The organism is Alteribacillus sp. JSM 102045 (genome assembly GCF_041949975.1).
Taxonomy (GTDB): Bacteria; Bacillota; Bacilli; order Bacillales; family Marinococcaceae; genus Alteribacillus.
This window is the reverse complement of record NZ_JBHFQG010000019.1, coordinates 1-55,829: the sequence shown is the minus strand read 5'-3', so window position 1 is coordinate 55,829 and position 55,829 is coordinate 1. Positions and strand designations below refer to the sequence as shown.

Here is a 55,829-nt window from a genome sequence, read left to right as displayed (position 1 = left end):
AGCTAAAAGCTTCCCTCTTTATTTATGATGCTGGTGTATATTCCGGTTTGCCGTTAAAGTGAATTTCAACCGTGATTTCACCTTTTGAGTTTGCATCACCGCCAGGCCCTTCAATAATGGCAATAGTGCATGGCCCTTCAAAAACTTCACCGCTTGGTAACGTCCAACGAAATTCAGTTTCGCGATCTGTCCCTATTTCCATTTGTTTAGAAAAAATATAATCCTGGGCCGCATCCCCAAAATAACGATGCCCGGAAAAAGACAAAGTAAGCTGGGCACCCATTACTGTGGTAGTTGCAAAACCTTCCCCATCTAAATATTGCGTTTGGTCTGTGTCCTCGTTTGGTGTTGGTTCAAAGTTGTTAAAACCTGCTGCCAGGCGTTCAAAAATCGTTGTGCCTTCCGTTTCGTCTTCTCCTACACCGAGTTCAAATTGATGTTTGGATTGAACAAGCAAGCCTTCATCTGCCATGCTCAAAACCTCCTATAAATAAATTTCTGCCCTAAACATGGCCGTATAAATGCTTTCGCCATGATCTGTTTCTTCAACAAAGTTTGGCAGCGTATACACTTCGCATTGATTGAAAATAAAAGAGCCGTTACAGCTGGTAATGGTCCCGTTTGTCAGTCCGTCTATTTCGTTTGTGATATCCTGCAGCGCATCATAAGCCGTTTTGTCTGTTTCGTGCCTGGTTAGAATCTGGAATTGAAACGAATGTGTTTTCTGGCCCGATACATACCGATCAGCAGCAGAACCGGGCGCCGTTCTTATAGCAATGTCATTCCCATCTTTTAGCATGCTGACAGACAAAGGGGTTTTATATAGCTGCACACTATCTTCAATATAGCTTTTCATTTGTGCTAAAAAGTCCATGTGCTACCCCCTTAAAAGATGTTTTTCGCTGTCAGTTGCATGATTTTTTCCCAGTTGCCCATTCGTTCTGCTTTTGCCGCTTCAAACCATAGCCCCTGGGCTTTTGGGTTCTTATCCTTCGAAAAGTTATATTGTGGGTTATAGTAAAGCCGCTTGGCATAAGGCGTATCCCAGATAACTTTTCCCTGTCCGGGTTCTGTGTTTCTTACGGCACTTTCCCTTAAATTGTCTTCATCCATTGGCGCATATTCGTTGCTGTCCTGCAAAATCTCCGAATCTAGCGCTTTTTGTCCTTCTTTATTTAATTGGTCGAATTTGTCTATTAAATTATCCATTTCAACGGAAACATCAAATTTCATTATCTACACCAGCCCCACTTCATAATGGTGCGGTTGTTCTCGAAAATCATAGAATTCTTTTACGCTTTCTACTTTCCATTCACGCCCATTAAATTCCACTGTTGAACCTTCTTTCATGCGGAAAAACTGGGAAGAATGCACGCGATCAATAAATAAAACGTGATCTGCTGTTACGCTTCTTTTGTCGCTGTCTCTAGTAATGCTGGTTGCAGCATCCACCCTCACACGTTCAATGTCTATAGGGGCCGGGCTGCTGCTATCGTTCCAGCCGTCCCCGTCCATCTTTTCGATATACATAATACTATGAATCAGAAGACGTTTAGGAATTGGCCGAATAGTAGGCATTGTGTATCACGTCCAAACCTTGATATAGCAATCCTGTTGGTTTTAAGTGTTCCAGGGTCGCTGGGCTTATTCTCAATTCTTGTTTGCTGGCGTTTTCCTCACCAGCTGAACCGCCATAACTGAACGCCCCTATGCTGACGTTCCCTGCTGCCTGCGTTCCTGCGTTTACGTCTTCATAACCGCCCTGCATGACATAAAATTCAACCTGGGCAGCAGTGGCTTTTTTCACTTGGTTCTGCAGAAACTGGGCCAGACTTTTAAAATCTTGATTAACTATTACAAAATTGGTTGCCTGGTCTATGACATCACTAGCGCGTTCTATGAATCTTTCCAGCTCGACTGTGTCTGTAATTTCTGCACCCTTGTAGTCGTTTTTATAATAATCTGGGTCAATATATCCCATAGTCTTAAAACCTCCGAAATTGAAGCACTAATACACATATTTTTAGTAAATAAGAAAACACCCCTTTTAATTCTGGGATGCTTTCTCGTCTTCTTTTGGCGCTTCTTTCTTGGTCTGTTTCTTGGTTGTTTTCTTTGCTGCAGAAGGTTTTTCTTCAACCTTTTTGAAACCACGCGCTTCTAGTTCTTTTGCTCTTTGCGGGTCTTCGGTAGTATAAACAACGTTTTCTTTCTTAAACTTCATTCGTTATTACCTCCCATTAAGCTCCGCTTTCTTCTGTAGAAAGAATAATGCCATCTGTTTTGTTCTTCATCACAAACAGATCATGATACATGCGGTTTTGATATAAATAGCCGTCCCCTTGTGTGTGTTGTCCTGGTTCAAATAGGAAAACAGTGTTTAGTTTTGTTTTCGCAACTATAGATCCTCGATTGACAATAACCCAATTAATGGAGAGACCAGACGCTTCAAAACCACTATCGAAAGTGTGTTCAGTACTGAAACGTTCAGCATCCCATACTTCCACCAAGCGTACGCCGTCCAGGGAAGTCACACGGGTTTCAATGGCTGTTCCTTCGTTTTGCACGTTAATGTTTCGGTTAAAGTCTGGAGAACGTTCTAGGGCATCCATTGCTTCACTAGATAGATAAGCAATCAAGTTAGAAGGTCCGTATTTACGCACTTTCAAAATGTCTGCTTTTAGACGCTCATAAACAGAACTAGCAGAAACGCCTTCTTCTGTGTTGTTCCCCTCATCCAGTGCTTTAGTGGCCATTTTAGAAAAACGATAGGCATCAACCTCTGGCCCTGCTTTCTCTGTAAGGAAAACGCGTGTAATGTTTGCAGCACTGGCCGCCTGATTACTTTCATCTACGTCCATACGGTCAACAAAGAATTCCACATCACGATCAAAACCCAAAGTATATGGTTCATGTGTCACTGTTACGTCCCCGCGATTGAAACCACCGCTGCGGCTATGATCTTGATAGCCTGTTACATCAATAGAAGGCACATGAAAAGTTTGAGCTCCCATCCAATTAACCTGTGGTGTTTCCAGGTCACTGGTCAACGTTGCTTGTGTAATCACCTGATCTAGTTCTGTTTGATATTGTTCAGCATAGTTAATAGCGTTTGCCATTAGTCATTTCCTCCTTTTAACCCTAAACCAGCAACAAATGGATCAATATCTCCTGTTTTCTGATGCTGGCCTTGTGAAAATTGTGGTGGTTCTCTATGTTGCTTCTGTTGCTCACTTTCTTGCTGTTCTGCTTCAAACAAGAAAGGATTTTCTTCTTTCACCTTTTTCAGTTGCTCATCAAGCCCCTGTAGCTGGTCCTCTTTAAATTTAATGTCATCCAGGTTTAGCAAAGATTTCACCGCCGTTGTATTCCTTGCCTTGGATTGTGAGAGTGCATTTTCCAAGGAATGGTCAAATGCCTGTTGCTGAATCTTTTGTTCATACTGTTCTTTGGTGTTTTTATTTTCTTCCTGCAGCTTTTCAATTTGCTGCTGCAGCTCTTCGTTTCCTTTGGCTTGTCCCTTCAAGTCGTTTAACTGGGTATCACGGTCTTTCAGCTGTTTTTTCATTTCCTTGTTGTCATTGTTCACCTGGTCAAACTTCTCTTTTGGGAACCAGTTACCATCAGAAACGATTGCTATTTTATGGCTATCACCAGCCTTTTCCATGACTTTGTTGTAAAGCTCTTCACCAAGCAATTCTTTTAAGTCCATCTACTTCACGCCCCTTAATGTTTTTTCGCATGTTCACCTCATGCCTGGGTTTCGTTCAGTTTGGCGCCGAACCTTTAAAATGCGCATAAAAAAGCGCCTGGTAAGTCTCATACCAAGCGCTGTATTAATATACCTGTTCACGGTTTCTTCTTCTAGTCCGGCCAGTATCCTTAATAAACTTACGCATCTTAGCTTGTCTGTCAAAAATGCGCTGGTTGGCCAGCTTCACACCTTCTTCATCACCTAACGCTTCCATCATGCGTTTCTCTGTCTTTGCATTCCTTATGTCTCGTTCCATTTTCCGCTGCCGCTGCGATCTTTTATAAGCAGCATCATTTTCTTTCTTGTTTTTCGGCTGGTACCTTTTACGAGACAGACCAGGAAAATAAGGGTAAAAAACATGATGACAGTTAATTCCCCTTAATCCGTCTGGTTCTCCTATGCTAGTAGAAGACAAGGCCGGGAACTGCTTACTGTCGCCACTGCGGCTGTAAACCTTGCCTTGATAAGGTGCGCATTTCGGCCTAGCACCCATATGCGAGCTAGTTTGTATTAAATCCTGGCCCCATTGGTCAAACCTATGATCTTGCATTTCATTCGTGACGTTGTTTGTTGTGCTTCGAATAACGGTTCTGACGTATCCTTCCGCACCCCACTCACGGCCAGCACTATCAATTAAAGCTGGTACGCCATTATGTGCCCAGCTTCTAACAGAATCCCTTAATGCTTGCTGTGGGGTTTTTATTCCTGCAGTTACACCGGCAACGGTACGATCTAAAATCCTTCTGTAAACTTCTTCTGATTGATCTATTAAGGTTGCATTTGTTTTATTAAAAATGTCTTCTGCCTGTGCCTGGTAAGCACCGAGAATGTCAAACAGACGTTCACTTGACTCTGGTGTGCCAGGGTTATTTAAATCAGCTCCCCGTTCAAGGGCATTTTCCAGCATGCTTTCATTCTCTTCAATGCCTTCAAAGCCCGCTGTTTCAAGTGCTTTTCTGACTTCTTCCCTGGTCTTGCCGCTGCGTTCTTCGATAACTTTTATATTATCTTCTGTCAGCAACCCAAGTTGTTCGATCTTTCTAACTTCCCAATCCTTTATGTCGCTGGAATCACCAATTTCACCAGCTAAACGCCTTGCAATTCGTTCCAGCATTTCTGCTTGCATCCCATTATAAATTTCAATAACAGGCTGTGAGAGTTCTTCCAGACGTTCTTTATTTATCATCCAGCATTACCTCCAAACATCTCGTCAATGTCTGGGGTTCTGGTGCGCTGTTCCTCTCTAATTTCCTGCAGCATCTGTTCAGCTTCTTCTTCTGTTATCTTTAACACGCGCATCATAGCTTGTTTTGCGCTCATTAAACCGCCGTTTTTTAGCTTTAAATAATAATCGGCGTTGCTGTTTCTGTCTTCTGCAATGCTGTCATCAAAGTCAACACTGACTTCAAAGTCTACTGGTACCGGGAACAGGCTATAAAGACCTGCAACGTCTGCAATGGTTGTGATTAATTGTTTTACTCCTTCTTCTATAACAGTTTCATGGCTATTTTTGGTTCTGAATGTCTTCGAATTTTCGCTTACAACCTCCGTTGCTGTTTTTACTCCCTGGCCGTCAAAGGTAAAGGTTCCAGCAGAAAAACCCGTTTGCATCGAAAGAAGATCCAGAAGTGCTTGAATAGCTGCAATATGTTCTTCAACCCGTATTTCTACGGAAATGTCTTTTACTTCATTTGAATCCTGGTCAAAATTAAAGGCCTGGTAAACTTCGTCGTTTGCATCAAAGTACCTATGCATCTTGCCGGTTTGCGAATCCACCACTGTTTTAACAGCTGTGTGAGGTACTAATATTCGTTTCTTTCCTAGCCTAAATTCACGCATAAAAGAATCAAATGCAACGTCTAACGCTTGTAATGTGTCCAGTGCATTAGCATAGACAGAAATGCCCAAAGGTGATTGTGTATCAAAGTTGTTTGCAATGTTGGGTTTGACATACACAAATAAAGGTCGAGAAAGGTTATTTATTCTCGTTTCTGGCTGTAGATTTGGGTACAACTCACCAAGGTTTACTTTCACACCCATTTCTGTGCGATTATCCGAACGGTAAAGCTCGTTTAAAATTACATATTCTTCTCTTTCCCAGGTATGCCATTCCAGCAAGGTATAATATTTATCACCCTTACGTGTTTGGTTTACAAAGAGTCCTTCATCTATCCCCTGGGAAGAATGAGAAACAGGTATAAAACAATCTGCTGTTACGTAACTAATACGAATTCCAGCTTGATCTGCATAGACTTTTAGCACCATCCCACCCAAAGCAAAACAATACTCTAAATATCTTTGAAACTGCCCATAAAACTGATTGCTTTTTAGAACTTCATAAACATTGTCAGAAAAAGTTTCATTTGAAATATTTATCTTACACTTTTCATTGAAAACCAGCTTGGCCAGTTCATCTGCTATTACCTTGGGCATATTCAAGGTTTGCATGCGCCTGGTCCGTTCGCCGTTAATAGTATGATAAAAGACTTTATGGAAATCCTCATAATAGCCTTTATATAAGGCATTCCAGACGTCTATTTTTTGGTAAAACTCTTCATCAGCAGCAACATCTTTATGTTGTGTTACTTGCTTTATACCGCTAATAAGACCCATTTTATAAAGCACCTCCTTTATCTTTGTAATGATGTTTCGGAACATGCTTTCACCGCCTTACATTTTCAGCTGGATTTTTTGAAGATTGTCATTAACGTAATACATAAACGCATCGACAGTATGATCATTTTCCTTAATAACCTTTGGATCATCAGTTTCTAATGTTTCAATATCCCATTGATATTTTTTGTGCTCTTCATAGAAGATTTGGTTGTTTTCGTTTTTAAGCATAAAAAAACGCCCCTGGGCTAATAAGTCCTGGACGTTCTCAATCATATTCACTTTTTTCTTTTTAGCTATCGGATGAAGCCGTACGCCGTAATCTTTGAAGTATTGGTTTCTTAAAGCACCTTCAGCACTGTCTATAGTTAGCTGATCAATGTGCTTTTTATATAAATCTGTTTGCTTGGTGATAAATTCATTTAGGTCATCTGAAAACTCGCTGGGTGCTTTCTTGGTTGTTTTGTTTGCTGGTGAATAGTAATAGGTATCAAGCAAGTAAACATTCAGTCGCTTAGAAAGTCCCAAGGCCAGGAACGTGGTTGCTGACGTTTGATAACCAGAATCTATAGGGATATCGATCAATAACAAATCATCGTTATCTGGCAGCTGCTCTACCCATTGGAAATGGTTTATGTTGTAAACCATATCCCCCAAACCGATAACTTGCCCGTCATACATCCAGGCCCAGTATTCATAATCAGTTTCTTTGTATTTTTCGATCTTCCTTAGCATCTGGGAAGACAAGAACCCTTTTTCATCTTCCTGGTATGTTGAATGATGCAGAAAATAGTCAGGATCGTTTGCTTTACTGTCTCTCCACTCATTCACCCAGTCATAAGGGTTCCTAGGGGGATTGTATGAATAATAAACCTTAACCTGCTTATCTGCTCCCAGGTCTTCACGGATGAATGTATCTTCTACCGTGTCAATGTCCTCCACACCGCTATATTCAGCCAGTTCTTCAAACCATAAGGCCATTACATATCCTACTGCAATTTTTGCTGATTTAAGCTTCTGAGGGTCATCTACGCCGTAGAAATAAAAGGCAGTCTGCGTTCGCTTGTGAACAATCTTTAATGGCGATACCATGAACCTGAATTCATCTTGAATACTTAGCATATAAATGGCCCATTTAATTTGCTCATATACCGAGCCAGACAAGTATTTTGCAACTTTCCGTAAACAAACAACATTGCCCTGGTCATCTTCTAGGAAGTCTGTCACTAGCTTTAATGATATGACAGACGACTTCATAGAAGATCGGCCGCCAGACAATATAGAAGCTGGTTTCTCGTTCAGCCAAACGGAGTAGAAATTAGGATTAATCATGTCTATGATGTCAACGGTCTTCGTCACTGTCTCCGGCACGTTGCATCATCTCCTTTTTCATGGCTTCCTTATCGTTCACTATTACAACACGAGAAGTACCGTCTTCCTCATTCTTTGTTTCGGCTTTAAGTTTGTCTGTTTCTGCTTTGGTCTTATTAATGGCAGCTTGCATGCGTTCTGCTTCAAGTTTTCTTTCATCATCATAATTCGTTAGTTCTACAAATTGCTTTAACATACTTCGAAGCTCACCCATTGCCCGGCTTTGGGCATTTAAAAAGTTCGCCTGTTTATCCCAAGCGAACTGAATTTCCCATTCTCTTTTATCTGTTTCAAATTTATCGTTTACCACAGATTCTGTTTTCTTGATCTCCTTTGTCAGATCATCTTTGTTTTCAACATGCATGATCTGCTGCGACCTCATAATCTGTGCAAACTGCATCTTAATATTCATCCAGAGCATATCAACAGGTGAGACATCATTTATTTGACTAACAATATCCATTGTTTCTTTAGGAAGGTATTTGGAAAACAATCCATGTGTTTGGGCATTCGAGTTCCTTTCAGGAGCACCACCTTTTGCACCATGTGAGTGACAAACATCCCATCCTGCCTTAGCCCATCGTTTACATTGTTCACCGTTTCGATTTTTTGCTTTGCACCTTTTTTTATTATTGTTTCGGGGCAACTACATCACCACCCACCTCCCGATCCATGGGGTTGTTTTGGAGCAAAAGAAAAATTAATCTATGATATTTTTCACTGGAAATACGCCATAGAAAAGTACAAATAAAAAAGACTGCCAATATGGCAACCTTATCAATTATAGTGCTTTCAAACTTGCTCAGTGTAACGTTTATGAGATTTTGTATTCCTTTTTCTAGCCCCTTTTCTATACAGGGCATCGAACTTACGTTTAGCTCTTCTTCTTACCACTATTGGGCGCTCTTTATCTTCAACAATGTCCTTTAATCTTGATAATTCATCATAAACTTCTCTGGAAAATTTCACTGTCATTTAATCACCTCAAAACAAGTGATATATTTTTATATCTTATGTTAATCTTATAATTCATGATTATGTATTTATTCACTATTTTTTCCGTTCTCAACATCAGCCTCCTTCATTTTATCACCAACATTATCTGTCATATAGTTACTTTCCCACTTTTGGATATACGTTAACCCTGCATAACCAGCTAATGTAGAGGTTAATATTAACGAGAAATTATTATTTGCACCAGAAATTTCAAAAGCACATTTAGCAACAATACCTGTTCCTACACCAATCAATAAATCCCCAAAAAAACCTGGATATAACACCAATGACTCCGAATATTTATTAGCTCCTGTTTTGATTCCTATTAAATATAAAAAGAACTGAAAAAAAATTAAAAACTTACCTTTAAACCCTCGTTTGTCTTCTACAACAAAATCAATCATTACAGAAGGAAATTCAATCATATTCCCTCTTTTAAAATGACCAATTAAAGCCCCAATCAGACTAAACATAACCGGAACCCAAAAATCTTTAATTAAATCAGAAAAAGTGTACATTTTTTGTCTCCTATAATCATTTTACGATAGCAGAAAGAATACGTCTACTCGAAACGTATTCTACAAATGGTGAGAATTTCCTCCAGTATTAATCTTATTAGCCCCCTAACACATTGGACACGAAATATTGCTTTACATGGAGAAGTTAAGCATGATAGGCTGCTGACCCACGGCAAATCGTACTAGTTCTTTCTCAAAATTTGCCTCTTTGCCGTTACTTCATGCTTAACAGAGGCTCCATGTCAAGCAACTCTAGTTAATTTACGTTGTCCAAACAAAGGGGTTAATCCGTAATTTATAAAACATTTTCTTATTGAAAAACTAAGCAATGTAATGCTATTGGTTCCCTCTAAGGGGGGATTAGTATGACTAAATTTTTTATCTTCGTACTAAGTAAATAGCGAACAGCGTTCTGCCAAATGCCTTTTTCCTACGTTTTAATGATAAGGGAACGGTAGCGTGGCTGGGTTGAGTATACACTCTTCCAAAGCTGCGCTAATTAAATAAATTTTAATAATAAACAAATACCAACGAAGTGCTTTTCAACATCTTATTACTTATTTTAATAAGAAAGACCCGAAAGGGTCTCAATGATTGATATTCTGTTTTTAACTGAAGTCTCAACGTCCGCCCCGCTCCTGCCTCCCATTTTAACTACATTGTTTTTCATTTGTCATCTTTCGGGAAAACTGTGCAAAGTGTGCAATCCTGTACACTATTGTTTCCTTAATATTATAAATATGGCGTCTGGATAACCCCATATGTTTACTTATTGCTATCATGCTCATGCCATCCAACATACACTCTAGGACAGCTTTTTCACGCTCATTTTCTATTACAGATATCCTCTCTTGAATGAACAAAACTTTCTTTTCAAGCTTTCGGATCCAAGTATGTTTTTTGTCACGGCGAACGACTTCTTGAGCGACTGGATCACCGGTCTCTCCTTGTGGTTTAGGCATAGTGGATTCAATACCTGATTGAGCAACCAGTTTTGTTCCTGCGTCCCCTAATAACCCACGCTGTCTTTTTATTTCGTTAATCATCCAGGAATAGTCCCTTAGAGCATTCTCAATCTGTCGCTTTTCCATCCTTAACACTCCCCCAACCAAAATATTTAATGCATCGCTGAAAAGGACAAAGACACCCGTTTATGAGCCACACACAGTTTTTACAGTGATCGTCTGCTACTATCTTTTTCATGACTATCCCTCCTAAAAAAAGAGGACGCCAAGATCCACGGTTCAAAACCGCAAATCAAAGCGTCCTCCAGTGGGCTGGTAGAACAAAACAAATATGTGTGCATATTAATATTAACAGTGATATAATTTTATTAATTACAAAGAGGGAGGGGGAAACCTTTGAAAAAGTTATTTGCAACTATATCAACCATTAATCTTTTTGTGCTAATTACTTTACTGTTAACAATTGTTATTTTTGGTATTGCACAAATTTTTCTTCCTTATAATATTTTTATCTTAATAACTATATCATTAGGAGTTAGTTTGGTGATTATGTTCAAGTGGGTAAAAGTGCAGCCACCAGATTATTTGAGTAGTTAATCATTTTTTTCTTCTTGTTCCCCAGTGTTCTCAAACTCTTTGACCTTTTCTTTTTTCTGAACTTTTTCGATAGCTTTCACAAATTCTGATGGCTGAGTCATTTTCAATTCTTCAGAACTTGATTTTAAATCTTCACGAATGTTATCAGGTACTTTGCCTTCATTTTTTCTTTCTTTAATGTACTTTTCTATATATCCCACAACTCCTCCAGATTCAAATTGAAAGAAAGGCGTTTTGACCTTCCCTCCTATTATTGAAAGAATAACAACACAAGTCCACACTATATTATAGAGATTATCAATAATTTCTGTTAATCCTGGTGATTGAACTGAAATTTTTATTTCCAAATCATCTTTACCACTCTTTATTTTGTTTACCTCAATCAAGCTGTTAAGAAAAGTCACCAAAGACCTCGCTTCAATGTTCTCTGCACGCTCTATTTGAAATGTCGCGTAACACTTCTCATCTTGTATGTACATATCAAACATTGCCCGATTTATTAAATCCTTATAGTCATTTGCTGAAGTAATCGTATGATGAGAATATACTAGTAAATACAATTTTGGGTCTAATTGATCTTTAGATAAAGGTTTAATCCACTTAACCCATTTTCGTTTTCGATAAGGGCAAATCCCCTCTTCTTCTAATTCAAAAAGCTGTTCAAAAGCAGATTCATCATTAATAGGTAGATCGGCTTCGTAATAGTCATCAGAGATTACATATCCACAATGAAGATATCTAGAGTTCTTAGATGGAACTAGTACTACATCACCCTTCTTTATCCCCTCAATAAAACGTAAAATTTGTGTTTCTACATATCTTGGACGACTTTCTTTCTTGTAGTTTTCTCTTACTAGGTCTTCAATTGAAATGTTGTCTTTAATTCTCTCTCTTGTAATTTTGTTCCATCCGATACCTATAAAATTTTCATTAACAAATTCTTCATAATACTCCCCACCATTAGTCCTAACGAGCCAGTAATTAATATTACTGTCCACTTTAGGCAACTCTTTAATAATTTCTTCAATTAAATTAATTTTAAAACTCCTCCCCTTCGTCATATTTAACCCTCTTCACCTTCCCCTGGTGCGTTACTATTTTTGTTTCACCGTAATCCGGTAATTCTGTTAATCTAGCTCGTCCATTACACACCACAATAGCAAAAGAGGAATTTTTATCCATTATATCAATATTTAGTTCTCCTGTCCTAGGGTTTATATCGATATTTTGTAATCTTTTCATGACAACCTTCCCCTTATTTATTTTTTAAACGGTATTATAATATCTCTTGTAGTTATTCTACTATTCAGTATCGTCATCGTCCCCTTCAAAAACCATTCACATCATAGCGCTTTTCTGTATAGGCCTTTATTTGTTTTTTGAAAATTACGGGGAAAATCTGAACTATATATTTAGAAAAAAATAAATTGATAATAAAAATAAATAATACTGAGGGTGTACAACATGAATGAATTTAGAAGAAAAATGAAACCACTTTCACTTAGAAAAAAATCTTCTTTGCAAAAAAAAGTAAATTCTACTACTAAGCATAATTTAAATGAGACAATGCCACCGAAAAGTTGTGATTTTTTTCCACCAAAATTGATTGGACCACCTGGACCTCCAGGGCCACCCGGTCCGCCAGGTCCTCAAGGACCACCTGGGCCTCAAGGTGAGCAGGGGCCTCAAGGTGAGCAGGGACCTCAAGGGCCAGGCGCTAGCTTGTTTACTGACCAAGCCAGTGATACTGTTTCCCTTTTACCTACTGGAACAGAAATATCCCTTGAGCTCCCACCCTTAAGCACACTTGAAGGGGAAAGTATAAAATTAGATTCCACTTTTAGGCTTTTTTTCGAAACCAATATTTCTACGAACTATAGTCTCAACATTTCTTATAACTTAATAAGAGAGGGGGAGGAACCTGAAATTCTCGTAAGTAATCCGCTAATCCAGCAACAAGACCTAGATACTAGTTTATCAACTAGTGGAACGTTGTATCCTAGTTTAAGTTGGGTAGATACTCCCCCACCTGGAACTCATAATTACCGGATTGTAATTTCAGCTACAACAGCAGAAAATATATCCACTTTAGAAGTGACAAATAGGACTTTAAATGCTGTAGCCCAAATTACTTCAGATCCATTTAACATCTATGTCCAAGCAGGTGCACAAACCGGGAATGGCTCATTAGAACACCCATTTGGAACTATTGAGGAGGGAATGAACGCTGTTGCTGAAGGAGGTACAGTTCACATTCTACAAGGTACCTACAATATCGATACACAACTAATTGTCACGAAACCTATGACTTTACTGGGGCATCCAACAAATCCTCTCCCACAAATCATATTTAGTCCCGATACAGACGTTGATGGACTGGTTATAGAGTCGGATAATGTTATAATTGACAGTTTACATTTGATTGCAAATAGGAATGTTACATCACAAAATGCCATTATTAGAGTCCCGCTAAGAACAACCTCACCGATAACACTCTACAATAACATTACCGTTCGTTCTTGTATCATAGAAGGAACAACTCGTAGTGGGTATATTTGGTGCCAAAATATTACCGTTGAGGATAATGAATTTATTCACAATCCAGTAATCATAACTCAAAGCCTAAGGTTTCAATTAGTACGCGGAACAACAAATGTGCTAAACAATACGTTTCAAGGAAGCGATACAAGTTTAGGAGCCATTGTATTTGAGCCAAATATAGTATCATGGCGAACATCTGGCACAATTAATGTGACAGGAAATATTATGACAAGGTTTACCCAGTTTGTTAATTTTTTTCCTCATCTTGATGGAATCACAAGTTTAACCGTCGAAAATAACAATGTGGATCACCAAGATCGTTCCGGAAATTCTGTCATCTTTTTTTCGCGTGTAGACTATTCATTAATGGATCAAATTTTGATCCAAAATAATTCCATAGTTAACCCTCATGGAACACGTTTAGCAGTATATTTCTTAAGATCTGGTGATGGGAATTTCGTACCGAGTGAAGATCAAATTCAAGTGTATTTTAATACATTTAACTTTCCAAATGGTTATGGTAACCCTTCAACAGATACCGTCGATCCTGAATTCCCGGTAGGTTATAACAACAATGCAAACCCTATAGGTATGACCTTAGACGTGTTTGATCTTCAAGGAAACGTTAACGTGTAATTAAATTTCTACTGGTACTGAAAGTTCTTTAAAGTGAAACTAATATTTATTATAAAAAAGAGATATCATCAAGCAAACAGTTCCACCAATAACCGGATTAACCCCTTTGTTTGGACAACGTAAATTAACTAGAGTTGCTTGACATGGAGCCTCTGTTAAGCATGAAGTAACGGCAAAGAGGCAAATTTTGAGAAAGAACTAGTACGATTTGCCGTGGGTCAGCAGCCTATCATGCTTAACTTCTCCATGTAAAGCAATATTTCGTGTCCAATGTGTTAGGGGGCTAATAAGTAACACTATGGGTGGAACTTGTTTTTGTCTGCCTGTTAACGCTTAATTTAGTACCCCCTCACTGAGAGTGCTATAATATGCTTATTTACTGCTGCCAAATAGTCTAACGGTAATCTCTATCCCTTTCCCTACTTTATCTAAAAAAATCGTCCATTGCCTTCTGCTCAATCCTTTTGTTATATATTGAATCCAAGCTCATTTCTCGTTTACCCTCAGTGATTTCATCCCCCCCCATTATTCTTTTCTTAATATTACGAAGTTTCTCTTCATTACTTTCTAACATTCGAAGTAAATGCTTCCTTCGAGCTTCTTTAGCATGTTTAGGTCGTTTTCTTGGTGGAAAATAAATTGCAGATTTAAGCATTAAGCCATCCCCTCCAATCTGTGATTTAACTGAAACTTATCACCCTGAATTAATACCAGATAGTCTTTGCACATCTCATAAATGCGAGTTGCTAACGCTTCATCAACTTCGACAAGTTGATCTATAGGCAGTTCAGAAGAGATAAGAACCGGCATGTGATTCAAATAACGATGATTAACGACAGCATAAGTCTGTTCAATTTGCCAGTCGGTTGCGCGGGGCTTTTTATCTCTACCAGTTGGTTTGAACAAATCATCGATAAAGAGCACATTTGCTGATTTCATGCGTTCTATTTTTTCTTCTAGCTTGTCGAAGTCATCTTTCAAGTCATTAAAGCCTTCTACATAAGGGAAATACAGGACAGGCACTTGTTTTTTTCGAATCAAATTATTTGCTATCGCTGTTAGCAAATGAGTTTTACCAGCTCCCGGCTGCCCCAACAAAGCAATACTATTCTTGCGCTTGCTTTTTATGTGTGTGAAGTTTTGGAAATAACTTAGAGCACATTCATAGGCTCCACGTATCAACTCCGGCTTTCCCTTAGTCCGGAAATTCTGAAATCCTAGTTTTCTAAACTCTTCTGTTATCTCGCTTGACCGCATAAGTTTGTGCGTTCTCCTCCACTCAATGCAGCTGCACTGGACCCAAACTTCCATTCCATTTCGTTCAGCAAGGTATCCAGTTTTATCTTTGCATTTTGAGCAGTCATAATTACGCTCTTTTTCCAGGTCTAATCCACCCGACCTGGCCGCCCGTGATGGATCTTTTCTGACTTCCTCTGCTCTGGCTCGAAGCTTGTCCATCATTTCTTGAAAACTTGTTCGAGCTTGCTGCATTTACAACAGCCTCCCTTCTTTGTTTTTCAGCATAATGGTTAGACAAAATTATTTTTTTGCAGTAACCAAGGGATGTGATTTCATCTCCATTGTATTTTGGTTTAAAATTTTCAAAGGCCTGTTTAATGCCGGTTATGGCTTCAGTGGTAGAAACCCCAGCTTCTAAAATCGTTCTTGCATGATCATAATCGGAGGCCCTGGGAGGCAAGCCCGGCTTCCCGCGATATGCCATGAATGTATCTGTTATTTGATCTAGCTTATTTTGAAACTCTTTCTCTTTCGCGCCCACGTTATCAACAACAACGTTGTATTGTCCCTGTAGTGTCTCTGTATTGTCTTTATTAGAGTGGTCATTTTCGGCACCCTGCGTGCCATTTTTGGCACCCTCTGTTTCATTTTCGGCACCCGTGCCATTTTTGGCACTATCAGAGTATTCATTTTTGGCACCCCATTTTTTTGATTTATTCACGGTGATAATATGTCCGTATGGGGTTCGTTTCAAATGAATATAGTTCTCGCTTTCTAATTTTTCGAAGTTTCGTTTTACTGTAGATTTTCCTATTCCTAAATCCTTTGCCACATCACTATAAGAAATTGGAGATCCACCAAGAACGATACCCGACTTTTGTCCATCCTGGCCCGTTTCACTGGTGACTCGATCGATACACCAAAGGAACTCCCATAGTGCTACACCGATCCGTTTTTTGTGATATGGAGTGAGTAAACCGGAATAAACTCGAAAATACGTGTCGGGCACCGTTTCACCTCCATTATTCGTTGTTCATGTAATCAACATTTCCTGGTATTAGTTCATGATGATGTTCAAACAAAAACTTCCCGACTTTATTCCTTTTTTGATTTCAATATTCTTAATCATGATAGTTTTCACGTAATGATGGGTATACTTTCTACATAGCCACCTCCGGTTTCTGCACCTCCAGTTAGCAAGAAACATTACCGGGGGTAGGTGATTCATACATCTTCAGTAAATCAATTCCCCAATTTCCATGGTGTCTGTCATTTTCTTCGTCTCCCTGCAATAAGCACACTTCTCACAACGTTCTGGTGGTTCTTCCTCGTTTTTTACTTGAAGCATTCGCTCTATCATCGCCTCTGCGTATTCCAGCTCAAAATCAAAGCGTGATGGCTCCATATGAAGCACAGCTTTATTGGGTGGGTTTTCTTTAGTAACAGTCACGACATACGGTGTGTAATACACCCCTAAGTTTTTAAATAATATCTCTCTATAAATTGCCATCTGAAAAACGTAATCCCAGGCTTCCATGAAGGATGTCCAGCTTTCATACTTAGAAGACCAGTAACGTTTATATAAATCTTGCGTTGTCTTCAGATCAGTAAAAGTTTTCCGATCATGATTAATAGAGTCTACTTTTATTTTCCATGTGGTTCCGAACAGATCAGCTGTAAAAACTTTCTCTTTTTCCCCTTCAATGGCAAACATGGCAAATGGATCTTTTTTTACTGCTTCAATCATGCGGTCTGCTGTTTCAAAATCTGCATATTTCCCACCTCGTTTTTTAAAAATCATGCCGTTGTATTGTTCCTCAACTTCTCTAAGAGCTTCTGTACTCTCAAACGCTGCATGAACATAAGAGCCAACAACTAAAGGCGTGGAGATTGGGGGAGTATACTCCCCCTTAATCTCTGCCAATGTTCGCGCTTCACACTCCAGGAAGCTCTTAAATTGAGAGACAGACATGTATTTTTTATTCGCTGTCTTCGAATGGTAGTGTTTCGCCTTCAAATTCAACTGTTGCTCCAGCGTGGCCATTAACTGTTACCTCCTCTTTATCTTTTTTCTTGTTTTCCTTTTTGGAAGAGGATTTTTTATTTTCTTTTTCTTTAGAATCACCGTCTGACTTGAAATCTTTTGTTAGAGAACTCTCTTTTTTGCTCTTTGCTTCCTTGTTGAACCAATCATCAGCCTTGCTCATGCCATCTTTAAGAGAGTTGAATATTTTAATAAGTTCTACATAATCGTGTTCCGTGAAAGCATCTGCGTTATAGCCAAATCGATCTTCAATTATTTCCTGTGTAACTCTGTATTTTTCTTTAAACGCTTTTAGAGCGTTGTTTATCCGTTCTTTTAAAGGCTTATCGCTGTTTCCTTTAATAGTGTCGTTACACTGGGCAATGGCCTTTTCTACGATATCACCTGGAATAACTCCTAAGATACAAGCACGTACTCTTCTAGCTCCGTCATTTGCTACTTTTTCGTAGATATCACGAGGATCTTCCAGCTTTTTAATTTTTCCTCTTGCTTTCATGCTGTGCTTTACCGTAAAAGTTTTTTCCTGCCGCACGTTGGTTTCTAAGTCCCAGGCATAAGCCATAGCTGTTGATTCCCCTTCACGTTGTTCCAGTTCCTTTACGCCAAAGGAGAGATTTCCCCAGTTTTGAGCAAGAACTTCAGCTAAACGGATTGAAGGACCTTCCACCCTTGTTCCTCCTCTTGGGTATTGATAAATAGCGACTTCTGCTAAAGACGGACGCTTACAGTTGTCTAAAATACGTTGCTCCGATTGAAAGATATTTCGAGGAAACTGCTTGGCCATAAAAATTTGCCCTTTTACTTCTTCCATTTCACGACTGCTGGAAGACTGATCCATGATACTCCCTTGTCCCTGTGGCTGCGCTTGATTATCAAACTGCTGAGTTAACTGATTCAAAAGATCACGCTCCTCTACGGCTATTTAATTCCATATATTTTTGAAACTGCTCTTTTGTATCGAAACGGAAGAAAGGCTTCCCTGTTTTGGAATAAGCAATCTTTCCCCCTGCTTGTCCTAACCTCCATATATCAAAAGAATCATTGCTTGCTGTTAATTCTCGATAAGGTTTCAATATATTTCCTCCTCCTGTTCTTGCACTTTTATAGGAGACTTAGCTATAATGAATATATAAGGTTGTGTGAAATTCCTCTCTTTTCGCCAATCAGATTACCTTCTGATTGGCTTTTTCACTTCGTTTAACGTTGTAATAAATTCCACGAACAACCTTTTTGTTAAATCCAAGACGATTACAAACCTGCTCTAACCCATCTTCTATTCCAAGCACATCTAAATGATTAACAATATAAAAATTGATATCTTTTTCTGTAATCATCAAATCATCCCACTTTCACCGCGTTACTGCGGATGTATTCAGCTATGCATTCAAAATCATCGTGTAGTAGAATCTCATCCATATACTCTAATGCTTCCTGCCAGTCCAGAATGTCTTGACCGCATCCAGAACATTCGCCAACCACAACAGGAACTTTCTCCTGTGGATCTGTAATTCCATAACCGTAAGAAAGGACCATTGCATTTTCTGGCATCAGTTATCCTCCTATCTTCTTGAATTCAAATTTTTCCCACAACAGCTTGCTATACTATCAATGGCAGTGTTATTATGAAAATATACCTATCCAAACCCCAGTTAAGTGCTAGCTGTAACAACAGTTAGTACTTTTCTATTTTCCCTTTCCATCATGAACCCCACGGTTACAACGTCTCTCAAATTAGTGGAATACTCCACGTCTTTCAATTTAGTGTGTAAATCTGCATCTCCCACATAATCAAGTAACTCAATACTTATTCTCACTTTTCTAACCTCCTATTAAGATCATGCTGACCGTGCTTCCAAATGTACTCATGATTTGTTGAATCATTGTGATTCCATCGAAACCGAGCAAGAATGCTGCCATAACCTCTGGTGACTGTGTATTCTCTGTCCACGCTTTAAATAATGACATTGTCGGTTCTTGCTTATCTGCTTCATATCGAGATATGTCTGACTGCCCCATGTGCAGCTCTTCTGCTAGTTCTTCTTGTGTAAGTCCTGCACGCTTTCGACAAGCTCGTAAGATTGCACCGTATTCCACGTGATCACCCCCTTTCAAATATGCATGTGATGCATATGCAGTTCAAACATGGAAGAATTATACAGAAACGTATTAAAATAAAATTAGATCGCTTGTTTCTCCCTTAAATGACTTTTTAGTACTTCATACATTTTTGTAACCGGCACTTGCTCTTCAACCCATTGACGGAGCAGCTGAATGGCTAGTTGTTCATCGTTGTAGGAAATTTCTACGAGCATTTTTCTAATTTGAGCTCTTTTTTGGACAATTGTTTTATCGATCGGATGTTTTTTCACTTTATCGCCTCCTTAGCTGATGTGTTTTTTGTGCTTCTAAGTATCGACTCATATTACACGGTACGTGTACATTTTCTTCAAAAAAAATTGTCCATTTCAAGTTGAGTACTTTTGCTATTCTTTTAGCATTTTCCACAGTTACTCCTCTTTCACCAGTTTCAATCATGGAGTACGTGGTTCGGGCAATTCCAGCTTTATTAGCTAGTTGCTCTTGAGTTAAATCTTTGCTTTTTCTTATTTCGAGAAGCCAATCTCTCATTTAGAATCACCTCCTAACTACACGTTATGTGTCGTTTGTTACACTTATACTATGACACATTAAGTGTAATGTCAATAGAATTTAAGTATAAAATTACACAATTTGAGTCATAACTTTAATGTCACGTTTTGTGACGGTATAATTAACGTATGTAGACGCTCTACTTACGAAAAAGTTCACGAAAAAACGAGGTATATGTTATGCTCAGTAAACGTCTTTCTCACTTAAGGAAAAAAACAAAACTTAATCAAAAGGAAATGGCTAACAAACTTGGTGTAGCTCGAACTACATATGCTATGTATGAACAAGGCCATCGTAACCCGGATTACGAAACTCTACAAAAAATCGCTGACTACTTCGAGGTAACCACTGACTATCTTTTAGGTCGTACAGACGATCCGGGAAACAAAAAAGATGAGCCCGAAAGTATCTTTTTCCGTGACGGTGGACGACATTTAACTGACGACGAATTGGAACATCTTGAGGAAGAACTTGAGATATATAGGAAAAGAAAGAAAAGATGGATGGAACAGCAAAAACAAGACAACGATAAATAATTAAATTATCCTTCCTTGTAGACACGCTCAATGTGATAGCGTGTCTTTTATTTTTCAGCCTAGTATTTTGTTCACTTAGAATTCAGATAAAAAAGTGCTAGTCTCTAGCTATAATTTTCTAATTTTGCTATTATTTAACCGATACTATAAAACTACTTAAAATTAATTGTGAGAGGGGGAGATAAGAAAATTGTCCATGCATTATTAAAATTCCCTATTTTAAAGAAATTACAGTAAGACTTAAAAACTTATTTATTCTTTCCTACACTGGATTGAGCCCATTTATAAGGGCTTTTATTTCTATTCTTTCAGGAACATACATTCCCCTTAAGAGGTGATTCCTAATGTTTCATTCTAATTTAGAAGCCTGGATTGTAAATGAGTATGACATTAGGGGCATTCATACCATAGATGACCTTAGCATCGAGAACCTTTGCCTCCAATTTAATATTGATCTTGAATTTACTGATTCAGAGTCGAAATGTATCTGGGATGATGGCTATCAATTAATTTTATTAAAACAAGACCAACCGTTAGAAAACCAACGCTGGGATTTCTTTCATGAATTAGGTCATATCATGCGGCATGTTGGTAATCAAAGGGCCATGCCATTATTAATGATTGAATACGTAGAAGCCCAAGCACGTCAATTTAGTATGTATGCTTCCATGCCTTTCCCAATTATTAAACCGTATTTAACCAGTTCATATAATTCACAAGAAATTGCAGAGTTATTTACTTTGCCGGTTTCTATAGTTGAAGATCGATTGGCAATGATACTTAGACAATTAAACTCTGGTAGAGGAAAGCCTTCATAAAATGGCTTTCCTTCGCAGGTTGACATGCACGGTGATGACTTACAAAATTTAATGTCACAACCTTTTCAAAAACATATAAAGTTGGGGGATTGTATGCGTTGCGCAATCTATATTCGAGTAAGTACAAAATTACAATCAGAAGCTGATAAGTTCTCCCTTTCGGCTCAAAAAACGGAACTTGCTACATATGCTGAACAACAAAACTGGAAGGTCATTGGAGAATTTAAAGATGTTGAATCCGGAGGGAAATTAAACAAAAAAGGATTAAACTCCATGTTAGACCTCTTAGAAGACGGTCGTATAGACGTTGTACTTTGTATTGACCAGGATCGTCTTTCCCGTCTTGATACAGTAGCATGGGAATATTTAAAATCAACTCTTCGTGACAATAACGTAAAAATCGCTGAGCCTGGAAGTGTAACTGATTTAGCTGACGAAGACCAAGAGTTTATATCAGATATTAAAAACCTTATTGCTCGAAGAGAAAAGAAGTCGATTGTAAAACGAATGATGCGTGGAAAACGTCAACGTATGAGAGAAGGAAAACCTTGGGGAAGAGCACCTATTGGTTACATATATGATAAAGCAAATGAACGCTTTGTCATCGATGATAAATGGGCCTGGGTAATCCCCACAATAGATAAACTCTACCTTGAAGACCAACTAGGTATGAATGCCATTTCAAATCATTTAAATGAAATATCACGCACCCCTGCAGGAAAGCTATGGAACGAAACATTAATTCACCGCAGGCTTGTTTCCAAAGCTTTTCACGGTGTAATGGAAAAGACGTTTTCTAACGGTGAAGTAATCACCATTGAAAACATTTATCCCCCTCTTCGGACTAAAGAAACATATGACCGAATTCAGAGAGAAAGAGAAAAGCGAGGAAAAATATTCAAAGTTACAAGTCGCCGAAAGGATAACCTTCATATATTACGACGTACTCTTATCACGTGTGGTTATTGCGGGAGAAAATTAAATGTGCAGCAAAATGGAAATGTACAAAATCCTAGATATTATATTAAACACGGTAGAACGATGAGGATAAATGATGAGTCAGTTTGTGATATATCCATTAACACGGTACGAGTTGATCAAAATATAATTAGAGCTATAAAAGATATCCTTTCTGATGAAGAGTTAGCAATGAATTATGTGGACCTTCAAGTTGATAATGAGGAAGTCAATGAGCTACAGGCTTCCTTAAATAACATTACAGATACTTTAAGCAAGAATCAGGAGAAGTTGGATAAACTTCTTGATTTATACCTGGATGGAACTTTTTCAAAAGAGCAGCTATCTAAAAGACAAGCTGTTCTCGAAAGTGAAGTGCAGCAGCTTCAAGGCTTAAAAGAAGGTATTGAAAGTAAATTAGATATGTACCGAAAACAAGAATGGAATTATGAAATGCTTTATGAATACTTAGAAATCGCCGAGAGTATTGAAAAGGAATTAACACCATTAGAACAGGCAAACTTACTCGGTGAATTATTTCCATACGCCAAAGCATATGAAGAGAAACTTGTGCTTATAGGTTCATTAGAAGGTGGAGCACCCGTTGAATTAGAAATCCCTATCGATCCTGATCCAAACACTTGGCACTTCACAAAAAAGAGAAGCTACAAAGAACAATACCGGGGTAAAATTAGGTGATCTATAATATTTATATAAAAAAACACAGTGTTCTGCAATCGGGACCATATTGTTGAAGAACAAGAGAATTCAAAATAAGTCTTCTTTGTTAGATTAACTGGAGCATTAATTATTTAATTTTTTTATTAACAGACCGATTACTACTCCCGGTATCACGGATAACATGGGTAACCATACAGGGCCCAATAATATCCCCATCATCTTGAATGTTGGCGAAAAAATTAGACCAACTGTTACAGAATAGGAGGCAAATGCAAATGGTAAAAATGCAAATGGCGATTTACCTCCGCCAACATCTTTGTATGCGTCCCATACTGCAAAAAAGTACAAACAAGGGTAAAACATTAACCATTGATAATTCGCTTGTTGAATTGCTTTTTCTATCTCCCCATGAATACTTAAAAGGATCACTTTGTTAAAGTTGGATTGGACATTAATCAAAAATTCCAATGTTATAAAAAGAAATCCTTTGAAAAACTTTCTATTTAAAATTTGGCCAAAACCTGGAAATGCAACACTCCAAAGTAATATTTCATACTTGTTATTTCGATTCATGTTATCCATCCATGTGATTGTAGACGTTATTAAATTATTTTCAAGCTTTCTTTCCTTTTTAGGTTACTCACAATTTAGTGTTGCTTAACTTTAATTTTTTTCCTTAGTATAAAAAAGGTAGAGTTACATTGACACTCCGCTCCATCTTGTAGGAAGAAAATTGTTATTTACCTTTTGCAATCTTTTTACGATTTGGGGCAAGTGGTGGCTGCTCAAACCACTTATATTTTGTCATCAAGTCAAACCAATCTTTTGTAACCAATAAGTTTTTTAATATGATTTTTTCATAATTCATTGCAAGATCGGTTCGCATAGCGACCGCAAGTCCTGTACCATGATAAGCTTGTGCGGTTTGTAATAAAAAACCAATATGATATAGCATTAGCTTGTCTGAAAAGGGAGCGTCTTGAGAAGTTGTTATTTCTGATTCCCAAGACATGGGTACAGGTAGATCATCGTCATGTAGTATTTTACTCAATGACTGAATTTGTTGGTCAGAAGTTTTTTGTGTATTCATTAAAAATTTTCTAACCTCATTTGACTGCGTCACCTGACTAAATGCAATAGAAAGAGTTTTTTCCATTATTTTTTTTTTGACGTTTAATGAAAGAGTAACCATTTCTGTTGCAGCTAAAGGGCGTTTGTCACTAAAAAAGCCGTCTAAAAATTGTTGGCCTGAAATAAATTCGGGACTTGTTTCAGGATAAAAATACGGATCTCTTTGAAAGTGTCCTTTTTCTAATAATAATTCAATAGTTTGGTGATACATCCTCTTTCCGTCATTATCACAAGAATCATAAAAACTCCGTAAATCTTCTCTTACAGAAGAACTAAGTGCCCCTATATGTCCTAATAAACCATGTAGTGTCATAATGTGTAAATAGTGTAAACAGAATATGTCCGAAAATAATCTTTTTGTTCCTTTATTAAGATCTGATTCATTAAACCCAATTGGAATTGGAAATCCTTCGTTTTCAAGGAATGTTGTTATCTGTTTCTTTTGTTTTTCAAAAGTCTGTAAAGCATCTTCAAAAACAGCTCTTATCTTTTCATCCTCTATAATGGATAGCATATATTTATTTACTATTTCAATCGCCGTTCCATTTATATATTCTGCCCACAATGTTCCAATTTCCGACGATGTGAGTTTTAAATGCTGTTTGTCCATAAAATCACCTCTATACTAAAGGGTTTCCAGAATATTATTTTTTATATATCCAAGATTTTTGCAATAAAACTCTTCGGTAATCGAGCTCGATTGTGAAAGAGCATGGACAACTTAAGAATCCCATATACAAGATATCGTTCCAGATTTAGTGTTTATGGGATCATCTATATGTTTTTGCCCACCTTTATCTCTATCATTGTGAAACCTTTTTCGTTCCAAACTTTGGTTTTCATTACAACCCTTCCATTCTTATTTATTTTTACGTCCAACTAATTTAAGCAAGCTGATTATATCTTTCTCTTTTGTCTCTTCTAGCACCATAATTCTTGTTTCGATGTTCTGTACTTTTTCCAGTAAGTCTTGCTGCCATTTGATTTTTTCGGTGTAATTCATTTTTTTAAGCTCCTTATAATTTTGATCTTTTAAATAGAAGTCATTAACTGAAACATTGGTAAAAACACAGATAAAAACATCCCTAAAATAATGATACCAATAAAACAGAACATAACAGGCTGTACAGCCATTACTATTTTTTTCACTTTACTCTCTAGCAATTGAAATACCTTCTCACTGTAGAAATAAAGATCTTCACCAAGTTTTCCTGAAGCCTGTCCATGCTGAACCACATACTTCATTTCCTTTTGATACCAACCAGCTGCCTCTAAGGCTGAATGAAGCTGCTCTCCCTCTTTAAGCTGCTGTTTTAATAGGGTGCCTTCGGCTTGAAAAAACAAAAAATGGTGTTGTTTTTCAAAGACCATACAGGCTTCATATATAGAAAGGCCACCTTTTAACATACTGCTAAACTGTAAGGAGAAATAGTAGGTAAGAAATAAACGAACAAACGTATCTAAAAAAGGAACACGAAGAAGCAGTTCTACTTGCTTTTGAGGAGAAAAATGACGGAAAACCTTTAAGTAATATAGAAAGAACAAAAAAATAATCGAAAAAATGAAAAGAAGCAAGTATGGGGAGTATTGAAACACTTGAATCATAATAAGCGTTAATAAAGGAAAATCGATATTTAGAGAGGCAAATAATTGACTGAATTGCGGAAATAAAAAATGCAGCATGACAATAGATATTAAAATAAGCATCCAAAGTAAAAGGAGAGGGTACCTCATAAAACGACGAATATTCGTGAGTGTATTTAATCTTTTTTGATAAAGTTCACCAGCTCCGAAAAGACCTTGCTGCAGGGAGCCGCACTGTTCAGAAAAAAACACATAAGCGGTGATATCAGAAGGGAAGTTTTTTTGGGCAAGCACTTCATGAAAGGGGACACCTCTTCTTAACTGTTCCCTCATATCATATATTATCATTTTCACTTGTTCAGGCTGCTCCCAGGTCAGTAAATGCAAAACTTGGTCAAGAGGGTACCCTTGATCCAAAAGTTCTCCAGCTTTTAATAAAAATTCTGCGCCTGCGTTTTTACTCCATTTCTTTCGCATACATCGTAAAATTTCTCCTTGTCTTCATATTTTTAGAGAAAAGCCCAAGTGCTATTCCCTTATTGATTTGGTCTTGGTGGGAAATGGTTAGTAATGATGTGCTTTTTTCATTTAATGTTCTTAAAAGATCATTCTCAGCTAAAATATCAAAGAGTGCTACACGAGAGGAGCTTCCATGTGTATGGCAATACGGTGAGCATTGCTGACTTTTGCATAAAGAACAATAACGGGGAACTAAAAATTGAGAAGTAATACACAGCAGCGTCTCTTGTAAATCAAGCATAGAAAACCCAAATTCAACCAGTCTTTTTATAGCTCCATGTGGAGAACTTGCATGCATCGTGGTAAATACTAAATGGCCCGTAAGAGCTGCACGAACAGCAAGTGCGGCTGTTTCTGAATCCCTTATCTCTCCAATTAATAGAGCGTCTGGATCATGGCGCATTGATGCCTTTAACAATTCTGTGTAAGTCAGGCCGGCTCTTTCGTTAATTTCTGTTTGAATAAACATTTTATTTCTAATTTCAATTGGATCTTCAATGCTTATAACACGTGCGTATGCTGCTTGTCTTAACGCGTTCATAAAAGCATATAAAGTAGTTGTTTTTCCGCAGCCTGTTGGCCCTGTTAAAATAACCATACCGTTGTGATGAGTAAGTAAGTGTCGAAAAAAATTAGTGACAGCAGGGACAAATGACAAAGAAGATAGAGGAAAAAAATCATTTTGAGGTAGCAGACGAATAGACAAACTTTCACGAAAGTATGCAGGGATGGTAGAAAAGCGAAGATTTACAGGAGGAGAGATGTTTTTCAGCATAAACGATCCATTTTGAGGACGGCGCTGTTCACCAATGTCCATTCCCGCCCTAAACTTAAAATGGGCAATTAAGCGGTCTGCATCTCTTTTCTTTAAGGATTGCATATGATGCAGTTTTCCCTGAACTCGAAAGAAGAGAAAAGTATCGCGTTCGTTAGGATGCAAATGAATATCGGTAGCATCTAAAGCCAAAGCACGTTCAATCAATTTTCTGCTTTCCCATTCCACATTCGACAATAAATCACCTTCCTTTCTTATTTACCTGATAATAATATTTCTAGCTATAATGAAAAAATCCTTCTTAAAATAAAAATTTTTTATATGAATAAAAAAAATAAGTACGTCTATAATAAAAACTGTTGATGGGATGTAGCCAAGTGGTAAGGCAACGGATTTTGATTCCGTGATGCGCAGGTTCGAACCCTGCCATCCCAGCCATTTCTAAAGTAACAGATTTAACAGTTATCTTTATAACTTAAAATATCTGAGATTATAAAAAAGGGAGAGCAAAATGCCTCCCTTTTTATTTAATTCATTTTATTTTCTACTGAATTAACTTTCCCTTTCATGCTTTCATGACCTGTATCCCTTCGGTCATCTAATCGTATATTGGTAGTAACACGTTTTGCACCCCGATTAAAAGGAATTTCATGAAGTTCTTGGACGATTGGGAAGAGATCCTTTAAATCGCCTTCAACAATAGTACTCATTGATGTCAGCTGAAAATCAATTTTCTCTGAATGCATTTCTAGCACCTTTTGAATCTCTGCTACATCTTCACTCATACTTGTTGACTCTGTACCAACCGGAACCACTGTGATATCAATAATAGCCATTTTTTTCTCCTCCTTCTTCTTTTTTGGTTTTTCCTTTAAAAGATAAGGAAATTCTTTTTCAGCTAATGCCCTGTAGGCTTCTACTGCAGTTAACAAATGAATTCTTTCTGGATGAGAACAAGTGATACGGCGTTGAACAGCATATGATACTCCTAGTATTGGCTTTCTAAAAATAGACATTTTTTTTCTTTGAATAATGCGGTGTAAAATGGGAACGAAGACTACTGCACTGTAAGAAACGATGGCTGCAGCTTGTTCTATTGAATACCATAGATAGAAAAAAGGAGTAAAAATTAAAACAGTCAAAAAGTACATAACCACTATATTAGTTGAACAATAACGATTTGTTATATTTGCTTTTTTTATTCGATAAATATTTCTTCTTTTTTTTACTCCTTTAAAACTAAATACCTTATGCTCCGCACCATGAAACATCTTTAATTGTTTTGGAAATATAAAATGGGTTCCTAAAAGGAAATAAATAAAGGTGTAAAAGGGAAGCTCAGGAAAAGCTGTGACTTCATATGAATGAAATACGGGCGGAACAAGTACTGCCGCAGCCCATATAAAAAAAATTGTTTTGTACCATGCCGGCATGGCCTTAAACACATTCAAGGCTATCTTTAACATAGAAGCTGAGTTGAAAGGAAGGACTTCAGAAACTGGTTTGTTGTTCTTAACGCTGGCCCACCCAATATACTTGCTCCCGAAAAATAAAACACCGTTTTGATAAGAGAGACCCTTCATCAGCTGTTAGAACTGCCTTTCTCGTTTTTTAAATCAACAAATCGTTCTGACACCCAGAAAAATGATTCATCATTATCCTTTTTACCCCCAAAATCCCTATCAAAAAACCTCGCATCGTTCGATTGAAGTCCTCCATGTTCTTCCCAAGTATGCAAATGGCTGATCACCGCACGTACAGGAACAGCTTCTCCACTTGTTTCGACACGAAGTGAGCCCTTATCTCCAAGTGTTTCATTTTCTTCTATTGAATTAGGGAATGAAAAAATTATACCGTTATCAGCTGTTATGCCATCTTCTTCTATTTCCTGATCTTTAAGTGTTAAAGTTAATTCATACTCCTCTATTATTTCTGCTGGCATCATCTCGCCATTTTCATCAATAAAAGTTACTCCAATGTAATCTTCTCCCTCCATACCATCATCCGGGGTAACATTCCAATTCCATGAAGCCTCTAAGATAGAAGCTTCACCAGTGGAGGAAAGACTTGTTTCCCAATTAATTTGTTCATCAAGCTCTTCGTTATTTATTACTTCGGCTTGATTTATGTAAAAACTTCCTCCTGCAAAAAGAAAAACCATTAAAATTAATGGCAATATAACGACTAATTTATTTCCATTAAACATGCCTGCCTTCCTCCTTTTTAATATTTACTGTCATTCTTTCCATACGGCATCTTTAGTAATACACAGCTTTTTCATACGATATTGCAAAGACTGACGGCTGGTCCCGATAGCAGCAGCCGTATGTGAAACATTTCCCTTAAAACGAGTCAGTGCATGAATAATATATTCTCTTTCTTTTTCTTTAAGGACACAATCCAACGGTTTTAAGGCTTTTTTATCTAAGGCAGTATTTTCTTCGTTATTTCTTGAAGACACATGAAACCTTAGAGATTGCAATTTCTTCTTTCTTCTCAGAGGGCGGAAATGGGCAGGCAGATGAGCAAAACAAAGTAACGTTTCATCATCTTCCATAAGGTTCATAGCTCCCTCGATAATGTGCTCCAATTCTCTTACGTTGCCTGGCCAATCATAATTAAGAAATATATTCATTACTTCCTTCGAACAAATTTTCACCTGCATTTGAAATAACTTATTAAACTTTTTTAAAAAATAAGCAGTTAATGCATAAATATCTTCTTTCCTCTCCCGTAATGGCGGAATAATTAAGGAAACCACTCCAAGTCTATAATATAAGTCTTTACGAAGTCTCCCAGCAGCAATTTCTTCAACCGGGTCTTCATTAATGGTTGCAATAATACGAACATCGACATTTCTTTCTTTTGAATCCCCGAGTCTTCTGACTTTTTTTTCCTGAAGAACTCTTAATAATTTGGCTTGCAGAGAAGGAGGAAGAGAGTTAATTTCATCCAAAAGCAATGTTCCCCCGCCAGCCTGTTCAAATAAACCTTCTCGCTCTTTTGCTCCAGTAAACGCTCCAGATTTTGTTCCAAATAATATGCTTTCCATTAAATGTTCTGGTATCGCGGCGCAGTTTTGGGAAATAAATGGTCTGCCTGACCTGTTACTGCCTGTGTGCAAACTTTGAGCAAAAAGTTCCTTACCTGTTCCTGTTTCCCCAGCTATTAAAACAGACGACGAAGTTCTGGTTGCTCTTTTTGAATCCTGGATTACTTCTTTTATCGGCAAACTAGTCCCAATTATTTGATCAAATGTAAAAGCAGTAAATTTTTTTCTCTTTTCTTCAATTAATCGTTCAAACCTGGTCATATCTTTAGATAATTCAACAGCAGCAATTACCTTGCCTTCCATCTTTACAGGAAAAGTGTAATTAGAGGTATTTATTTCTTTACCATATGAATTAAAATATGTCTGCTGAACTGATTTTTTCTTTTGCCTCTCTTCTAACGCTTCTATTAATGTACTGTAATCCTTGAATTGGAACTTCTTTTTTATGTCATATCCTAATATTTCAGCTGGCTTCATTTCTTCGATAGCAGCCATCTTTCCATTATATAAAATGGTTTTGCCCTTTTTATCAACAACATGCACCCCTATATCAAGCTGCTGTGATAAAAACTCAATTAAACGGATCAGCTCTTGTTTACTCAATTCCTGAAGAGACATAGAAAACCACCTTCCTTCTTTCAGGTTAAACTTCTGGCTATAGGAATGCAAATATTATTTGCAGCAAAATATCTTTTCGGTTTTTAACGCAAAATTATTTTGCACTTCAAATACTTAGACACGCTATTCTTTACGCTGAACTTTTAAAAACTTGGCAAAGAGTTTGCATATAATAACGAAGAACAGCCGGACATTTTGGTAAGGAGTGGTTTGATGAACAAAACAGAAAAAGTGATTCACTTACATGATCAATATGGCGCTAAAAATTACCTGCCTCTTCCTGTAGTTTTATCTAAAGGTGAAGGTGTGTGGGTAGAAGATATAGAGGGAAAAAAATACCTTGATATGTTAAGCGCCTATTCCGCACTAAATCAGGGGCATCGTCATCCTAAAATTATTTCAGCTTTGAAAGAACAAGCAGACCGTATTACTTTAACATCTCGTGCTTTTCATAATGACAAACTGCCTCCTTTTTATGAAAAACTTGCACATTTAACAAATATGGAAATGATACTGCCTATGAATACGGGGGCTGAAGCCGTAGAAACAGCTATCAAAGCAGCAAGAAGGTGGGCTTATCAGCAAAAAGGCGTGAAGAATAATGAAGCTGAAATCATTGTTTGTAAAAATAACTTTCATGGCCGTACAATAACAGCGGTTTCTTTGTCTTCAAGTGCTGAATACAAAAAAGATTTTGGCCCCTTACTTTCTGGTATAAAAACCATCCCATTTGGAGACAGCGAAGCTCTTCGTAACGCCATTACACCCAATACCGCTGCTTTTTTGACAGAGCCGATTCAAGGAGAAGCAGGTATTATTATCCCCCCTAAAGGGTATTTAAAGGAAGTTGAACAAATATGCAGACAAAATAATATTATTTTTATTGCTGATGAAATACAGTCTGGTCTTGGCCGAACTGGAAAGCTTCTTACTTGTGAATGGGAAAATGTTAAGCCGGATATGGTTCTTCTTGGAAAGGCACTTGGTGGTGGAGTATTTCCTATTTCGGCTGTTTGTTCCAAAAAAGAAATGTTAGCAGTGTTCGAACCAGGATCACATGGGTCGACCTTCGGAGGTAATCCTTTAGCTGCAGCTGTCGCGCTTGCTTCCCTTGAAGTTATTGAAAAAGATAAATTATGGGAGAAGTCATATAAACTAGGTGAATGGTTTATAAAGGAACTTGCGTCCATTAAACACCCGTTGATCAAAGAAATTCGAGGAAAAGGGCTTTTTATTGGTATGGAATTACATATACCAGCACGCCCCTATTGTGAAAAATTAAAAAATAAAGGCCTGTTATGTAAAGAAACACACGAGAATGTTATTCGTCTTGCTCCACCTCTTATTGTAAAAAAAGAAGAACTCGAATGGGCACTTGAAAAAATTAAAAAAGCCTTTAATAACTAATTAAATATAAGGGAAGGAGGGTCTCCAAAGCTTTAAAATCGAAAAGGAGCTGCCTCCGCAAGACAGCCCCATTCCTTTCTCTATTTGGCGTTATAACAAAAATTTTGCTCCTGCTATTCCAGGGTTGGTCATTTCTTTTGCATCTAAAATTTCATCCAGTTCTTCTTCACTTAAAATATCTCTCTCCAAACAAATTTCTCTCACACTTCTTCCTGTATTAATAGCTTCCTTCGCAATTCTTGAAGCTGTTTCGTAACCAACATGAGGATTTATTGCTGTAATAATACCTACGCTGTTTTCAACCATTTCTTTACAGCGTTCTACATTAGCACTGATGCCAACGATGGCATGTTCTCTGAATACCTGCAAGCCATTTTGCAAAACAGATAAAGATTGCAGCAGGTTAAAAACTAATACTGGTTCCATTACATTTAGTTCTAGTTGACCTGCTTCAGAAGCCATGCTGATCGTATGATCATTACCGATTACTTGAAAAGAGATCTGATTTATTACTTCACACATCACCGGGTTGACTTTACCTGGCATTATGGATGAACCTGGCTGCCTTGGCGGCAGATTAATTTCATTTAGGCCAGTTCGCGGGCCGGAACTCATTAAGCGTAAATCATTTGCAATTTTTGACAGGTTTATTGCATGGACTTTTAAAGCTGCTGACAGCTCTGTATAAGCATCTGTATTTTGCGTAGCATCCACTAAATTTTCAGCACTGTACAATGGAAAGCCCGTTATATCAGCCAAATACTGAGCGACCTTCTCAATATATTCAGGCTTAGCATTCAAACCAGTCCCGACTGCTGTCGCTCCCATATTAATTTCATATAAATGGTCGACTGAGCCTTTAATTCTTGCTAAATCTCTGCTTAAAACACGGCGGTAAGCACCAAATTCCTGTCCCAGCCTGATTGGTACAGCGTCTTGGAGGTGAGTACGTCCCATTTTAATGACTTTATCAAACTCTGCTTCTTTTTCTTTTAAAGCAAGAATAATTTGTTCTAAAGACTTCATCAATCCTTTTGCCAATCGAAGGGAAGCAATATGAATTGCAGTAGGAAAAGAGTCATTTGTGGACTGAGCCATATTTACATGTGTGTTTGGACTGATAGTTAAGTAATGCCCCTTTTTTCCTCCTAAAATTTCAATTGCCCGATTTGCAACAACTTCATTGGCATTCATATTAAATGAAGTTCCTGCACCGCCTTGAATAGCATCTACTATAAATTGATCATTAAAGGCTCCTTCTATAACTTCATCTGCTGCCTGTATAATTGCTGCCGCAATGTTTTTATTTAAAACGCCCACCTCTCTATTTGCCATAGCAGCAGCTTTTTTCACGTAACCGAAAGCTTTGATTAATTCGGGATGCGGCGGGTAGCCTGTAATTGGAAAATTTTCTTTCGCTCGTATAGTTTGTATACCGTAATACGCATCAACTGGTACTTTTTTTTCTCCCAAGAAATCTCTTTCGGTCCGAAATTCACTCATGTCATCTTCTCCTTAAAACATTTATTTCAACTTTTCTCCAAACAGTGATCCCATTAATGCTACAGCCACCTCGGCTGTTTTGTTTTTTTCATCAAGAATAGGGTTTACTTCCACAAATTCCGCAGAAGTAATAATGTCTGATTCAGCAAGCATTTCCATGGCTAAATGACTTTCTCTATAATTCAGCCCTCCTAGAATAGGAGTGCCCACTCCCGGGGCATCATGCGGATCCAGGCCATCAAGATCAAGGCTTAAATGGACACCACCACATCTACCTTTTAAATAATCAATAGCCTGCTTCATAACTTCGGGCATACCTAAGCGGTCTACCTCATGCATAGTATAGACATTCATGCCAGATTGGTGTATATAATCTTTTTCTCCTTTATCGATCTCTCTTGCTCCTATAATTACAACATTTTCAGGTTTAACTTTTGGTAAACTTCCGTTAATTCCTGTTAAAGCTGCATGACCTAACCCGAGGGAGACAGCCAATGGCATCCCATGTATATTACCTGAAGGAGAGGTTTCAGCAGTGTTCAAATCGCCATGAGCATCATACCAAATCACCCCGAGGTTTTCAAAATGGCCTGCCGTACCGGCTATAGTACCTATAGCTATGCTATGGTCCCCCCCGAGAACAAGAGGAAACCGGCCTTCTTCCAATATGGAAGACACAGTATTTGCTAATGTTTTATTAGTTTCTGTTACCACGTGCAGGTTACTTAAATTATAAACATCTTCTTTACCAGGGCTTTCTTTTTTAACTCTGAGATCTCCTTTGTCTTCTATATCATACCCTAAAGCACGTATTCTCTCCAATACTCCTGCATAACGAATAGCGCTTGGCCCCATATCAACCCCGCGCCTGTTTTGACCAAGATCCATCGGCACTCCAATAAGTGTTAATTTTTTGTTCAATGTAAAAACTCCCCTCCTGTCGATTATGTAATTATTTTATGCAAGGCAAGTACCAAGTTGATTAATACTTGTTCACCATTTTATAGACCTTTTCAGTTATCACCCTGCACATAAAGAAGACTGCCTATTTAGACAGCCCATTTTCTTTATTTCTCTTCATTTAGGTATGTCTTCGCCATCCAGGCTGCTCCTGTCACTCCTGCATCGTTACCTAGTTCAGCAAGAGCAAAGTCAGAATCTGCTTTCACTCTTTCTAAGGCATATTCCTCGTAATGGCTCCGTAAAGGGATAAGCAGTTGTTCTCCTGCGGCTGAGACACCACCGCCAATTACTATTTTTTGTGGGTTTAAAACATTCGCTATATTCGCAGCTGCTAATCCGAGGTAATGCATCGCTTTTTCAATAACAACATTTGCTGTTTGGTCCCCTGCTGCTGATAACTCAAAAATATCTTTTGTCGACAATTCATTTTTTTCCTGCCACAATTTATAAAGCGAAGAATTCTTGTTCTTCTCTGCTTCCTCTTTAGCTAAACGTATGATTCCCGTAGCGGATGATACGGTTTCAAGACAGCCAGCTTTTCCACAATTACAAGGGGCTCCTCCTTCTGGAATGACAGTTACGTGACCAATTTCTCCTCCCATTCCGCCAACTCCATGAACAATATCGCCTTTAACAATAATTCCACCGCCGACGCCAGTTCCTATAGTAAATAAAATCATGTCATCTGCGCCATCTCCGGCTCCACGCCAGTATTCACCCGCAGCAGCTAAATTCGCGTCATTATCAACCGCCACTGGAATGTTGAGGTAATCAGATAATATACGTACAATTGGATATTTTTTCCATCCTATGTTTACAGCAAAGTCTACCATACCGCTTTCCATGTCAATAAACCCTGGAACTCCTACCCCTGCGCCAATAAATTGTTTTTTATCTAATTTAAGGCTGGATAATGCTTTATTTACCGATGCGGAAATATCTTTAAGAATGTTAGTTCCATTATCTGCTTTATCGGTGGAGATGGACCATTTTTTAAGCATGTTTCCGTCTACCGTAAAAACTGCCTGTTTTACGGAGGTACCCCCTACATCAATCCCTAGTACATATTGTTGTTCCATATGTAATGTACAGCTCCTTTATTTGTTCACCTATTAATCTTGAAGTCTGGATTTTTCCTGTCTAAGTATAATGATAGCTTTTTGATATAAACCCTGGTCCAGCATGCCCAGTTGATAAGCTTCCTTGATCTCATCCTCCATTAACTCCAGGTCAGTTTGTCGATCTTTTGTATATACTATAGTTCTAAATTGCATGAGCCATTTTCTAACATCTGCTATCGTATTTATTTCATTATACATAACCTTATTATAGCAACAGAAGTATTGAAAATAAAAGTAAAATTAGAAATGGAAAGTATGCTGCAATCTGTCTTTGCCTTAATTTTATATGGACCATTCCTTGTAAAATATTTCCAGAAACATAAAATATAATAAACATTATTATTAAACCTGTGAACATATACCATGAACCGAACCAATGCCCTGCATGCCAACCAATAAAAAGATAAAATACCGAAACTGCCAGCCATAAATGTTTACTCTGTGAATGAAAAAAGCCTTGGTAAGGAATAAAAGAAAACATAGCTGCTGCACCAATACTTACAACCAACAGAAACCTAACTACATTCACAGTCCAATGAAGCTGCTCTAAGTAAATAATGTGGTAGCTCGATAAAAGAAAACCAAGATAAGCAAAAGAAGCAAAAAATAAAATAAAAAGCACAGATAACATTGTCTGTTTATCTCTTGTATACACAGAAGCCGCTCCCACTGTCACCGCTGCCAGCATTATTTCCATCATAGATGCAAACATGATTTCCTCCTCATTAGTTGAGACGATTATTATAATCTATGTTTGTCCCGGGAAATCATACTTTAAAACCCTCTAAACTTACTGAAAAGGTTGTTTAAACTTTCCCATATTTCTCCCCCTTTTTAGGTAAATAAAAAACTGTCTTTTCCGGTTGAATGATGGAAAAGACAGTATTTTTATTTATCGTCATCTATAAGTTCAGCATTTAACAAACCCGTCCACCATATAAAAAAGCATTTTCCTGCCATTATACTCGACAGGAAGTTCAATTATGTCAAAATTTTTGTCTACAGCTAGTTCATTAGAAAGATACTTTTTATTTTCTTCTATTTTTTTACTAACCGATTTTTTTCTCCATTTCCACCACTTCTTCCCATTTTCTCCTCAATTGGTAAAATAATTTAGTAAGAAAATAAAGAATCGCCTGTCATGAATTAATTTCACATACATACCAATGAAAATAGACAAATAGGACAGGGGTTTCTAAGTATGAGAAAATTGTGTTATGTCATATTCATTCTTCTTTGTTTTTCTTTGTTAATGACTAATCCTGCAACATTTGCTACCCATGAACGCGATAAAGACGTTGACCTTTCCTTTCAACAGCAGGAAAAAATTTTTTCCGCTTCTGATAGTGAAGTCGAAATACTTCATATTACAGATGATGATGAATACCTTTTGGAGTGGACAGGACGTTCTGAAACATTTAACAAGGTATCATTCCAACAAGGCTTTTCTTTATTGTTTGAGGATGGATACTTAAAAGACCTTTCCTCAGCTTGGTCGGAAAATCAGAAGGAATTAAACATTTCCAAACAAACGACTGCAGAAGAAAGCAGCCGCTATCACCTGTTAACGTTTCATTATGCGGAAGGAATTCTGGATTTTTCTTTTTCTTGGAGTGAAGATGAATTATATGTATTAGATACACCAATGACTGAAATGCATTCCTTTAAATTTCCTCGTTCGAAAGAAGACGAAAAAGCTAAAAACATATTAGACGCCGTGATCAGACAACAACAAGACCATATTGAAAGAATTATTCGAGAAGAAGCAAACCTTCCTGAGGAGGTTATGCTTTTCCCATTAGAAGACATAAATAATTGGAAGGTGATTACGGATCCTTCTTCAGATAATCACCTTCCACTCCATGAGTTAGAGGAAATGTGGGGAGGCATTTATACTAAGTTATTAGAAAGCAGCCGCAAATACCGCTCTGAAGGAAAAAAAGGTATGCCTTTTATCAGCTGGGACTCTGAACAAAGAAAGCTTTCTCTATTTATCCACTATAGTCATTTTTAGTAAAAAATATATGAGTTCGGTTATTGTTCTCGTTCTTTTAGTAACTCTTCAACCTTCTCAAAATTTAAACGCTCATCTTCCTGGGATTCATTTGTTTTTTTGGCAAGCTCAAGCGCCATTTCAGCTTTTTCGTATTGACTTAACTCTATATAAACTAAAGAAAGGTTATAATGGGCTTGTGGAAAGTCTTGTTCAAGCTCTGCTGCTTTCTCAAAATATTGAGCAGCCGTTTCGTAATCACTTTTTTTCACAAACACATTTCCCTTCAAAAAGTAAGCTTGAGCGTTCTCATTATTTTCAAGAATTTGTGACAATATATTATCTGCTTCATCCACGTTTTCTCTTTCTAAATGTTCTTGGGCAATTTGCAAATCAAGAAGCGGCGATTCAGCTTTACTGTCATTTTCATACCCATACCAAAACAGAACAGCACTGAACACGGCAGTTAATAAAAAGATAGGAACTTGTCTGCCCTTTAAGCCATGCTTTGGAAGATGCACAAATGCTGAGGCAAGAAACCCTCCAATAAGTCCGCCAATATGCGCCCCATTATCTACCGCTGGAACAATAAAACCAAACGAAAGGTTGATAGCTAAAATAACTAGCACATTCATTCCCATGGTACGAAAAAATAACTTCCTGTGAATAAATCCAAAATATAATAACGCCCCAAAACACCCAAAAATAGCTCCTGATGCGCCAGCTGAAACTTGTTCATTAAAAGCAAAACTAGCAAGTGAACCAAACAAACCTGCGATAAAATAAATGATGATAAATCGTAATGTACCATACATTCTTTCTACCGCTCCACCTAAATAAAAAAGAGCTAATGAATTCATAAACAAATGAAAAAAACCAATATGAAGAAACATTGCAGAAAAAAATCTCCACCATTCTCCTTCTAAAATAGCTGGGTTATACTTTGCTCCAAACTCGATCAATGTCAGTATATCGGTGCTCCCGCCTGCTTTCTCTACAACAAAGAAAACGAGCAGAATAGCTGTCAATAGTAAATAGGTGAACCGCGGCTTACCAAAAAGCAGTAAATTTCTATCTTTTTGCTCTAATTGTTCTTGTTTTCGTGTAACCTCTTTTCTATAATAACGAGCATAACGTTGGTGATCTTCATCGGATATGTCATAAATTTGCTCCCATGGAGTGTAAAAACCCATTTTTCTTAAGACATCACCAGGATCATCTACAGTAGGTTGAGCTGAATCAGACGCAATGAAAAAAGATTGCATTTCTTCTTCGTTTTCCCAATGGAGGTCTAAGCTCGTATAGAGGTCTACTGGAGGATAAGTGGAAATGTATACATTATAAAACGTTAAATTTCTAGCAGGCATCATTTTTTTGACTCTGCTCAGCATGCGTTTAGTTTGTTCTTTATCTCTTTCTAAGTCTTTCATCCAGTCATATTCTATTTTAGCAATTCGAATCGCAGCTTTTTTGCCTTTTTCTTCTTTTTCTATCCATACTTGCTTTTTATCAGGACTAATATCAATAATTCTTAAGTCTTCTTTTATTACTAAATTAAAAATAAATTTCCAAAAGAGATGGTTAGGCTTCACAAAATGTCATCCTTTCAAATGGAGCGACCGGTAAAGAAATTGAGCGGTTTCACTTAGTGTGAAATGCTCTGTAAGTGGTTCATAACCGTCGGTTCTTTTTTCGTGGCGGGTATTTAAAAAAATAGCATCCCATTTTGCAGAAATTGCTCCCTGGACATCAAGCTCCCATGAATCTCCTATAAACAATGCCTTATACTTTTCACCATTTATTTTTTCTAAGGCGTGATCAAAAATTTCCTGTTCAGGCTTTTCGGCACCCGCGTCTTCAGATACAATGACGTGCTCTAATGGAATATACTTTTCGATTTCTAACTGCATCACTTTACGCTCTTGAGTTTCCTTTTTCCCATTTGTTATAATACCAAGTTTAATTTCTGTCTTATTTAACGTACTTAGCAGTTCATGAAGTCCTTTAAAAGGTACACTGTAACCTACCACTACTTCTTCATACTGATCATGAAATTGTTTTGCACTTTTTGGACCTACAGGAAGTCCAAACGCTTCCATCGTTTTATTAAATCGAATTTTCCGGTATTCTTCATGGGTCATTTTATTGTTTTCAAAATCACCCCAATAATAATCACAATTATATTTAAAAGTGCGAAACCATTCTTTTATATTTATAGGCGGCAGATTGTCATAACTTTTATTTAATTCTTTTAATGTCTCTTCAAACGTATGCATGATAGCATGTTCAAATGCTTCTTCATGACTAAATAATGTATTATCCAAATCAAAACAAATAGTATTCCAGCGCATCCTTACTCCCCCATAACCCATATTATAGCAACCCACTTTCTCCATATCGAATGATTTACCCGAATTGACATTACTCATTTCACTTTTGTTATTAAAAAGGAGAAAAAAAGGCCCCTGTCTTATCCTGACGGTGACCTTTTTTCTAAACTGATGTTTTACTATTACATGTGAGAAGAAAATGGTGTGAGCATATACTTTCGCAATAGAGGAATACGTAAAGCCATTGTAATAGCCACCCTCCGTAAAGGACGGTTTAATAAAAAGAAATGAAAAAATCGTCCTCTGAATTGCATAAACACAAATACAATGACAAATACCATTATCATTACTTTCCAGTTTCTAAACATGACTCGCCCTCTTTTTACCTGTATATTTTGCAGTTTTGAACTGTATTATACTGATAAAAATGAGTTTTAAATATCCAATACTCGTTGAGAAGTTTTTCTTAAGGCATTAGCCGAATTTGCGAGCTTGTCCTTTTCTTCTTTCGTTAAATCAAGCTCTATCACTTCCCGTACTCCTTTATTGTTAACTACACCAGGAACGAACCAGACCCATAGCAATACCGTAATAAATAGATCCTTTTCGTTCAATAATATGATAAGCAGCATCTATGCAAAACTAGAGCCGACAGCTCCCGTACCAATAATTACAATTCTAGTTGTTTTTGCATTGTTTTCCACGTTACCCCTCCCCATTCTCCTCATAAATAAATTGTACATTATTTCACAAACTTTATGATCAGAAAAAAGCAGGGTTTTCATGACAATTTTGTTATTTAACTTATAATACCAGTTTCGGTTACCAATGCAGTTAGTGGTATGTCATGCTCTTCACGAGGAATATGGTCATGTAACTGAAAGTCCAGCACTAAAGAGCATGTTGTTATCTTTAATCCCTCTAAAAAACGATCATAGTACCCTCCGCCAAAGCCAATTCGAAACTTTTGTTTATCAAAAGCCAAACCCGGCACAATAATTAAATCAAAATGATTCTTTTTAACATGAGTAGTTAATAATGGATCAGGCTCGAAAATTCCTGCAAAGTCTACTTTCGTTTGATCAAAAGAGGTTATGTTGTAAAAATCTAAAGCTCGTTCATTTGGAATGACTTTAGGTACGGCTATTGATTTATTTTCTTCCCATCCTTTTTCAATTATTGGTTTTGTATCAATCTCATTTTTGGCAGCCATTGTGAGGGCCACGGTTGATGCATTTTTCCACATACTCCAATTAAACAACTGCCTATACACCAAATGGCTTTTTGTCTGTATAACACGATGTGATAGTCTTTCAAATTCATTTCTAGTATGTAATCGAAAATCTCTTTTATGTCTCATGATGTTACTCCTTAGAGAACATTTTTTATAAAATAATGTGGCCGGCCGTCAAGTGTACTTAAAATTTCTTCCAATATAAGAACAAAAGCGCAAGCGCCCTGATCAGCCTCGACAGGTAAATGTTCTCCAGTCATGAAAGGCGCTCTTTGCCTTTCATGACTGGAGGTTATTTAACCCCGAGAGGCTGGGCGCTGAAGCTAGACGCGGATCAAACAATATGGAGATAGTTATCCACAACTTGTAAAAACATAATTTCCTAAACAATAAAAAAAGCAGAGGAGCATCCTCCACCTGCTTATTTTGTTTCGCGATGCAAAGTGTATTTGTTCAATCGCGGACTAAATTTTCTTAGTTCAATGCGCTCTGGGTTTTTACGTTTGTTCTTTGACGTAATATAATTACGGTCACCTGATTCTGTGCAAGCCAATGTTACTTGTACACGCATGACGGATTCCCTCCCCCTTATTCATCTTTGTTCATACTTTTCAATAATAGCAAATACACGCCGAGCTATCAAGTTGTAATTGTAATATCTACTTCTTTCATGAAAACCATTCTCCTTTTTTTATGGAGCATGTATAATAACGTTAGAAAAACTTGGATGTTATTTCTAAATAATTTACACACCGGAGGAAACATAATGGAATGGTTCATTATTTTTTTGCCAATAATCGGCCTACTTTTATTTAGTTTATCTTTATTTGTGAAAGAAAAAAATGCAACAAAGGATGAAGTAGAACAAATGTCACTAAGCATGATGGGGGAAGTTTATCACATAAAGAAGAGACTTCAAATGTTAGAAGAAGAATTGCTTACAGTCAGCCCAGCCTACCGTCCAAAAACAAATAAAGAACTTGCGAATGAAGCTTACGATTATTTACAGCAAAACATGAGTGTCGATGAGATCGCAGCTGCTATGCAATTAAAAGACGATGAAGTAAAATACTTACTGGCCAGGCTGCAATAAGGAGGAAGAATAATGATTAGAAAAGGGCTTCAAATTTTTGCTGCCGGTTGGTTTACTGCTGCTTGTTTTGTTTCAATTTATTATTTCTTTTACCCAGATTCTTTAGCAAAACCTGTTAAACCCAATCAAAGGCCGCCTGACATACAAGAGCTGGAAGAGGAAAAAATTATTTCTTTTCTAGAGGAAAAGGGGTTTACCGTTTTAAATAGTGAAGAGGTCCAAGAACTAAAGCAAAACGCTGCTTCAGATGATAAAAATAATGAAAATAAAGAAGCTTCAGCTGCTGCTGTAAATGCTGTTTTACATATAGAAAAAGGAATGAGCAGTCGTGATGTCGCATCACTTCTGCACCAGCTTAATATGATCGAAGATATTTCTTCATTTGAAAAAGAAATGAACAAAAGCGGAGCAGCTACCAGCATACAAGCAGGTTTCTATCAATTAAATAGTGATATGGCTGAAGAGGAAATGATCAACGATATAACTAAATAGATAAGAAAGGCTGATGGTATGTTTGTTACAATGCCATCAGCCTTTTTTATTACTCCATCTCTTCTTCCATGTCACTTGGTTCTATGTCAGGTCTATCTTCTTTCAAATCAAAATACGCATCTAATGATCTTCTGGCAATAGTATTAGCAATACCGCTTGTTCCGCCGGCCGAATCTTTATAAACATACGGTACAATAACTGCTATAGCCACTTCCGGATCATCATAAGGCGCATAGCCAATAAATGCCTGGTTATTTCCATCTACTAACCGGCCGGAACCTTCCTGTCGAATACGTATTTCTGCTGTCCCTGTTTTCCCAGCAGCCGTATAATCAGTGTTATTGAAATAAGAACGAGCAGTACCTCTGTTGCCATTTGTTACTCTCCACATTCCTTGCTGAGCCATATTGATATACCTGCTGTCAATATCAACTCGATTAAGTACAGTTGGCTCAAACTGCTTACGTACAGCTCCCAGTTTTGATTTATCAGCACTAGCTTCCCGTATTTGTTTGACAAATTGCGGTTTCATACGATACCCGTCATTAGCAATGGTTGAGACATATTGAGCAAGCTGCATAGGCGTATACGTATCAAACTGCCCAAAACTAAGATATAATAGATTACCTGGATTGGTATTCCCACCGTTTATTCCCGTAGACTCGGATGGCAGATCTACACGTGTTTCTGAACCTAATCCAAACTGGTCAAAATAGTATCGAAACGTGTCATAAGCTTCGTTATATTGAGTGGTGTTCCAGCTTTGGCTCACACCATAATTATAACCAGCTAATTCCATTGCGATATGGGCCATAAAAACGTTTGAAGATCGCTCAAGCGCTGTTAAATAATTGACAGGGCCCAAATTGGAAACAGAGCTTATTGGCGGTGTATATGGTATATTTAAGGTGCGGTCCTCTACAATAGTGTTTTCGTTTATTACCCCTGTTTGTAAGCCTAACATTACAGTAGCAGGCTTAACTGTAGAACCCATTTCAAATGAGCTGGATACTGTGCCCAAATGATCAGCATACCCTGATACTGAAAGTATCTCCCCTGTTTGCGGTTCCATCATAACCACATAGGCTTCTTTATTATTAATAAAGCTCCCTGGTGAACTGTCTACTTCTTCATCAATGATTGTTTCAACTTCTTGCTGCAGCGCCATGTCAACAGAAAGAACTAAATCATTTCCTCGACTGCCGTTGCTTTCTTCCCCAGAATCATTCGATTTACTGTCATTGGAGATTTCACCTTTAATACCTCGCATAGCATCTTCATAATGCTCTTCAAGAAAACTGGTTCCAACCTCATCAGATCTGTCATAACCTTTGGCTAAATATTCATCTAAATTTTCACGCGGAATAGGTCCTGTGCGTCCAAAAAAGCGAGGGAAAGCATCTTCGTACAAATATTCTCGATTTGCGTCTCGTAAAATATCGACCCCAGGTAAATCATCCAGGCGCTCACTTATGCTATGTGCTTCATCTCTGGATAGTCCTTTTTTAATGCGCTGTGGAGAATTATAGTACCCGCTCGTCATTTCTCTCCAAATGGCAATAATTTCTCTTTCTTCATCCAGCTCATCTAATTGATCTTCTGTAATTCGGTTTAACTGCAGCTCGTACAGTTCATCATCATCTTCAATACTATTTCTATCTTCTTGAGTAAGCAGGTTATTAGCTTCCTCGGGATGTGTGACCAGCCAATAATCTTTTTGATCTCTTTCCGGCAGGTTTTCCAACTCATCCTCATCTACTTCAATAAGCTTACTCAATTCTGTTGCAATATGAATTCGATCATCGTCCGAAACATTTTGTTTGTTTGTATATGTGAGAGACAGTACAAGTTCATTATCAACAACTAGTTCTCCATTTCGGTCATACATTAAACCACGCGGTGCATCAATTCTGGCAGTTTCACTGCTGGTTTGTTCAAGTTCTCGCTCAAACTCATCTCCTTGAACAATTTGAATGAAACCGAGTCTCAAAATTAGTGCAGAAAATAATATAAATACAGCAAAGAATAATAAATTTAAACGGAAAGGAATACGATTCTTTCCACCTTTATTTTTTGCCACACCCATTCCTCTCCCTTTTGAAACGTATGCTTTTCGTACTGGTAATTTTAACTGCAGCCTTTTTTATTTTAGCACATAATTGGAAAAACAAAAAAGAGAAGAAGATCTCAAGTAAGAGAATCTCCTCCTCCATTTTCAGGCATGTTGTTGGTCACCTCTTTTTTATTTTCAAGAAACCTTAGATCAATGCCTTTAATTACGAAATACATCAGAAAGTGGCCGGAACCAAAAATAACGAGTAAAACAGGGATAATTTGTTTTTCTTCGAACAACGAAATACCTGCAAGTAATACTACTATAGACATTACCCGTCCGCCATTGATAAACCATTCTTTTGTTATTAAATATTCAATCCGAAGAGCCGCTGCATCTGACGCTTTTCCTAATACATCATAGGTTAAAGAAACATAGGGGACAAGCAGCAGCGGGTAAGCAGCAGAAATAATTACACCGTAAGTCATTAAGAGAGGATAAATTGGATTAAAAACGATAAGAAAAACAGCTCCAAATAATAATGCTCCCCCTATTAAAATCGCTTTTTTTCGCCGGGAAGGCTTTAAAAACCTGCTAACTATAAAATAGCCGGCAAATGATACAGCTGACGTTACAAATCCATAACTGCCCAGGGCAAGTTCACTATTGGTCGCCATAAAAACCCATAGAACAATAATAAACACAAAAATTCCTTCTCTTAATCCTTGAATAAAATGCGAAAAAAGAATCTTACGCCATGCTGCATTTCGTTTTATTTCATTGGCTGCTTTTTGAATTTGCAATGGTCCTTCAGCATGTCTGTGTTTCATTTTTAAACTTAAAAGTACTGCCATAATAAATAAGAAAAACGAGATAAAAAATATAATCTGATATCCTTGTGTATCAGGCAGCCATGTAATAACAGCCCCTGCACTTAAAGGACCTATCATTCCTGCAAAAGATGTTAAGAGTCCGGCAAATCCATTAAAAAAATCACGGGTGTCTGGTTCTGTTATTTCAAAAGTTAATACATTATAGCCAAGCCAGTAAAAGCCAAACCCCATCCCCAGTAAGGCTCCCAGTAATAATAATATGGTCTCTGCTGATTCCCCGGCAAATAACACGGTTAAATAAAAACCAGTTAAAATAAACACACCTAATCGCAGAGCAATAATTCGGTCTGCTCGTTTTGAAATATATCCAGCCAATAAAAAAGCAACAGGTTGAGTTGTCACGGATGCCAGCTGGTACAGTGCAATATCCGAAACCTCACCGGATTGCTTCCACAAATATATATTCACAAACGTATTTGATAACGAGATTGAAATAGCATACAACCCGCCAATGACTAAAAGTAATAATAAATTTTTCGTAATACGGACATTACCGAGTAATATTTTTGCGATTGAATTAGACATCGTACCCCACCCGCCTTGACCCTATTGTGTCGCAAAGTCAAGACGGCTATGCACGGTCAACAGGAACCATATAACTGGTTCACGTCAGAACAAAAGCGCAAGCGCCCTGGCAAGCCTCGACAGGTAAATGTTCTCCAGGCAATAAAGGCGCTCTTTGCCTTTAATGACTGGAGGTTATTTAACCCCGAGAGGATGGGCGCTGAAGCTAGACGCTAATCAAACAGTAGGGAGATAGTTATCCACAATTCGAAAAACAATGAAAAAACCGCCGCTTCTATAGCGACGGTTTGTTCGTAATATTTATTTTGCTTCATTATAACGCTTTGTTACTTCGTCCCAATTTACTACATTCCAGAACGCATCCACGTAGTCAGGACGACGGTTTTGATATTTAAGGTAATAAGCATGTTCCCATACATCAATACCAAGAATAGGTGTTTTCCCTTCCATAATAGGTGAATCCTGGTTGAGAGTATCTTGAATTTCAAGTTCTCCATTATTTACTACAAGCCAAGCCCAGCCAGAGCCAAAACGCCCTAAAGCAGTATTTTTAAATTCTTCTTTAAACTTATCGAAGCTTCCCCATTTACTGCTGATGGCATCTCCAAGTTCCCCACCAGGCTCACCACCGCCATTAGGGCTTAGTATCTGCCAAAAAAGAGTGTGGTTGGAATGACCGCCTCCATTATTTCTTACAGCAGTGCGAATGCTATCAGGAAGTGCATTCAAATCACCGATAAGTTCATTTACATCCTTTGCAGCTAAATCATCATGGCCCTCAAGAGCAGCATTAAGTTTAGTAACATAAGTGTTATGATGCTTACCATGGTGAATTTTCATTGTGTCTTCATCGATATGTGGTTCAAGAGCGTTTGGTGCGTAAGGTAATTCGGGTAGTTGATGGTTTGCCATAATCCAATCTCCTCCTTAAAAAGGTTTGTTTTTTGGTGTTTTTCTTGCTGAGTAACTCTTGAATGGAAGCTATACACTTATAAAACAAATCGGTTTTATAAGTCTGCCATTTTTAACGTTACCAAAATCTTAAATTGTTTTCAACAAATATGAAACTCTTCAAAAAACACCATATTTACAATACCCTCCTTAATAAATATATAAACACGATGTAAAAAAGATATACCAAAGTTTCAAACACATTTGGCATATCCTTTCATTTTCTCTTATGTATGGCGGAGGAAGAGGGATTCGAACCCCCGCGAGCCCTGAAGGACTCCTGGCGGTTTTCGAGTTTAGCGGCAGGATTGTGGTTAATAGTGCCTTCTTTGTATAACGTCCGAAAAAATGCACGTAAAATCCTAATTCGAATATTCACACTTACAGGCGACAGACCCGTTTCCCTTTGTTCATACGTTCTTTGAAAGGGTGACCGCCGTAATACGTTTTTTCATTTGCACACCAAACGACATATTCACGGAGAAGGTCAATTTCTATTTGGTCAACGGTTATTTCGCCGTAATGTTCAGCGACCCAATCGCCAAACTTTCTCAAATAAACGTTATAGTCTTTCAACGTTCGTTCTTTCAGATTGTTTGCACGCTTTATATTCATAACGAATTGAAAAGCGTCTTCAAGCGATAAATGTGATTGTTTTCGCAAAATGGGCTTGCGTTCCCTATTGTCTTACGCCCTTTTCGCTTATCTGTTTTAGACAAAACAAAAAACCCCCCCTAACGTAGCTTAGAGAGGTTTTGAAATCGTTTCATATGAATTGCGATAACAAACGGAATATGATGAAAATTACGGAAACGGTTTCGCCAAAAATGAGTAACTAACCGCAATTAAGGGGAAGCGAATCGAAGCGGTCTAACGTCGAAACCGTTAGATTATTAGCGGGCATATCTCGCTATTGCTTATCGTTTAGAAAACGCTGTAAGTAGCATCATACCAACGTTATGTATGGCGGAGGAAGAGGGATTCGAACCCCCGCGAGCCCTGAAGGACTCCTGGCGGTTTTCGAGACCGCTCCCTTCAGCCGGACTTGGGTATTCCTCCGAATAGAATATCGATGTAAACAAAAAAAGCACGTTTCCCATGCTTTTAATAAAATGGTGGACCCTGTAGGACTCGAACCTACGACCGGACGGTTATGAGCCGTCAGCTCTGACCAACTGAGCTAAGGGTCCAGGTTTATTTATATTTTTTAAAATGGGGCGGTTGATGGGAATCGAACCCACGAATGCCGGAGCCACAATCCGGTGCGTTAACCACTTCGCCACAACCGCCATATAGAAGCGGGAATTATTTAAAATTAACTGCCGTTTCAATTTTATCATATGGTAGCGGCGGAGGGAATCGAACCCCCGACCTCACGGGTATGAACCGTACGCTCTAGCCAGCTGAGCTACACCGCCACAATGGCTCCACAGGCAGGATTCGAACCTGCGACCGATCGGTTAACAGCCGATAGCTCTACCACTGAGCTACTGTGGAATGTTATGTAAAAAGTAAAAACTGTTTTTCAACGACAATGATTATATTATCACGGTCACATCAGCTAGTCAACCACTTCCTTCATTTTTTTTAAATAATTATGATTAACAGATAAATCAAGTTTGAAATTAATACTATACCTTTTAATACTGCCCCTACTATAAAACCAACAACAGACCCTATACCAACTTCACCCATTTTCTTTATGGATTTTTCACCCGACATCCATTGTCCTATGATTGCGCCTGTCAATGCACCAATTAATATCCCAATACCCGGGATGATAAAAGGACCAATAATAATACCAATCAAACTTCCCCAGATTGCTGCCTTAGTACCTCCGCTTTTTTGAATGCCTAAATAATTAATTGCGTAATCAATTACAAATAACAAAAACGCTACAATACCCTGTATGACCCAAAACAGCAAACCAAACGCGTTGAACCCTTCAATAAACCCAATTATTAAAATAGCTGCCCCATAAAATAAACCACCAGGAACAATGGGGTAAACAACAGCTATTATTGCCACAAAATAGCAAATAGCCGCTGTAATGTACATAACTGAATCGACCATATAACCGATTCCTTCCTTCTTGTGTCTTAATCATTTGATTTAAGGCTTAAAATAAGATAATGAACTGTCAGTTTCGTTTTTCACCTTAAAAAGCATGGAGGGCAGAGGTTTCGTAAAATTTGAACCGCCCCAGTTGCTGCACTGGCGGCGGCTCTGCTTATTAATCTTCTTCTAGTACCACTTCTGCAATATTTACGGAGTGGTCTCCAATTCTTTCAAGGTTACTCACGATATCTACAAATATAATTCCTGCAGAACCGGAGCACTTTCCTTCGTTCAAGCGCAAAATATGTTTCTTGCGAAGTTTGCGTTCCAGTTTATCTATTTCTTCTTCCTGTTTTACAACTTCTCTTGCTTCATCCAGGTTATCATTTTCCAGTGCGCTTATTGCATTTTTTAAAGTTTGTATCGTTAAATCAAACATTTCTTCTAAATCAGAATATGCATCTTCTGAAAGAGTAACTTTATTTGTAAGCTGATAATCAACAAGCTCCACTAAGTTTTCCATGTGATCTCCGACTCGTTCGATATCACGCACAGTATCCATAAGCACAGAATGAAGCCTTGAATTTTCATCTGATAATGAGCGCTCAGAAATCAATACTAAATAATCGGTAATTTTTCTATCTAAATTATTTATAGCTTCTTCAAATTGTACGGTTAACTCAGAATGTCTTTTTTGATTCGTTTTTAGATAATCTCTTGCTTCTATTAAACCTTTTTCCGCAAACTCCGCCATACGAAGTGTTTCCGTCTTTGCTTGTCCTAACGCAATAGAAGGCGAACGCTCAATAAAACTGGTATCGAGGTGTTTGGCTTTATATTCGATTTCGGTTTCTTTCCCAGGAATCAGTTTCGTAACAAGTAAAGCAAGCAGCCCGACAAATGGCAGCTGAACCAGTGTATTGGAAACATTAAATATTCCGTGAGCAAAAGCAATCGTCATTGGTTTATTCAAATTCAGCCAACCTTGCAAATTCTCAATAAAAGCGGTGTAAGGCACCAACAAGATAATAATAATCGTAGTACCAATTAAGTTAAAAATCACGTGTGTCAGAGCTGCACGCTTAGCAGCGAGAGAAGCACCAAGTGATGCAAGAACTGCTGTAATAGTTGTTCCGATGTTATCGCCAAATAATACTGGCAGTGCCGCATCTAATGCAAGCGACCCTTGGTGATATAGTTCTTGAAGTAACCCAATGGAAGCCGAAGAACTTTGAACAGAAACTGTAAACAACGTACCTATGACAACACCAAGAAGAGGATTTTCACTCATGTTTACTGTTAAATCCCGAAAAGCTTGTAAATTTTCTAGAGGCTCCAACCCATCTCCCATTAATGAGAGGCCAAAGAAAAGAGCCCCAAATCCAAAAATGACCTGTCCAAAGTTATTAGCCTTTTTGTTTTTAAAGAAAAAGATAAGAACTGTACCTAAGAAAATTATAGGTAAAGCAAACTCTTCAATTTTAATACCTATAATGAATGCTGTGACAGTAGTACCGATATTGGCTCCCATAATTACACCGATTGCTTGCTGCAAAGTCATAAAGCCAGCATTAACCAGTCCGACAGTTAAAACGGTTGTGCCTGTACTGGTCTGTAGCAGGACAGTCACAAATATACCAGCAAAAACACCCATCACAGGATTACTTGTAAACTTGTCCAAGATTTCTCTCAGTCTATCTCCGGCAATTTTTTGAAGACCATCCCCCATAAATTTAATGCCAAATAAAAATACACCGAGACCTCCGAAAAATGTGAATAAAATCGTTTGAAGATCCACACCTATTCATCCCTTCGATAATAATTAATTTCCCCTTTGTTCGACAAACCTCTTACATCGTACTTTTATAATATTGAGGAATTATTTATTTTTTGTAAAGATTTTATTAAGATTTTTCTTCCCGGAAAAAAATGTCTTCTACTTTAATTATCACAATGTTTCTATTCTATTCTAATCCTTTTTTCACTATAAATTTTAAGGTAAAATAAAACGGTGGAAAGGAGACAGCGATGTGAACATATTTCAAAAATTTATGAAAAGCCTATACTCTCCGCTCTACATTGGCCGCTTTCGCTTCCAAGGCATTGGAAAAACAATAGGGTATGTATTTTTTTTAATGTTACTTACTAGTATTCCTGTAAGTTTCATTTTTACAAACACTATTACTTCAGCGGCAAATAAAGTGGAAAATGCACTTTCTGAAGACATACCAGATTTTCAACTACAAAATGGTATACTTCACTCCGATCAAACTGAACCCCTAATTTACAATCAAGACAATGGTACAGTTGTTTTTGATACGACTGGTGAATTTACAAGAGAAGATATTAATCAAGAGGAAGAAACTACTGCTTTACTTCGTGAAGAGCTTATTATAGCAGAAGGTGGAGAAGTTCAAACTTTTCGTTACGATCAAGCTGGGAACCTTCAATTATCAAAAGATGAAGTCTTGTCTTTTACGGACACCTTAACTGGATTATTTCCTATATTAATTCCCGTGATTTTGATTTTGCTGTATTTGTTTGCGGCAGCTTTAAAATTTATCGGGATATTTGCTTTATCTTTTTTCGGTTTGTTAATAAAAAAAGCAGCACCTATTTCTTTATCTTACCGCCAAATTTGGATAATGAGCGCTTATGCCGTAACACTCCCAACCGTGATAACTGCTATTATAGACATAATGCCTTTTCATGTACCATTTGCTTTCACCTTATATTGGATTATAGCATTCTTTATGCTGTACCAAGTTTACAAGAACCTGCCAAAACCAAAGACACAAACAGACAAATAAAAAAGGAGCTGGAAATTATTCCAGTTCCTTTTCTTTTTCCTGATTCACGTTTTCTTTTCTTTTTACTAATATTCTTGTGCCGTCCACAGAAACTACTTTTATTTGTTCATCAGCTTCAAGCCATTGACCGCCGCTTGTTGCACTATATTGATTCCCCTCTATAGAGATCGTGCCTATCGGCCGGAACGGGGTTATTGTTTTTCCTTCTTTTCCTTCAAGGGCTTTGTATGTTTCACTCATGGAATTATAACCCAAATCCCCGCTCAAACGGTCTCTTAAGGTTATTTTTGCCCATAAGTTTCTCCTCGGGAAAACTTTTAAAAATAATCCTGCAGTAAAAAGTCCTATTATAAATCCAAGCACTACAAGCACGCCATAGGTGATCGAAGGAGTAGGAACAGCCAAACCAAGGCTCATTAACAAAGCACCAAATACAGCAATCGTTCCATCACTGATTACTTTGCCATCTAATATGATTAATCCGATACCTGCTGCGTATAAAATAAGAATCCACATGCTAGATGCAGTATCAATATGAAATGAAAAAAACAAACTCATGAATGTTATCCCTAAAACCGCAAACAGCCCTTTGGCTTTTACCAGCATTTCCCCCATCAAAAACACTGTCCCGAAGAAAACAATAAGAAACCCGATACTTGCATAATTAAGTAATTCCATTATTTTCAGCTCCTTTTTTTGAGCATAAAACCGATAGAAGCGTAAAGTTTATTAATATATACGTTCTTAAAAGTAAGGAGTTTCACTTCTATTTTATCTTTTTTTTCACCAAATTTCACGCTAGAACATAAAAAAGGGACCGGCCCCAAAAGTCAATGATTTATCGACTTTTGGGCCGGCCCTCTCTCTGCTTTTATTATTGATTTGACTCGCTTCCCTCGCCAAACCAGCTTCGAAGCGAATCAATTAATTCATTTATAAAATCCAAAAAACTAGCAATAAACGATTGTGTGTCTTCTCGGTTTAAGAATTCATCTAAATTATCACGTATATGGGAAATTTGATCTTGTACTTGATTCCAGTCTATATTTAAATCTTTCATGCGGTCAAAAAGAGACACAAGGCCGTCCATTTCTTCATCCGTTAATTCAATCCCCATTTCATTAGCAATTCTCTCAATTAAATCGCGTAAATCCTCTTCAGATTCTACCGGTTGATTACCGATTTCTTCTTTAATCCTTGTAATTAATTCTGTTGCTTCTTCCATTCCAATCCGTTCACCAAGTTCCGAGGTTTTAACCATCTCTTCATTCGCCACTTTTTTCTGTTCTTCTGGAATATCGATGTCATTTTGAGCTTCATAAGCTTTAATAATTCCTGTCAGAGCAGCCGTGCCTGATACATCAAATGGAGCTGTTACATATACATCAGCATCCTCTACACCAGCAGTTACTAAAGTATTGGCATAAATACCTTCCGTAACTTTGGTAATGTTATTTGTTTCAACATTAATTCCTTCCCCTTCTTCTCCGGCTGTTATTTTTGATGAAGATAAAGCTCTGCTTCCAATATCAGAGGCATCCATATATTCACCCAGGTAATCATGTTCTTCCTCATTAGTGACTGTTACAATTTCTACGTCCTCTGACACATCCATTTCTTCAAGCAAATTGCTGCGTTCCTCTTCACTTAGATCTTCACCTAATGTCACTGTAATTTCTCCTTCCACCGCATCTGCAAAAGCAGCGGCTGGCACGGAAGCAATTAAAACAGCAGTCAGTAATCCAAGCAGCATTTTATTCCAATTTCTCATTTATAAACCGACTCTCCTTTAATATCCATTATCCTTGTCCAATTTAATGTATAAAACACTATATTAGTCATACGTATACATTATAACGCGAATGCTTCTATATGGAGGATAATGTTAAATGAAAAAACTGTTACTTTTTCTTCTTTTTATACTAGTTTGTACTTCAATTTATTATGATATTACAGAAGGCACATTGTTTGTACCCACACCAGAAACAAATAACAGTTCCACATCCCACCCTTCTTCCTCTGCTAACTTAGACGACCAAACTAAAATAGAAGTTACAGTAGAACCTGGACAGACTGTTTTATCCGTTGTAGAAAAGCTCCATGATGGCCCTGTGCCGGCTTCAATCGAGCAAATCAGCAGCGATTTTGAGAAATTAAACAATGGTTTGTCACCTGAGAAAATACAAGTGGACAAGTCATATTTCTTCCCAGTGTATGATTCATCTTCTTAGTGTTTATTACCAACCATCAGCTCTGCTTGCCAAATCATTTAAAACGCTGATACAATAACGACGTGATCATTTTAATAAACCATAAAAGCCACCAAAATTATCACACTAATTTCATAAAGGGGCGAATGGATACATGAGCCAAATCACTCACCGTACAGAAACCAGACCAGTAAAAGTAGGGAATCTGGTAATTGGCGGAAATGATGAAGTGGTCGTTCAAAGCATGACCACCACAAAAACCCACGATGTAGAAGAAACAGTCAATGAAATAAAACGGTTAGAAGAAGCAGGGTGCCAAATTGTTCGTGTGGCATGTCCGGATATGAAAGCAGCAGAAGCTATTCCTGAAATAAAAAAAAGAATAAGCATTCCCCTTGTAGTTGATATACATTTTGATTACCGTCTTGCGCTAAAAGCAATCGAAGGCGGAGCAGACAAGATTCGCATTAATCCCGGAAACATTGGAAAACGAGAAAAAGTGGAAGCTGTAGTGAAAGCTGCTAAAGAAAAAAATATTCCGATCCGGATCGGGGTGAATGCTGGTTCTCTAGAAAGACGTATTTTAGATAAATATGGATATCCTACGGCTGATGGTATGGTCGAAAGTGCTCTTCATCATATCAAAATTCTGGAGGACTTAGATTTTTATGACATTATTGTTTCGATGAAAGCCTCTGATGTAAACCTTGCAATTGAAGCATATGAAAAAGCAGCTAAAGCTTTTTCTTATCCACTTCATTTAGGGATTACAGAATCCGGCACTCAATTTGCCGGAACAGTAAAAAGTTCAGCAGGACTTGGAGCTATCTTAAGTAAAGGGATTGGAAATACATTAAGAATATCCTTAAGTGCTGATCCGGTAGAGGAAGTTAAAGTTGGAAGAGAATTGTTGAAAACATTTGGGTTGGCTTCAAATGCAGCAACCCTTATCTCTTGTCCAACGTGCGGACGTATTGAAATTGATCTTATAAGCATTGCAAACGAAGTGGAAGAGTATATCTCCACAATAAAAGCTCCTATTAAAGTGGCAGTGCTTGGCTGCGCCGTAAACGGTCCCGGAGAGGCAAGAGAAGCTGATATAGGGATTGCAGGAGCACGTGGAGAAGGCTTATTGTTCCGACATGGAGAAATTGTACGTAAGGTACCAGAAGAAACCATGGTTGAGGAACTAAAAAAAGAAGTCGATAAAATAGCTGAAGATCATTACAAAAAAGAAAAAGCAGCCACAACGTAAGTTGAAGAAAAGCGCAAGCGCCCTGTTTTAATGACATTCGGCTAAGTTCGTCACATCCTGTGACGACGCCGAACTGATTCCCATCTTGGAGCCCTTGCAGGTAAATATTCTCCAGGCAATAATGGCGCTCCTATGCCTTTAATGACTGGAGGTTATTCAACCCCGAGAGGCTGGGCGCTAAAGCTATACATCAAAGCGCAAAATTATATACTTTCTTGGTTCTATGTCAAATGTTGGGGTAGGAGTGCCTTACTCCTACTCCTTTATCCTACTTGAAATTCCGTTATTTTATATTGGTGATGTAATAAGACACGTAACCTTAAACGATCATAACGCTTGAAGCC

Annotated in this window: 67 protein-coding genes, 7 tRNA genes and 1 pseudogene; 13 read left to right on the top strand and 62 right to left on the bottom strand. The window is 37.7% G+C overall.

The window, feature by feature from the left end:
• Positions 1-22: 22 nt before the first annotated feature.
• From ACE1TI_RS13475 to ACE1TI_RS13405, 15 genes are all read right to left on the bottom strand, one after another.
• Positions 23-472: a phage tail tube protein gene (locus tag ACE1TI_RS13475; RefSeq protein ID WP_375008102.1), complete on the bottom strand. Its 450-nt coding sequence runs from the start codon at positions 470-472 to the stop codon at positions 23-25.
• 12 nt (positions 473-484) lie between these two features.
• Positions 485-874, bottom strand: coding sequence for a phage tail terminator protein (locus ACE1TI_RS13470; protein ID WP_375008101.1), 390 nt, complete (start codon positions 872-874; stop codon positions 485-487).
• An 11-nt stretch (positions 875-885) separates the two neighbouring features.
• Positions 886-1,233 (bottom strand): minor capsid protein, encoded by a 348-nt coding sequence (locus ACE1TI_RS13465; protein WP_375008100.1) that lies wholly within the window; start codon positions 1,231-1,233, stop codon positions 886-888.
• Positions 1,234-1,236: 3 nt separating this feature from the next.
• On the bottom strand, positions 1,237-1,578 hold the full coding sequence (locus ACE1TI_RS13460) for a putative minor capsid protein (protein WP_375008099.1): 342 nt from the start codon (positions 1,576-1,578) through the stop codon (positions 1,237-1,239).
• Entirely contained in the window at positions 1,553-1,981 is a 429-nt protein-coding gene (locus tag ACE1TI_RS13455; RefSeq protein ID WP_375008098.1) for a head-tail connector protein, read from the bottom strand. Before ACE1TI_RS13455 ends, ACE1TI_RS13460 begins: the two co-directional genes overlap by 26 nt.
• A gap of 66 nt (positions 1,982-2,047) precedes the next feature.
• Positions 2,048-2,224, bottom strand: a complete 177-nt coding sequence (locus tag ACE1TI_RS13450) for a hypothetical protein (RefSeq protein WP_375008097.1) — start codon at positions 2,222-2,224, stop codon at positions 2,048-2,050.
• Between the two features lie 16 nt (positions 2,225-2,240).
• The gene (locus ACE1TI_RS13445) at positions 2,241-3,119 is read right to left on the bottom strand and encodes a hypothetical protein (protein WP_375008096.1); all 879 of its coding nucleotides are present in this window, start codon (positions 3,117-3,119) and stop codon (positions 2,241-2,243) included.
• A complete protein-coding gene (locus tag ACE1TI_RS13440; RefSeq protein ID WP_375008095.1) occupies positions 3,119-3,712 on the bottom strand; it encodes a phage scaffolding protein in 594 nt (197 codons plus the stop codon). The genes ACE1TI_RS13445 and ACE1TI_RS13440 overlap by 1 nt, the downstream gene beginning before the upstream one ends.
• Positions 3,713-3,836: 124 nt before the next feature.
• Entirely contained in the window at positions 3,837-4,940 is a 1,104-nt protein-coding gene (locus tag ACE1TI_RS13435) for a phage minor capsid protein (RefSeq protein ID WP_375008094.1), read from the bottom strand.
• Positions 4,937-6,412, bottom strand: coding sequence for a phage portal protein (locus tag ACE1TI_RS13430; RefSeq protein WP_375008093.1), 1,476 nt, complete (start codon positions 6,410-6,412; stop codon positions 4,937-4,939). Before ACE1TI_RS13430 ends, ACE1TI_RS13435 begins: the two co-directional genes overlap by 4 nt.
• 12 nt (positions 6,413-6,424) lie before the next feature.
• On the bottom strand, positions 6,425-7,699 hold the full coding sequence (locus ACE1TI_RS13425) for a PBSX family phage terminase large subunit (RefSeq protein ID WP_375008125.1): 1,275 nt from the start codon (positions 7,697-7,699) through the stop codon (positions 6,425-6,427).
• Positions 7,700-7,709: 10 nt separating this feature from the next.
• Positions 7,710-8,384: a phage terminase small subunit gene (terS, locus tag ACE1TI_RS13420; RefSeq protein ID WP_375008092.1), complete on the bottom strand. Its 675-nt coding sequence runs from the start codon at positions 8,382-8,384 to the stop codon at positions 7,710-7,712.
• Between the two features lie 146 nt (positions 8,385-8,530).
• Positions 8,531-8,713: a hypothetical protein gene (locus ACE1TI_RS13415; RefSeq protein ID WP_375008091.1), complete on the bottom strand. Its 183-nt coding sequence runs from the start codon at positions 8,711-8,713 to the stop codon at positions 8,531-8,533.
• 68 nt (positions 8,714-8,781) lie between these two features.
• Complete coding sequence (locus tag ACE1TI_RS13410) at positions 8,782-9,252, bottom strand: hypothetical protein (RefSeq protein WP_375008090.1); 471 nt, start codon at positions 9,250-9,252, stop codon at positions 8,782-8,784.
• 650 nt (positions 9,253-9,902) lie between these two features.
• Positions 9,903-10,343 (bottom strand): DNA-binding response regulator, encoded by a 441-nt coding sequence (locus tag ACE1TI_RS13405; protein WP_375008089.1) that lies wholly within the window; start codon positions 10,341-10,343, stop codon positions 9,903-9,905.
• Between the two features lie 270 nt (positions 10,344-10,613).
• Between ACE1TI_RS13405 and ACE1TI_RS13400 the strand changes: the two genes are divergently transcribed.
• Positions 10,614-10,814 carry a hypothetical protein gene (locus ACE1TI_RS13400; RefSeq protein ID WP_375008088.1) on the top strand — a complete coding sequence of 67 codons (201 nt, stop codon included), beginning with the start codon at positions 10,614-10,616 and terminating at the stop codon, positions 10,812-10,814.
• Here the strand turns inward: ACE1TI_RS13400 and ACE1TI_RS13395 are convergent.
• Positions 10,811-11,875, bottom strand: a complete 1,065-nt coding sequence (locus ACE1TI_RS13395; protein ID WP_375008087.1) for a hypothetical protein — start codon at positions 11,873-11,875, stop codon at positions 10,811-10,813. The two genes, ACE1TI_RS13400 and ACE1TI_RS13395, sit on opposite strands and share 4 nt — an antisense overlap.
• Positions 11,853-12,056: an XtrA/YqaO family protein gene (locus tag ACE1TI_RS13390; RefSeq protein ID WP_375008086.1), complete on the bottom strand. Its 204-nt coding sequence runs from the start codon at positions 12,054-12,056 to the stop codon at positions 11,853-11,855. Before ACE1TI_RS13390 ends, ACE1TI_RS13395 begins: the two co-directional genes overlap by 23 nt.
• A gap of 222 nt (positions 12,057-12,278) precedes the next feature.
• On the opposite strand from ACE1TI_RS13390, the gene ACE1TI_RS13385 reads away from it, so the two are divergent.
• A complete protein-coding gene (locus ACE1TI_RS13385) occupies positions 12,279-13,991 on the top strand; it encodes a right-handed parallel beta-helix repeat-containing protein (RefSeq protein ID WP_375008085.1) in 1,713 nt (570 codons plus the stop codon).
• 424 nt (positions 13,992-14,415) lie between these two features.
• On the opposite strand, the gene ACE1TI_RS13380 is transcribed toward ACE1TI_RS13385, so the two are convergent.
• From ACE1TI_RS13380 to ACE1TI_RS13325, 12 genes are all read right to left on the bottom strand, one after another.
• Positions 14,416-14,646: a hypothetical protein gene (locus ACE1TI_RS13380; RefSeq protein ID WP_375008084.1), complete on the bottom strand. Its 231-nt coding sequence runs from the start codon at positions 14,644-14,646 to the stop codon at positions 14,416-14,418.
• Complete coding sequence (locus ACE1TI_RS13375; protein ID WP_375008124.1) at positions 14,646-15,449, bottom strand: ATP-binding protein; 804 nt, start codon at positions 15,447-15,449, stop codon at positions 14,646-14,648. The genes ACE1TI_RS13380 and ACE1TI_RS13375 overlap by 1 nt, the downstream gene beginning before the upstream one ends.
• On the bottom strand, positions 15,358-16,239 hold the full coding sequence (locus ACE1TI_RS13370) for a hypothetical protein (protein WP_375008083.1): 882 nt from the start codon (positions 16,237-16,239) through the stop codon (positions 15,358-15,360). Before ACE1TI_RS13370 ends, ACE1TI_RS13375 begins: the two co-directional genes overlap by 92 nt.
• A gap of 225 nt (positions 16,240-16,464) precedes the next feature.
• Entirely contained in the window at positions 16,465-17,202 is a 738-nt protein-coding gene (locus ACE1TI_RS13365) for a PD-(D/E)XK nuclease-like domain-containing protein (RefSeq protein WP_375008123.1), read from the bottom strand.
• 7 nt (positions 17,203-17,209) lie between these two features.
• Entirely contained in the window at positions 17,210-18,172 is a 963-nt protein-coding gene (locus tag ACE1TI_RS13360) for a hypothetical protein (RefSeq protein ID WP_375008082.1), read from the bottom strand.
• A gap of 4 nt (positions 18,173-18,176) precedes the next feature.
• Positions 18,177-18,347, bottom strand: coding sequence for a hypothetical protein (locus tag ACE1TI_RS13355; protein ID WP_375008081.1), 171 nt, complete (start codon positions 18,345-18,347; stop codon positions 18,177-18,179).
• Between the two features lie 90 nt (positions 18,348-18,437).
• Positions 18,438-18,608 carry a hypothetical protein gene (locus ACE1TI_RS13350; protein WP_375008080.1) on the bottom strand — a complete coding sequence of 57 codons (171 nt, stop codon included), beginning with the start codon at positions 18,606-18,608 and terminating at the stop codon, positions 18,438-18,440.
• A 4-nt stretch (positions 18,609-18,612) separates the two neighbouring features.
• Positions 18,613-18,822, bottom strand: coding sequence for a hypothetical protein (locus ACE1TI_RS13345; RefSeq protein ID WP_375008079.1), 210 nt, complete (start codon positions 18,820-18,822; stop codon positions 18,613-18,615).
• A 101-nt stretch (positions 18,823-18,923) separates the two neighbouring features.
• On the bottom strand, positions 18,924-19,088 hold the full coding sequence (locus tag ACE1TI_RS13340) for a hypothetical protein (RefSeq protein WP_375008078.1): 165 nt from the start codon (positions 19,086-19,088) through the stop codon (positions 18,924-18,926).
• 4 nt (positions 19,089-19,092) lie between these two features.
• Positions 19,093-19,368, bottom strand: a complete 276-nt coding sequence (locus tag ACE1TI_RS13335; RefSeq protein WP_375008077.1) for a helix-turn-helix domain-containing protein — start codon at positions 19,366-19,368, stop codon at positions 19,093-19,095.
• Positions 19,369-19,451: 83 nt separating this feature from the next.
• On the bottom strand, positions 19,452-19,643 hold the full coding sequence (locus ACE1TI_RS13330; protein ID WP_375008076.1) for a hypothetical protein: 192 nt from the start codon (positions 19,641-19,643) through the stop codon (positions 19,452-19,454).
• A gap of 1 nt (position 19,644) precedes the next feature.
• On the bottom strand, positions 19,645-19,902 hold the full coding sequence (locus tag ACE1TI_RS13325; protein ID WP_375008075.1) for a helix-turn-helix transcriptional regulator: 258 nt from the start codon (positions 19,900-19,902) through the stop codon (positions 19,645-19,647).
• A gap of 200 nt (positions 19,903-20,102) precedes the next feature.
• Here ACE1TI_RS13325 and ACE1TI_RS13320 point away from each other — a divergent pair, with 200 nt between their 5' ends.
• From ACE1TI_RS13320 to ACE1TI_RS13310, 3 genes are all read left to right on the top strand, one after another.
• Positions 20,103-20,459 carry a helix-turn-helix domain-containing protein gene (locus ACE1TI_RS13320; RefSeq protein WP_375008074.1) on the top strand — a complete coding sequence of 119 codons (357 nt, stop codon included), beginning with the start codon at positions 20,103-20,105 and terminating at the stop codon, positions 20,457-20,459.
• 344 nt (positions 20,460-20,803) lie between these two features.
• Positions 20,804-21,277 (top strand): ImmA/IrrE family metallo-endopeptidase, encoded by a 474-nt coding sequence (locus ACE1TI_RS13315; RefSeq protein WP_375008073.1) that lies wholly within the window; start codon positions 20,804-20,806, stop codon positions 21,275-21,277.
• Between the two features lie 93 nt (positions 21,278-21,370).
• Positions 21,371-22,933 (top strand): recombinase family protein, encoded by a 1,563-nt coding sequence (locus ACE1TI_RS13310; protein WP_375008072.1) that lies wholly within the window; start codon positions 21,371-21,373, stop codon positions 22,931-22,933.
• Positions 22,934-23,038: 105 nt separating this feature from the next.
• On the opposite strand, the gene ACE1TI_RS13305 is transcribed toward ACE1TI_RS13310, so the two are convergent.
• The 5 genes from ACE1TI_RS13305 to comGA all read right to left on the bottom strand — a co-directional run bounded on the left by ACE1TI_RS13305 (position 23,039) and on the right by comGA (position 27,152).
• Positions 23,039-23,488 (bottom strand): hypothetical protein, encoded by a 450-nt coding sequence (locus ACE1TI_RS13305; RefSeq protein ID WP_375008071.1) that lies wholly within the window; start codon positions 23,486-23,488, stop codon positions 23,039-23,041.
• A 163-nt stretch (positions 23,489-23,651) separates the two neighbouring features.
• Positions 23,652-24,656: a DUF3231 family protein gene (locus ACE1TI_RS13300; RefSeq protein ID WP_375008070.1), complete on the bottom strand. Its 1,005-nt coding sequence runs from the start codon at positions 24,654-24,656 to the stop codon at positions 23,652-23,654.
• A gap of 249 nt (positions 24,657-24,905) precedes the next feature.
• Complete coding sequence (locus tag ACE1TI_RS13295) at positions 24,906-25,049, bottom strand: hypothetical protein (protein WP_375008069.1); 144 nt, start codon at positions 25,047-25,049, stop codon at positions 24,906-24,908.
• 29 nt (positions 25,050-25,078) lie between these two features.
• Positions 25,079-26,107, bottom strand: coding sequence for a competence type IV pilus assembly protein ComGB (comGB, locus tag ACE1TI_RS13290; RefSeq protein WP_375008068.1), 1,029 nt, complete (start codon positions 26,105-26,107; stop codon positions 25,079-25,081).
• Positions 26,088-27,152 (bottom strand): competence type IV pilus ATPase ComGA, encoded by a 1,065-nt coding sequence (comGA, locus tag ACE1TI_RS13285; protein WP_375008122.1) that lies wholly within the window; start codon positions 27,150-27,152, stop codon positions 26,088-26,090. The genes comGB and comGA overlap by 20 nt, the downstream gene beginning before the upstream one ends.
• Positions 27,153-27,287: 135 nt before the next feature.
• Here comGA and ACE1TI_RS13280 point away from each other — a divergent pair.
• A tRNA-Gln gene (locus ACE1TI_RS13280) sits at positions 27,288-27,362 on the top strand.
• A gap of 89 nt (positions 27,363-27,451) precedes the next feature.
• Here the strand turns inward: ACE1TI_RS13280 and ACE1TI_RS13275 are convergent.
• The 3 genes from ACE1TI_RS13275 to ACE1TI_RS13265 are packed head-to-tail and all read right to left on the bottom strand — an operon-like array spanning position 27,452 to position 30,594.
• Positions 27,452-28,507: an MTH1187 family thiamine-binding protein gene (locus ACE1TI_RS13275; RefSeq protein WP_375008067.1), complete on the bottom strand. Its 1,056-nt coding sequence runs from the start codon at positions 28,505-28,507 to the stop codon at positions 27,452-27,454.
• Positions 28,507-29,130, bottom strand: coding sequence for a hypothetical protein (locus ACE1TI_RS13270; RefSeq protein WP_375008066.1), 624 nt, complete (start codon positions 29,128-29,130; stop codon positions 28,507-28,509). Before ACE1TI_RS13270 ends, ACE1TI_RS13275 begins: the two co-directional genes overlap by 1 nt.
• Positions 29,131-29,160: 30 nt before the next feature.
• Positions 29,161-30,594 carry a sigma-54 interaction domain-containing protein gene (locus ACE1TI_RS13265; protein WP_375008065.1) on the bottom strand — a complete coding sequence of 478 codons (1,434 nt, stop codon included), beginning with the start codon at positions 30,592-30,594 and terminating at the stop codon, positions 29,161-29,163.
• A gap of 213 nt (positions 30,595-30,807) precedes the next feature.
• On the opposite strand from ACE1TI_RS13265, the gene ACE1TI_RS13260 reads away from it, so the two are divergent.
• Positions 30,808-32,001, top strand: coding sequence for an ornithine--oxo-acid transaminase (locus tag ACE1TI_RS13260; protein ID WP_375008064.1), 1,194 nt, complete (start codon positions 30,808-30,810; stop codon positions 31,999-32,001).
• A gap of 90 nt (positions 32,002-32,091) precedes the next feature.
• Here ACE1TI_RS13260 and aspA read toward each other — a convergent pair whose 3' ends face one another.
• The 5 genes from aspA to ACE1TI_RS13235 form a co-directional block, all read right to left on the bottom strand.
• Positions 32,092-33,504: an aspartate ammonia-lyase gene (gene aspA, locus ACE1TI_RS13255; protein ID WP_375008063.1), complete on the bottom strand. Its 1,413-nt coding sequence runs from the start codon at positions 33,502-33,504 to the stop codon at positions 32,092-32,094.
• Between the two features lie 21 nt (positions 33,505-33,525).
• The gene (gene rocF, locus ACE1TI_RS13250; RefSeq protein ID WP_375008121.1) at positions 33,526-34,392 is read right to left on the bottom strand and encodes an arginase; all 867 of its coding nucleotides are present in this window, start codon (positions 34,390-34,392) and stop codon (positions 33,526-33,528) included.
• Positions 34,393-34,571: 179 nt separating this feature from the next.
• Positions 34,572-35,546 (bottom strand): ROK family glucokinase, encoded by a 975-nt coding sequence (locus ACE1TI_RS13245; protein WP_375008062.1) that lies wholly within the window; start codon positions 35,544-35,546, stop codon positions 34,572-34,574.
• A gap of 33 nt (positions 35,547-35,579) precedes the next feature.
• Positions 35,580-35,786: a YqgQ family protein gene (locus ACE1TI_RS13240; RefSeq protein ID WP_375008061.1), complete on the bottom strand. Its 207-nt coding sequence runs from the start codon at positions 35,784-35,786 to the stop codon at positions 35,580-35,582.
• 7 nt (positions 35,787-35,793) lie between these two features.
• The gene (locus tag ACE1TI_RS13235; protein WP_375008060.1) at positions 35,794-36,300 is read right to left on the bottom strand and encodes a hypothetical protein; all 507 of its coding nucleotides are present in this window, start codon (positions 36,298-36,300) and stop codon (positions 35,794-35,796) included.
• Positions 36,301-36,789: 489 nt separating this feature from the next.
• Here ACE1TI_RS13235 and ACE1TI_RS13230 point away from each other — a divergent pair, with 489 nt between their 5' ends.
• A complete protein-coding gene (locus ACE1TI_RS13230; RefSeq protein ID WP_375008059.1) occupies positions 36,790-37,602 on the top strand; it encodes a hypothetical protein in 813 nt (270 codons plus the stop codon).
• 20 nt (positions 37,603-37,622) lie between these two features.
• Here the strand turns inward: ACE1TI_RS13230 and ACE1TI_RS13225 are convergent, their stop codons facing one another.
• From ACE1TI_RS13225 to rpmG, 6 genes and pseudogenes are all read right to left on the bottom strand, one after another.
• Complete coding sequence (locus tag ACE1TI_RS13225; protein WP_375008058.1) at positions 37,623-39,173, bottom strand: rhomboid family intramembrane serine protease; 1,551 nt, start codon at positions 39,171-39,173, stop codon at positions 37,623-37,625.
• A 6-nt stretch (positions 39,174-39,179) separates the two neighbouring features.
• Complete coding sequence (locus tag ACE1TI_RS13220; RefSeq protein WP_375008057.1) at positions 39,180-39,932, bottom strand: HAD family hydrolase; 753 nt, start codon at positions 39,930-39,932, stop codon at positions 39,180-39,182.
• A 161-nt stretch (positions 39,933-40,093) separates the two neighbouring features.
• Positions 40,094-40,279 (bottom strand): hypothetical protein, encoded by a 186-nt coding sequence (locus ACE1TI_RS13215; RefSeq protein ID WP_375008056.1) that lies wholly within the window; start codon positions 40,277-40,279, stop codon positions 40,094-40,096.
• Positions 40,280-40,345: 66 nt separating this feature from the next.
• Positions 40,346-40,544: pseudogene (locus ACE1TI_RS13210) on the bottom strand (L-lactate dehydrogenase); the annotation flags it as partial.
• A gap of 166 nt (positions 40,545-40,710) precedes the next feature.
• On the bottom strand, positions 40,711-41,271 hold the full coding sequence (locus tag ACE1TI_RS13205; RefSeq protein WP_375008055.1) for a 5-formyltetrahydrofolate cyclo-ligase: 561 nt from the start codon (positions 41,269-41,271) through the stop codon (positions 40,711-40,713).
• A gap of 295 nt (positions 41,272-41,566) precedes the next feature.
• Positions 41,567-41,716 carry a 50S ribosomal protein L33 gene (gene rpmG, locus ACE1TI_RS13200; protein ID WP_375008054.1) on the bottom strand — a complete coding sequence of 50 codons (150 nt, stop codon included), beginning with the start codon at positions 41,714-41,716 and terminating at the stop codon, positions 41,567-41,569.
• Between the two features lie 195 nt (positions 41,717-41,911).
• Between rpmG and ACE1TI_RS13195 the strand changes: the two genes are divergently transcribed.
• Together ACE1TI_RS13195 and ACE1TI_RS13190 are read left to right on the top strand one after the other, a co-directional pair.
• Positions 41,912-42,238: a hypothetical protein gene (locus ACE1TI_RS13195; protein WP_375008053.1), complete on the top strand. Its 327-nt coding sequence runs from the start codon at positions 41,912-41,914 to the stop codon at positions 42,236-42,238.
• Positions 42,239-42,250: 12 nt separating this feature from the next.
• Positions 42,251-42,730, top strand: a complete 480-nt coding sequence (locus ACE1TI_RS13190; protein ID WP_375008052.1) for a hypothetical protein — start codon at positions 42,251-42,253, stop codon at positions 42,728-42,730.
• A 49-nt stretch (positions 42,731-42,779) separates the two neighbouring features.
• Here the strand turns inward: ACE1TI_RS13190 and ACE1TI_RS13185 are convergent, their stop codons facing one another.
• From ACE1TI_RS13185 to ACE1TI_RS13130, 12 genes are all read right to left on the bottom strand, one after another.
• Complete coding sequence (locus ACE1TI_RS13185) at positions 42,780-44,816, bottom strand: peptidoglycan D,D-transpeptidase FtsI family protein (protein ID WP_375008051.1); 2,037 nt, start codon at positions 44,814-44,816, stop codon at positions 42,780-42,782.
• A 101-nt stretch (positions 44,817-44,917) separates the two neighbouring features.
• A complete protein-coding gene (locus ACE1TI_RS13180; protein WP_375008050.1) occupies positions 44,918-46,201 on the bottom strand; it encodes an MFS transporter in 1,284 nt (427 codons plus the stop codon).
• Between the two features lie 300 nt (positions 46,202-46,501).
• Entirely contained in the window at positions 46,502-47,113 is a 612-nt protein-coding gene (locus tag ACE1TI_RS13175; RefSeq protein WP_375008049.1) for a superoxide dismutase, read from the bottom strand.
• 273 nt (positions 47,114-47,386) lie between these two features.
• A tRNA-OTHER gene (locus ACE1TI_RS13170) sits at positions 47,387-47,533 on the bottom strand.
• Positions 47,534-47,815 carry a hypothetical protein gene (locus ACE1TI_RS13165; RefSeq protein WP_375008048.1) on the bottom strand — a complete coding sequence of 94 codons (282 nt, stop codon included), beginning with the start codon at positions 47,813-47,815 and terminating at the stop codon, positions 47,534-47,536. It abuts the tRNA gene before it with no gap.
• A 301-nt stretch (positions 47,816-48,116) separates the two neighbouring features.
• Positions 48,117-48,211, bottom strand: a tRNA-Ser gene (locus ACE1TI_RS13160).
• Positions 48,212-48,265: 54 nt separating this feature from the next.
• Positions 48,266-48,342 (bottom strand) — tRNA-Ile (locus ACE1TI_RS13155).
• Positions 48,343-48,365: 23 nt separating this feature from the next.
• Positions 48,366-48,441 (bottom strand) — tRNA-His (locus ACE1TI_RS13150).
• 52 nt (positions 48,442-48,493) lie between these two features.
• Positions 48,494-48,570 (bottom strand) — tRNA-Met (locus ACE1TI_RS13145).
• 4 nt (positions 48,571-48,574) lie between these two features.
• Positions 48,575-48,649 (bottom strand) — tRNA-Asn (locus tag ACE1TI_RS13140).
• A gap of 90 nt (positions 48,650-48,739) precedes the next feature.
• Positions 48,740-49,225: a DUF456 domain-containing protein gene (locus ACE1TI_RS13135; RefSeq protein WP_375008047.1), complete on the bottom strand. Its 486-nt coding sequence runs from the start codon at positions 49,223-49,225 to the stop codon at positions 48,740-48,742.
• 160 nt (positions 49,226-49,385) lie between these two features.
• Complete coding sequence (locus ACE1TI_RS13130) at positions 49,386-51,008, bottom strand: Na/Pi cotransporter family protein (RefSeq protein ID WP_375008046.1); 1,623 nt, start codon at positions 51,006-51,008, stop codon at positions 49,386-49,388.
• Positions 51,009-51,240: 232 nt separating this feature from the next.
• Here ACE1TI_RS13130 and ACE1TI_RS13125 point away from each other — a divergent pair, with 232 nt between their 5' ends.
• On the top strand, positions 51,241-52,020 hold the full coding sequence (locus ACE1TI_RS13125) for a DUF1189 domain-containing protein (protein ID WP_375008045.1): 780 nt from the start codon (positions 51,241-51,243) through the stop codon (positions 52,018-52,020).
• A 15-nt stretch (positions 52,021-52,035) separates the two neighbouring features.
• On the opposite strand, the gene ACE1TI_RS13120 is transcribed toward ACE1TI_RS13125, so the two are convergent.
• Positions 52,036-52,698, bottom strand: coding sequence for an NfeD family protein (locus ACE1TI_RS13120; protein WP_375008044.1), 663 nt, complete (start codon positions 52,696-52,698; stop codon positions 52,036-52,038).
• A 196-nt stretch (positions 52,699-52,894) separates the two neighbouring features.
• The gene (locus ACE1TI_RS13115; protein WP_375008043.1) at positions 52,895-53,791 is read right to left on the bottom strand and encodes a DUF1002 domain-containing protein; all 897 of its coding nucleotides are present in this window, start codon (positions 53,789-53,791) and stop codon (positions 52,895-52,897) included.
• 118 nt (positions 53,792-53,909) lie between these two features.
• Between ACE1TI_RS13115 and ACE1TI_RS13110 the strand changes: the two genes are divergently transcribed.
• Both ACE1TI_RS13110 and ispG read left to right on the top strand, forming a co-directional pair.
• Positions 53,910-54,251 (top strand): hypothetical protein, encoded by a 342-nt coding sequence (locus tag ACE1TI_RS13110; protein ID WP_375008042.1) that lies wholly within the window; start codon positions 53,910-53,912, stop codon positions 54,249-54,251.
• Between the two features lie 133 nt (positions 54,252-54,384).
• Positions 54,385-55,485 (top strand): flavodoxin-dependent (E)-4-hydroxy-3-methylbut-2-enyl-diphosphate synthase, encoded by a 1,101-nt coding sequence (gene ispG / locus ACE1TI_RS13105; protein ID WP_375008041.1) that lies wholly within the window; start codon positions 54,385-54,387, stop codon positions 55,483-55,485.
• Positions 55,486-55,829: the final 344 nt, after the last annotated feature.

Coding starts and splice junctions, on each gene's coding strand:
- ACE1TI_RS13230 (WP_375008059.1), top strand. CDS start 36,790: ATGAGAAAATTGTGTTATGTCATATTCATTCTTCTTTGTTTTTCTTTG.
- ACE1TI_RS13240 (WP_375008061.1), bottom strand. CDS start 35,786: ATGTATAATGAAATAAATACGATAGCAGATGTTAGAAAATGGCTCATG.
- ACE1TI_RS13185 (WP_375008051.1), bottom strand. CDS start 44,816: ATGGGTGTGGCAAAAAATAAAGGTGGAAAGAATCGTATTCCTTTCCGT.
- ACE1TI_RS13440 (WP_375008095.1), bottom strand. CDS start 3,712: ATGGACTTAAAAGAATTGCTTGGTGAAGAGCTTTACAACAAAGTCATG.
- ACE1TI_RS13460 (WP_375008099.1), bottom strand. CDS start 1,578: ATGCCTACTATTCGGCCAATTCCTAAACGTCTTCTGATTCATAGTATT.
- ACE1TI_RS13220 (WP_375008057.1), bottom strand. CDS start 39,932: ATGCGCTGGAATACTATTTGTTTTGATTTGGATAATACATTATTTAGT.
- ACE1TI_RS13425 (WP_375008125.1), bottom strand. CDS start 7,699: ATGATTAATCCTAATTTCTACTCCGTTTGGCTGAACGAGAAACCAGCT.
- ACE1TI_RS13380 (WP_375008084.1), bottom strand. CDS start 14,646: ATGCTTAAATCTGCAATTTATTTTCCACCAAGAAAACGACCTAAACAT.
- rpmG (WP_375008054.1), bottom strand. CDS start 41,716: ATGCGTGTACAAGTAACATTGGCTTGCACAGAATCAGGTGACCGTAAT.
- ACE1TI_RS13445 (WP_375008096.1), bottom strand. CDS start 3,119: ATGGCAAACGCTATTAACTATGCTGAACAATATCAAACAGAACTAGAT.
- ACE1TI_RS13410 (WP_375008090.1), bottom strand. CDS start 9,252: ATGTACACTTTTTCTGATTTAATTAAAGATTTTTGGGTTCCGGTTATG.
- ACE1TI_RS13245 (WP_375008062.1), bottom strand. CDS start 35,546: ATGGAACAACAATATGTACTAGGGATTGATGTAGGGGGTACCTCCGTA.
- ACE1TI_RS13175 (WP_375008049.1), bottom strand. CDS start 47,113: ATGGCAAACCATCAACTACCCGAATTACCTTACGCACCAAACGCTCTT.
- rocF (WP_375008121.1), bottom strand. CDS start 34,392: ATGGATCTTGGTCAAAACAGGCGCGGGGTTGATATGGGGCCAAGCGCT.
- ACE1TI_RS13385 (WP_375008085.1), top strand. CDS start 12,279: ATGAATGAATTTAGAAGAAAAATGAAACCACTTTCACTTAGAAAAAAA.
- ACE1TI_RS13430 (WP_375008093.1), bottom strand. CDS start 6,412: ATGTTCCGAAACATCATTACAAAGATAAAGGAGGTGCTTTATAAAATG.
- ACE1TI_RS13465 (WP_375008100.1), bottom strand. CDS start 1,233: ATGAAATTTGATGTTTCCGTTGAAATGGATAATTTAATAGACAAATTC.
- ACE1TI_RS13215 (WP_375008056.1), bottom strand. CDS start 40,279: ATGTTTAGAAACTGGAAAGTAATGATAATGGTATTTGTCATTGTATTT.
- ACE1TI_RS13390 (WP_375008086.1), bottom strand. CDS start 12,056: ATGAAAAGATTACAAAATATCGATATAAACCCTAGGACAGGAGAACTA.
- ACE1TI_RS13310 (WP_375008072.1), top strand. CDS start 21,371: ATGCGTTGCGCAATCTATATTCGAGTAAGTACAAAATTACAATCAGAA.
- aspA (WP_375008063.1), bottom strand. CDS start 33,504: ATGAGTGAATTTCGGACCGAAAGAGATTTCTTGGGAGAAAAAAAAGTA.
- ACE1TI_RS13365 (WP_375008123.1), bottom strand. CDS start 17,202: ATGTCTGTCTCTCAATTTAAGAGCTTCCTGGAGTGTGAAGCGCGAACA.
- ACE1TI_RS13305 (WP_375008071.1), bottom strand. CDS start 23,488: ATGAATCGAAATAACAAGTATGAAATATTACTTTGGAGTGTTGCATTT.
- ACE1TI_RS13260 (WP_375008064.1), top strand. CDS start 30,808: ATGAACAAAACAGAAAAAGTGATTCACTTACATGATCAATATGGCGCT.
- ACE1TI_RS13475 (WP_375008102.1), bottom strand. CDS start 472: ATGGCAGATGAAGGCTTGCTTGTTCAATCCAAACATCAATTTGAACTC.
- ACE1TI_RS13470 (WP_375008101.1), bottom strand. CDS start 874: ATGGACTTTTTAGCACAAATGAAAAGCTATATTGAAGATAGTGTGCAG.
- ACE1TI_RS13300 (WP_375008070.1), bottom strand. CDS start 24,656: ATGGACAAACAGCATTTAAAACTCACATCGTCGGAAATTGGAACATTG.
- ACE1TI_RS13435 (WP_375008094.1), bottom strand. CDS start 4,940: ATGATAAATAAAGAACGTCTGGAAGAACTCTCACAGCCTGTTATTGAA.
- ACE1TI_RS13135 (WP_375008047.1), bottom strand. CDS start 49,225: ATGGTCGATTCAGTTATGTACATTACAGCGGCTATTTGCTATTTTGTG.
- ACE1TI_RS13295 (WP_375008069.1), bottom strand. CDS start 25,049: ATGAATTACACCGAAAAAATCAAATGGCAGCAAGACTTACTGGAAAAA.
- ACE1TI_RS13320 (WP_375008074.1), top strand. CDS start 20,103: ATGCTCAGTAAACGTCTTTCTCACTTAAGGAAAAAAACAAAACTTAAT.
- ACE1TI_RS13275 (WP_375008067.1), bottom strand. CDS start 28,507: ATGAAGGGTCTCTCTTATCAAAACGGTGTTTTATTTTTCGGGAGCAAG.
- ACE1TI_RS13180 (WP_375008050.1), bottom strand. CDS start 46,201: ATGTCTAATTCAATCGCAAAAATATTACTCGGTAATGTCCGTATTACG.
- ACE1TI_RS13115 (WP_375008043.1), bottom strand. CDS start 53,791: ATGAGAAATTGGAATAAAATGCTGCTTGGATTACTGACTGCTGTTTTA.
- ACE1TI_RS13395 (WP_375008087.1), bottom strand. CDS start 11,875: ATGACGAAGGGGAGGAGTTTTAAAATTAATTTAATTGAAGAAATTATT.
- ACE1TI_RS13450 (WP_375008097.1), bottom strand. CDS start 2,224: ATGAAGTTTAAGAAAGAAAACGTTGTTTATACTACCGAAGACCCGCAA.
- ACE1TI_RS13110 (WP_375008042.1), top strand. CDS start 53,910: ATGAAAAAACTGTTACTTTTTCTTCTTTTTATACTAGTTTGTACTTCA.
- comGB (WP_375008068.1), bottom strand. CDS start 26,107: ATGCGAAAGAAATGGAGTAAAAACGCAGGCGCAGAATTTTTATTAAAA.
- ACE1TI_RS13325 (WP_375008075.1), bottom strand. CDS start 19,902: ATGAGAGATTGGCTTCTCGAAATAAGAAAAAGCAAAGATTTAACTCAA.
- ispG (WP_375008041.1), top strand. CDS start 54,385: ATGAGCCAAATCACTCACCGTACAGAAACCAGACCAGTAAAAGTAGGG.
- ACE1TI_RS13265 (WP_375008065.1), bottom strand. CDS start 30,594: ATGTCTCTTCAGGAATTGAGTAAACAAGAGCTGATCCGTTTAATTGAG.
- ACE1TI_RS13375 (WP_375008124.1), bottom strand. CDS start 15,449: ATGGACAAGCTTCGAGCCAGAGCAGAGGAAGTCAGAAAAGATCCATCA.
- ACE1TI_RS13455 (WP_375008098.1), bottom strand. CDS start 1,981: ATGGGATATATTGACCCAGATTATTATAAAAACGACTACAAGGGTGCA.
- ACE1TI_RS13235 (WP_375008060.1), bottom strand. CDS start 36,300: ATGTTTGCATCTATGATGGAAATAATGCTGGCAGCGGTGACAGTGGGA.
- ACE1TI_RS13190 (WP_375008052.1), top strand. CDS start 42,251: ATGATTAGAAAAGGGCTTCAAATTTTTGCTGCCGGTTGGTTTACTGCT.
- ACE1TI_RS13405 (WP_375008089.1), bottom strand. CDS start 10,343: ATGGAAAAGCGACAGATTGAGAATGCTCTAAGGGACTATTCCTGGATG.
- ACE1TI_RS13270 (WP_375008066.1), bottom strand. CDS start 29,130: ATGTTTAATGGAAATAAATTAGTCGTTATATTGCCATTAATTTTAATG.
- ACE1TI_RS13415 (WP_375008091.1), bottom strand. CDS start 8,713: ATGACAGTGAAATTTTCCAGAGAAGTTTATGATGAATTATCAAGATTA.
- ACE1TI_RS13205 (WP_375008055.1), bottom strand. CDS start 41,271: ATGAGACATAAAAGAGATTTTCGATTACATACTAGAAATGAATTTGAA.
- ACE1TI_RS13195 (WP_375008053.1), top strand. CDS start 41,912: ATGGAATGGTTCATTATTTTTTTGCCAATAATCGGCCTACTTTTATTT.
- ACE1TI_RS13350 (WP_375008080.1), bottom strand. CDS start 18,608: ATGATTACAGAAAAAGATATCAATTTTTATATTGTTAATCATTTAGAT.
- ACE1TI_RS13345 (WP_375008079.1), bottom strand. CDS start 18,822: ATGCCAGAAAATGCAATGGTCCTTTCTTACGGTTATGGAATTACAGAT.
- ACE1TI_RS13120 (WP_375008044.1), bottom strand. CDS start 52,698: ATGGAATTACTTAATTATGCAAGTATCGGGTTTCTTATTGTTTTCTTC.
- ACE1TI_RS13315 (WP_375008073.1), top strand. CDS start 20,804: ATGTTTCATTCTAATTTAGAAGCCTGGATTGTAAATGAGTATGACATT.